Genomic DNA, 57,671 nt, shown 5'->3' on the forward strand with positions numbered 1-57,671 from the left:
GGCGGAAATATGTCAAAGTTGGCTATGGGCTCTTTCCACCAGTCGGCGCCAACCGCAGAGAAAGAGGCGAAGAGCCCACTTTGACCGATGCTGCGACGATCCTGAACGTCGGCTTTCGCAATAAAGAGGAGCTTGGGGCAAAGTGCTGTGTCCAATCCTATGCCGCCTAAATTTCCTTCAAAGCCGTCGCCGACTTTTCAAAGCATTGCCAGTATAAACATTCCCGCGATTGCTAAAGCGACAACGATGTCCGGTGCCTTAAACGCAACGATATGAGTATGGAGCCATTCCCGTTCTTGTTGCTTCTGAAAGCGTGCACAGACGTGCGGATGTTTATCGCACCAGGTTCTATTAGACATCTTGTTCTCCAATTCAGATTGGGAGGGCAGCATTGCCCTCCCTTAAGTGATCCGTTTCGATCAGCTTAGCTTTGAACAAAGCTGAGTAGATCGGGGTTCACCAGATCAGGGTGCGTGGCGAAAAAGCCGTGCGACAGGCCCTCGTAAACCTTCAGAGTTCCATTCGGCAGAAGCTTGACCGCCTTCTCAGCGGAGTTCGCGATTGGCACCACTTGGTCATCGTCGCCATGAAGCACCAATGTCGGTACATTCATCGCTTTCAGGTCCTCGGTCTGGTCTGTTTCGGAGAAAACAGCGATACACTGGTAATGTGCGGATGCGCTGCCCATCATGCCCTGACGCCACCAGTTGTTGATCAGACCTTGGCTGACTTCGGCACCGTCACGGTTGAAGCCATAGAAAGGACCTGACGGAACGTCGAGGAAGAACTGCGCGCGGTTGGCAGCCAGTCCTGCTCGCAACCCGTCAAATACCTCAATCGAAACACCGTCCGGGTTGGCGTCGGTCTGCAGCATCAGGGGTGGGATGGCCCCCAGAAGTGCCGCCTTGGCGACACGGCCCGGCTCCGCTTTGGCCACGTAAGCCGCGACTTCACCGCCGCCTGTCGAGTGGCCAATATGGATAGCGTTTTGCAGATCAAGCGCTGCCGCAAGATCGACAACGTCATTTGAATAGGTCGCCATATCATGGCCAAGGTCCGTCTGATCAGACCTTCCGTGCCCACGCCGGTCGTGTGCGATCACGCGGTAACCGTTGGCAAGGAAGAACAACATCTGGTTGTCCCAGTCATCGCCGCTCAGCGGCCAGCCGTGGTGGAAGACGATGGGCTGCGCATCACGTGGCCCCCAGTCTTTGTAGAAAATCTTGGTACCGTCGCGTGTTTCTATAGTGGACATGATTATGTCTCCTTCTTGCTGAGTAAGAGTTTGAGCCGCAAGCGCGGCAGGCATTGCGGCGAGCAACGCGGTGGCTGCACCCGCCTGCAAAACGGCGCGTCTGGTGAGTTCGTTTTGGGTCATGGTCATTGGCTCCTCGTTGCTTGTTCGATGACGCCAATGTTGCAATTTGGAGGGTTATCTACGATTGTCACAAATGACAAAAACAGGTTCAAAAGTGACAGGCATGAAAAGAGACTGGATTTGCGAGATTGGCCTGTTGATTTACCCCGACTGCCAATTGTCCGCGATTTACGGCCTGACCGATCTGTTCCGGATTGCGGGCGAATGGGCAGATAGCGACAATCCGCGACAGGTTCGGGTCACGCATTGGCGCGCCGAGGACGACGGAGAGCCCATGTGCGACTGGGATACTCATCCGAGCCGGGCACATCACTTGGATTATGTGATCGCGCCGCCCAGCATTGTCATGCCGGATAAAATGCGGCCCATGCCACAAGAGGCTGAGTGGCTTCGCTCACAACACAAAGAGGGCAGTCGCGTTTGCTCGATCTGTGCTGGAGCCTTCGTTCTGGCCGAAAGCGGGTTGCTGAAAGGAAGACGTGTGACAACGCATTGGGCTTTCGCTAAACACCTTGCAGAAAGCTACCAGGAAATTGAGGTCGCCGACCGGAATTTGGTGCTGGACGACGGTGATGTCATATCAGCCGGCGGTATCCTTGCCTGGACCGATCTTGGCTTGACCCTTGTCGAACGCCTCTTTGGACGGAGCACGATGCTCTCAACGGCACGGTTTCTTGTCATTCAGCCGCCGCGGGCCACACAGCTTCCCTTCACTGAGTTTATCCCGGATTTTGACCATGGAGACGAGGCGATCTTGCGGGTCCAACACCATATCCACGCTGAACTAACTGCATCCCTAAACCTCGACGATCTCTCCGATCTTGCACACCTAGGAAAACGTACCTTCATGCGCCGTTTTGCCAAAGCGACGTCGCTCAACCCCACAGAGTACATCCAACAGGCTCGTGTTGCCAAAGCCCGAGGTATTCTGGAACTGACGACCCGTCCCTTGGATCAGGTAGCGTGGGAGGTAGGGTACAAGGACCCTTCTGCCTTCAGCAAGATTTTCCAGCGTATCTCTGGAATTTCCGCCTCAGAGTATCGGCACCAATTTGGTGTCTAGACAACGTTGCTGTAGACGTCAGCAAGCACAACTGAAGCAGTCTTTGGCGCAAGTGCAGCGAATTGGCGCTTCGTCCGCGGAGCCGTCGTTAGAGCGAGTTGCGACGAACAACCGTTCTGCGGGACAAAACAGCCGTTCGCGACATACGATGCAGCGGTTAAGGCGGATGCGAAGTTTGCAGAAGCTCGCCGCCGTTCACTCCTCCGTCTCCAATCACTTCAACCAGGGACGATCTCTTCCCAGTCGAGACACTTTCAAGTTGACACGCAATGCCGCTCTCGCCGATTGGCGTGATCTTGGTGCGGCATAGAGGGCAGCTACACTGGCTTGACTGAGGCTGGTTCGAACCGGCCGCACAGTATCCATCAATATTCTTATTGATCCTTGTCAAGATTTGAGCGGGCAAGAAGTGGTACACTCAATGGTAACTCAGGGGGGATTCATGGAAGAGTTAATTGAAATCGGTAGGTCCTTCGTTCAGGCGATGCGTGAGCGCCGGGGCCTTGGAAGTGTTGATGAAATGTATGCCGAAAACGCGCAGTCGATAGAAGCCGTTGTGCCTCCGGTTCGACAATTCCGCGTTTCAAAGGGTCGCGAAGCCATTAAGGGAAAAAGAGAGGATTGGTTGGCATCGCATGAAATCCAAGAACTAGAAGTGGATGGTCCCTACGTCCACCCACCCAACCGCTTTGGAGTCCGCTTCAGAGCCGAAGTCATTCAGAAGGCCACGGGTGAGCGTATGACCCTGCGCGAGATCGCAGTGTATTCGGTGGCAGAAGGCAAGATTGTGCTGGAAGAGTTCTTCATGCTGCCGAAATAAGAAGAGCGACCAACAACATCGGCCTTTTTGTTGGCTTAATCAGTGCGCACGGCTTTCGGGCAAAGTTAAATTCCGGACGGAGGTCGGGAATGCAACACAGAACAGTGGCATATTATGTTGGAGTTGATGCTGACAACGCGTCGATTTTGGAATGCGCTGAAACTGCCCGTATCCAGAACGACCACTTGAATTGCGTAGTGACCGGGTCATTACCAAACCTGCCTTACCTGAAGTATGGATCAAACAGGTTCGTTGAGGCGGGTCTTCCCTCAAACTGGTTGGACGTTCTTCACGCAAAAAATGCCGCCTTGATGTCTCGCGCCACTGAAGTTGAAGCGCTTCTGGTTGGGCAAGGCGTATCGGCAAATGTAACTGGCTTCATGGGGCTTGGAGCAGAGTTACAACAGCTTGTAGCAGAACAAGCCAAATGCTCTGATATCGCTTTTCTAGACGCTGGATTGCGAAGAGATCCCGATTTATTTCACAAGATCGCGTGCGGAGTATTGTTTCATTCGCCGGTGGCACTAATGGTCAATGGAGACCCGTTTGCCCAACGCGAGCGCGTTTTTTTGGCATGGAATGACAGCTTGCCTGCGTCCAGGGCGACGCATTTAGCTTTGCCCATTCTTCTGGCGGCCAAAGAAGTTGTGATTGGGTGTTTTGATTTGCCGTCGCCTGAGGACTTAGAAAGTAGCGTGCCCGGAACGGACCTAGCTGAATGGCTCGGCCATCACGGTTGCAACGTGACCGTGTCGCAGTTTCAGTGCGGGGGGAATTCAATTGCAGACTGCATTCAAGAACGAGCAAGCGAAGCGGGGGCCGATCTCATTGTTATGGGCGCTTATGGGCATTCCCAATTGCGAGAGTCAGTTTTTGGGGGCACGACGCAAGCAATGTTGGAACAGACAAGTCTACCAGTGCTTTTCGGACACTGATGAATTGAGCCGGCGACTGTGGCTTTCTGAGAGCCATAGCTACTAAAATTCATCGGTAGATACTTAAGAAACTTTTTTTAAGATTTTGCTTGAGGTTGAAGCGTGTTTGCCCGACCGTTTTCGCCAAGGAACTCTATCACAATTGACGTTAGTTCATCCCAGTCAGTAAACTCCCTTGCCCCTTCTCGTGGATCGATTTTTCGACCGAGCAAGACGACGTGCTTAAGGATCTCCCTCTCAAAATACCCGTAGTTTTCGGGCCTCACCGCGCCTGCGATCAAAGCCGTCGTATTTGGTTTTAAACCTGTTCGCAGAAGCATTTCGTCAAGATAGTCACGGGCTTCTTCTCGACCTGACGCAAAAGCAGCTTTTAAACCGACGGAAAGCACGAGAGACTTTCGCTTCATTAAGGCATCTCTATTTGAAGCGATAAATGCCTCGAATGAATTGGGGTGCCTACGCTCGTGGACAGGGGCTAGGAGAATAACCTTGACCACATCGTCAAGCGAAACGTGGCTGGGTATTTCATCGGTATTGATCAGCTTTGCGTCGAAACCGGCATTCTTCGCGACATCGCTGATAAAGCGCGCAATCTTTGCTGTCTGGCCTTCGACCGTAGCGAAGGCGATAAGTACAGTCATTCCGATCCTCCCAAAAGTCGGTCTGAATAGATTGCTTATTATGAATAAGTGACGTGCGTTGCCCTTGATCTCCATCAAAGGCGTTTCTTGGGACCACATCGAGATCGTTGTTGTGCGCTTTGGCTGTTTACGCAGGGCATGTTTTAAGGAAGTTCGCGACGACATCCATCTCCAAGAAAACCTGCCCTTTCGGCCGGAAGCTTTGAAGCTAGCCAATCCCTTGTGGTCTAGCTTGCTACCTTAAGCAAAAGGCCAAGACAGCGACGAAGATTATAAAACTGATGAACCACACTGCGAGTTTCACTTGTTGGCGCGCGGGCAGGTTTCTGAGCGGTCTAATCATAGTCAAACCTTTCAGACAAAATCCGGTGTGACGCGGTGCCCCGCTCAATTAGATGATCTTCGACGGTGTCCATCATGGCAGGGGGGCCGCAAAGAACAAAAAGCCAGCTTTCAAACTGTTCAGAAGACAAATTGCGGTCCAAGAGGGGACCGTCGATCAAGCCTGTCTCTCCGGACCAATCCTTTGGCGGTTCGGATAGAACAAAAACTGTGTCTTCTTTGGACAACTCCTGGCGATAAACAATCTGCTCCTCCACCCGGTTGCCATAGATAAGCTTGAGATCTTGCTGTGTTCTACTCAGTCGAACTTGACGCATAATGCTCAACATGGGCGCGATCCCGACACCACCTGCGATCAGAACAATGCCTGTCTCAGGGCGATGTCTAATAGATAGATTCCCGTGCGGGGCATCCAAGTATACCCGAGTTTGCGGAGCGATCTGTCCGAGGCTACATGTGAAATCCCCAAGCTCCTTTATCACGAATGAAACCTCGGGGCCTTCGGCTGGTGCCGAACTAATCGAGAATGGGTTCTCATGCAGAGAAAAGGCACTGTGGCCGACGTTTAGCCAGGCAAACTGCCCTGCTTCGAAGTTTAGCCCGTTGTGACCATGGGGCATGAGGCGCAACTCCCATTGCTTCGGTGATAGTCGAGACACAGATGAGACGCGCCACGGCCTTTTCCTCTGACGTAAAGGGCGAACGAGATAGACATACAGCAAAGTTCCAACCGCAATACTGGTCAAGGCAAGCCAGAGATACATCAACAGCGGATGCCCACCGTAGCGCCCAGCATAGACCGTGTGATGTAACAGCAGGCATGCAATCACCAAGGCTCCCAGCCCGTGTAAGAGGCGCCATGTTTCGTATTTGTAATCAAGGGATTTGTGGGCAATTGCCGAGGCGACCAGAATGAACAGTAAAAAATATGCGCCGATACCCGATACCAGCGTAGAAAAGTCGGTCGAAATCGTAAGTTGGCTTGTTACATCCCACGGGCGGCGTCCGCCAGAGGGCGTGCCCTGATACAGCAGAGGGTGTATCAGCGCAAACCCGAGTGCTGCACGCGCCATCAACTGATGCACGCGCATGGTTACATCCATACCCAGTCCGGAAGAGATGAACCTGAACCGCCCAGACAGCAGGAACTCGACTAAGATTATTGAAAAAGCAAGCATCCCAAGCCCGGACGCGAGCTCTTGATGAAATGATCGTGGGGGCCATCCCAAAGACCAAGAAAAACCCAAGGGAGCCAAGATCAGCAAAACGTAAATCAGCGCCAGATAAGGCCATTTCATACAGTTTTGCTCCACTGTGCTAAAGCTGGGCAGCTCGGGCTCATTCAAAATAAACGCTAAGCTGACCTCGGATTCCGATCAAGACTACTGAGATTGGAGTTAGCTCTGGAGCGACGAGGCAAGTTTAGTGGGCGACGTTTCCCGTTTCAGTTCGTTCAGCCGCTGCGTTCGGTCTGGCTGATGCTGAGGTTGCATGCTTGCGCAAGATCAAGGTCCTTGACCGCTTTTCCTGTCATAATGTTGCGTGCGCGAAATCCGACCAAAGGAGGAGGCTCAAAATGTTGGAAGACAAAAAGTCACCGCAACTTTTCACTGGAATGCACCCGCTCTCCGATAACTTTCGGCGTGAAATGGAAACCTTGATGTCGCGTTTTTTGGGGGGAGGATCACCCTTCCTGCCGATGGAAACGGCTGCGCAACGCACGGGTTTTCCGTCTCTTGATATGACGGGTGCGATTTCACCGGCAATCGATGTCCAAGAAACGGATTCTGCGATTGTCCTGACGGCTGAATTGCCGGGGCTCGAAGAGGATGATGTGGAAATTGAAATCAAGGACCGCAGGCTAATCTTGAGCGGTCAGAAGAAGATTGCGCATGATGAAACGGGCGATTTGCGTGTCAGCGAAAGAAGCTATGGCAGCTTTTCCAGAGCCATGTCGCTGCCAGACACGGTGGAAATCGACAAGATTTCAGCTGAATTCGACAAAGGCGTTCTGCATATCGAAATGCCGAAGACTGAGCCTCAGGATCCAAGCCGTAAGATCAAGGTATCTTCGAAATAGACGGTCTGGTGGCTCGATACCGTGCAAAAAAATGCCAAGGCAGAAGGTCGATCATGGATCGGCCTTCTTAGAGTTGTGGCCTGATAAGTGTCTTTGGTTGAGTCCTGGCAGACATCGCAAGTATCTGTACAAACGTGTTTTTTGCACATTCGTACCAGGCCATGGGTTTGGCGTTGAAGCGTGGTAGAATGCCCTCACGCGTTTGGGTAGGGGGCCACAATGCGAAAACCAGAAGAGAGTGGCATGACACCCTCAGGACATGCTGGTGAAGGTGAGGTGCGGGCCTTTCTGGAGAGCCTGACCGGACCATCGCGCGGCCAGGTGAACTGGCTGGTCGATAAAGCCCTAACTGTTTCAGTTGACGAGTGCAGGGTGTTAAGCCTTCGACCTAAAGACAACCTGCCTCCGCATGATAACGATATTGCCACACTGCAGTGGGCTAACGACCGCTACACGATAACCGCGTCAGCAGGGCGCAATGTATGGGTGAATGGACAAAAAGCCTCATCGGCGCTTCTTAGACATGGCGACATGATCGAGTTCGGTGAAAAGGGGCCTATGTCTCGATACAGATTGTGCGTTCACTCATTTCCCGCGCACCATACAGTCGAGGATATCCTCAGTGATGCATTTGCTTACACCCGAACGAGCCGTCGACCTTTCGCTAAAAAGATGTCTAGTGCCCTGCGCGACAGCGGGCGGCGGCTTGCCTCTCAAACCACGATATTTTTCAGGATCACAGTTCTTGCGACGCTTCTTTTGATCACGGGGTTTGGGTACCTGCTGTATCAAAACGACCGGCGTTTGGCGGCTATTATCGAGCAGGAGTCCCGCAAGATCGAAGCGGTCGCGGTTATGCTCGCCCAGACGCGAGAAGACGCACTTACGCCTGATGACCTGGCTTCGTTGCGCGACGCTTTTGAGAACCAGGTCTTATCGACCGAGGAGCGTCTTGGGACCTTGGAGCAGCGGGCGGGAGCACCCACTCGCGTGATCGCTGCGTCAATTCGATCCGTCGCTTTCCTCCAGGGGGCTTATGGGCTGCGCCACGTGGAAAGCGGGAAGATTTTGCGGCACGTGATGGGACCGAACGGAGAAAACCTGAAAACTCCGTTTGGCCAGCCTTGGATCGAACCGGACGGGACCGGCGAACCCGCAGAATTTCAGTTCACTGGGACCGGGTTTTTGATTGCTGGGGCACCGTTGATGGCCACCAATCGCCATGTCGCTTTGCCTTGGACTTCCGGGAACCGAGAACAAGCGCTGATAGACGCGGGTCTTGAGCCAGAGATGTTGAGGCTGCTGGCCTATTTGCCTGATCAAACGGAACCAATAGAGGCCCGTTTGGTGCGGTTTAGTGAAGCGGCAGACTTGGCGATTTTGGAAGTTGAGCCAAGCCGCGTTCAGGACCTTGGAATTCCATTGGGGGATGCCACGTCGCGCGTAGGTGAAGAGCTGTATCTGTTGGGATATCCAACGGGTTTGAAAGCTTTGATCGCGCAGGCTGGTCCGGGCTTTTTAGAGGAACTGGAAGCAGAAGGAACGTTGAACTTTTGGTCGATCGCGTCCCGGCTTTCTGCACAAGGTAAGATACACCCGTTGGCAAGTAGAGGGATAGTTGCACGGACAAGCGGGAACGCCTTCGTCTATGACGCCGAGACCACGACCGGTGGGAGCGGGGGGCCAGCATTGAATCGGCGGGGTGAGGTCGTTGCAATCAATGCTGCGATCTTGCCCGAGTTTGGTGGCTCAAACATCGGCGTCCCGGTCTCACATCTCAGAGCTCTGCTGGGAGAGGTTGAAAGCCAGTGATCATTCGCTCGTTCGGAAGCGCGAGTTTTGAACGAAAAACACTGTGATCAGTGGAACGAGCACCGAGATCACGGCCACGGAGATCAGCAAGTATCCAAGTTGACTGTAGTCCGCGGTTGACGTGACCTCACCGGTTTCCGGGTTTGTGACAGCGCGCGTGACGACGTATGTCTGGTTGAGGTATTTGGTGCTTAGGCTGCTGGCTGACAGAGCCATGTTTGTGAACGATGCCATCACCGCAAAGAAAGTCGCTTTCAACTGAACAGGGGCATTGCGTGCAATCCAAGCCAACATAGGGACCATGGCGATCTGTCCAAGCGGCGACTCAACGGCTGTGTCAAGAATGGCTATGAATCTTGCGTCGACAACTCCGCCGGTACGCGCCGCCGTCCATTCGTGCACGCCGTAGTAGAGGGCAAGGTTGGGTAGGGCGAGAATGCCCGCCGCAATCGTCAGCAACACCACCACATGCGCAATGGAGCGGTTGGCCATAAATGGTCGAAGGACGATTAACCCGAGCAGGGCCAACATCGAAGTCAACAAAGCCAGAATTGCCAGGAATTGCTCATCGAATCCCAGTTCATCGATTTCAAACCATGTCAGGCCTAGTCCCGGTAGAGGAACGGCACGAAATACAAAAATGATTGTCGCTGTCCCGATCAAGGCTTTGGCTTGGGCTGGTTCCAACTCCTTCAGCAGACGCGACATGAGGTAAAGGATCACCGTCAGGGAAACCGCAAAAACGGTCTCTTGCGCGAATTCGAAATCTGCGGTACCCAGCACGATGCTGAGCACAACGAATGCAAGGCCGCCGAGCAATATGGACCATTTGACTTCGGTGGCTTCATCCGGCGTATGTGGCGGGTGGCCGCGCCTAATAAGCTGACGCTGGATAAAGCTGTGAAGAACGACTCCACTAACGGACAACACCGGGATGGTCAGAGCTATCAGATATACTTGGCCATAAAGCGCAAGGCGTTCGGATTCTTGCAGTTCTTCGGTTCCAGAGAAAACCCAGATGTTTACAGCCGCAACCGCCGCAACCCCGGAAATGATCGAAACTCTGCCCAAGGTCTGCATCGTTGTGTGCTGTGCACGAGTTTCTTCCGGCGAAAATGGTGCGCCGTTCTGGTCAACCTTTGACACCGCCTCAACCGTCATGGCGTCGGCAACAACGTCCTGAATTGCATAGCCCGAAGGCGCCAAGAGCAAGGCAACAACATACCAGTCTTCCAGCGGCATGAAACTGGACATCTGCGCAGGTGCGGTCACGAGCCCGTACATGGTGAGCAAAGACAACGTGATCAAGGACGCGCCGAACAAGATCAGCAGGGACTTCCAGCGCCAAAACAGGTCCACGACATGACCAAGCGGCATTTTTAGTATCCATGGGATACCAGCCCAAAATGCTAGCCCTGCAACGAAAGAGGCGGATAAATCGAGGTAGTCTTTCAGGAAAAAAGCACCAACGACCGAGGTCAGGCCGGACACGCCGGCCGCAAAATAGACCATCAATGGCGGCAGATAGGACCATTGCAGCTGCTGAACCAGATCCACAAACGTTCTATGCCACCAGGCCGAAAGTTTTGATCCTATGGAAGTTTGGTCAGTCGTCATATGCCGTGGCAGCTAGTTGAGGCCTTTGGGTCGTTGTATCAGTTAGAGAAATCCAGATCCGAAAAGCAATGCACTGGTGATCACCCCAAGGATCGGTATCACAAGAGGAACGCGGAAGTGCTTTGCGGACTCCTCCGGCTTCATCTTCAGCAGGATCAGCGAAATGTTGACAAGCACAAAGACGCCCAAAACGATCTGGGATGTGCGCTCTGCCAGAGTACCAATCGGTATAGTTTGAGTAAGCAGTACGATGATCGCCACGACCAGCAAAGTAGCAACTACTGGTGTCTGCGTTGTTTTAGGGACTATCGCCAGAACCTTCGGCAAATGGTCACGGTCAGCCAGTCCGTAGATCACCCGCGAGGCCATAATCATCTGGATCAGTACTCCATTGACTGTCGCCACAATCGCGACCGCGGAAAAGCCCTGTTTAATCACCTCAGGGGCGTTTGAAAAGACAAGTGCGAGGGGGGCTGCAGATGTCGACAGAACATCGATCGGAACAACAAGTAGAACCGTCATTGACGTTCCCAGATATAACACGGTCGCCAGAACGAGCGTTAGTAAAATTGCTTTTGGGATGGTGCGGACGGGGTCTTTGACCTCTTCTGCGACATTGGCCATGTCCTCGAAGCCAACAAACGCAAAGAAGGCGAGGAGTGATGCCGCGAAAATGCCTCTCCATGCGTCGAGTTCAAGCGGGGGAAGCATCGAACTGATTTCGTATCCCTGCGGATCCTGAATCGACATACCCCAGCCAATCACAAAGAGAAGGCCTGCGATCTCGATGATCGTAATGACAGCCGCAAAAAAGACTGACTCAGTGATCCCCCAGAGCGCGATTAGACCCATGATCAAAACGACGCTGATGGTCAAAAAAGGGATGGCAAAACCGGTTAAAGCGTGCAGGTATGACGCTGCGCCAATTGCAACTGCAGAGGCAGAGATAATCCCTGAAGCTGCGACCGCGAGGCCGACGAAAACCGCCATCCAGTTTTTCTGGAATCCTGCCTCAACATAGGCTGCTTCACCTGCGCTGACGGGAAATCGTGTTGCGAGTTCTGCATACGAAAGCGCGGTGAGTGATACGGCAAGTGCGGCCACAACGAACGAAAACGCCGCAAAGGGTCCGGCAATGTCTGCTGTTGCACCGACTAAAACGTAAATGCCCGCTCCGACCGTTACCCCAAGGCCATAAAGCGTGAGCAACGGGGTAGTAAGGGCCCGTCTGAGTTTCTGTTCGTTTGAATCAACTGAGTTCATAAGTGATTTCCGCCAACTGCCCATTCCGAACGTCGTCAGTGGCGTCCGTCTCTTTTTGTCTCGATTGGCGCAGCGGATTGATCCTATGGTCAAAGCCGCACCGAATGCTTTGTGTCTCAACGTCTGGGCACATTAGGCGCCAATCAACTAAATGGGGGCTCGCCATCACTCCTGCCGAGCCCCCGTGGGTGGAACTTCCACTCCTTCAAAATTCCGTTCACCTTCGTGTTTACTTGGGGACAGGACGGTGAACGTAGAATATGTTGAAACATTCGAATTTCACTATGTAATTCATGTTGGTGCTTTGATCTATGTCAATCAACTCGCGGCGTCGGGTCTGCGAGGCTGAACGCAACCCAACTGTCGTTTGTCGTCGGACTTAAAGGCAAAGCAAACATGTTCGACGGTTTCAGATTTAGGGTGGAAAGCAATTAGTGACGCTTTGGAACCTGTTACCAGTCTTGGGCTCGGATGGATGCGCTCAGATGGTTGCATCGCGTGCCTTATCACCTCTGGCGAATTCTCAGGCATATGAAAATATTGGAAGGAGCACCGTCTGCGCGCAAGGGTGGTGAGGTCAACGATGAGGTGGCGTAGTTGTAGGCCGGCCGGAATAAATTAGGCGCGTAAACCAACGCTATTCGACTGAAACGCCAATCCTCGTACAGGAGCGTCCAAAATGAGCGAGGTCAAAGTGCTTTCTTAAGGATGCCTTATAATAAGATTTTCTTCCGGGGCAGCAAATTGGAGGAGCATATGCAGATTTTTCGCGGGATTTTACTGGCACTATTGGTCACGGGACCCGCTCTGGCACAGGACGTCAGCGTCGATGAGGGAAGTGATTTGTATCGGACGTATTGTTGGCAGTGTCACGGTTTCGAAGCGACCGGAGACGGACCAATGGCGGAAATGCTTGCTATTCGAACACCGGACCTTACCAAATTGGCGGGCGAAAACGACGGTGTGTTTCCGATAGTTCGCATAGCTGAACAGATTGATGGTCGTTCACAATTGCTCGCCCATGGGGGCGAAATGCCAATCTTTGGCGCGGTGTTTGAGACAGACCAACAAATCGCGGTGGCTCTGCCTAATGGGCAACCTATGATGGTAGGCCTGCCGTTGGCGAATTTGCTCGCCTTTCTTGAATCGATCCAGTCTGAATAGTCACTGACCAATCTGCTAGTCCGTGTCAGCCGTGCGTCTGATTGACATGAGAGTGAGTGGCGGCCCCAACACCTCGAAGACCACAGTGCTGGCTAGAGTAAAGGCCATGATCGACGCGGCCCAATGCGGAAATTGTTCTCCAGCTACAAGGGCCATTCCTACTGCGACACCGGCCTGTGGTAACAAAGCGGGACCGTACCAGCGGGTCTGACGGCGAGGCAGGCCGCCAAGTCTCGCTCCGCTATAACCCCCGACGAGGCGGGCGACGGCGCGCAAGAATAGGAAAAGAGCGCCAGCCCAGCCCATCAAACCGAAGGCTTCAATTTCCAACGTGGCGCCAGCCAACAGGAAGAACAGGATCATGAATGGCCACTGAATGTGCTCGATCTCATGAAAAGCACGGTCGTGATGGCGGGCAAGATTCCCGATAACTGCGCCCGCAACCATGCCTGCTACCAAGAAGGAAACCTCCAGCCAAAGCGCGAGGCCCGCGGTAAGAAAGACTATGCCCACTGCTTCTGCCTGCATTGGCTCCCCCGGTTTCAAGCGGCCGGTCAGGTAAGCGGATGGCACGCCTAGTGCGCAACCCAGCAAAATAGCCCCTCCGAAATCCCACATCGCTGTGGTCGTGACGGTGGCCCAACCATCCGAATGACCGGCCAGAACCAAGGCGATGCTGAAAACGATCAGACCCCAAGCGTCATCAATTGCGACGACGCCCTTTAATGTCTCGGTGAAGCTGTTGGACACCCCAGATTGCTTGATCACGTCCATCATGGCGGCCGGAGCCGTAGCCGTAGCAATTGCCGCCAGCACCATTGCCAACCCGAAGGGTACGCCGATTGCGGTCAATCCAGCAGACACGATAACAAGGGTTGCAACCACGATTGAAATCGAAATCGTCAGAATGGCTCTGCCATGCCGAACCAGGTTCTCGCGGGTTAAAGAACCTCCAAGAAGAAACGCGACCATCGTTAAAGCCACCATGGAAATCTCGTCGAACCACATTGCAACGTCGAGTGGGATCAAACCCATTCCGGCGTTCCCGGCGATCAGACCGAGGAAAAGCAAGGTTGTAACACGAGGAAGATGCGTGACCCGGCCAAGTTGGTCGGCCGCCAATCCAGCAAGGAAGAGGATACCAAGGGTAATCAGAAAGCCGGCAATGTGCATAGAAAACCAAGCGTTAAGTTCTTGTCTAGACTACTCTAACTCCAACACTGCCCTCTAGGAACCGATGTCGGAGAGAATGCGAGTGTCCCGTTGCGGCCTATGCCGAGGGTAATAAAAATAAGGGATTTTGATCTGTGTTAAGGCGAAAGCGCGCCGCAGGTGGCACAATAGCCTATTCAGGGAATGAGGAGGAATTTTCGATGCCGACAAAGAAATCTAACACAAATAGCCCGACCTCACTTTTGGATGTTTTCAAGCAAATGCAGCCGCCCATGTCTGGCAATCCGGCCTTCGGTGCCCAGATCGAACAGTTTTGGGACGCACAAGAAAAATTGCTCGAAGAAACAGAGGCCTTTGCACAGCATTGGTTCGAACGGCGTCATGAGGCGGTCCGGACGGCTCTAAAAGCTGCACGCAATGTGTCTTCCGCGAACCCGTCCGATCCATCGAAAGCCCTTCAGAGCATGGCGGAATGGCAGCGCCATTCGGCTGAGCGGTTGGTTGCTGACGCGCAGGAATGGTTCGAAACCGTGTCCAGTTGTGCATCTTACGTCGCCGAAACCGAAGCTGAAGCTGTCGAGAAAACAGTTGGTGATGTTGCAGCCGCTACAAAGAACGCGGGGAAGTCTTCAAAGTCTGAGCCTGTGTAGGATTCCTGCTGCCGAAAAACCAAACTGAAATCGTCGAGGCAGTAGATAGGAGGTCAAATGTACAAGAATATCCTGATCCCGGTTGCTCTGGACCAAGAACACGACACACAAGCGTCGTTTGAGGCCGCGCGCCAATTGGCTGATACGGACGCTGTTTTCACCGTTGTACACGTCCAAGAACCCATTCCGGCATATGTAGGGTCTCAGATTCCAAGTGAAGTGCTTGCACATACGCAGCATGAGATATTGGAAAACCTGCATCAGACTGCCTCTCAAATTCCAGGCGCGAAGGTACAGCTCATCTCCGGGCATGCGGGTAGGGCTATTGTCGACTTCGCAAATCAGATCGATGTTGATTGCATCGTCTTGGCTTCGCACAAACCTGGATTCGAGGACATATTCCTAGGTTCCACTGCGAACAGAGTCGTGCATCATGCCAAGTGTTCGATTCACGTAATACGGTGATCCAAAGCTAGCGATGCGAGAATTCTATGGGGTCTTGTCAGAAGAACTTGGGTAGAGCGCTGCAGGGCGGTTGCGTAGCTTTTGCCCATGACCAATCCTGCCGAAAAAGTGCCCGATCTGACAACAACAGATTTTTACAGCCTAGTGAAATCGGACGTACAAAGCTGTCCGACCTCGATCACCTTGGCGTCCAATCCTAACTCCCTGATCAAAAACCCTTTGTCGCCCCACTTCCGGATGTAGCGCAGGTAGTCGTTGCCTTCTGCGTCCATAAACAGACAACGGAGGTCACTGTATTCGCCCCAAACACCTGCGATGGCGATCAACGGGACGTCTTTTGGCAAGCAGCGCACTTTCTCGAAGTCGCGATAGTCGATCCCGAAGTCGAGTGCTTGGCGAAAACTCATGGTGAAGCGATCATGTGAAAACAACATTGCTTTCCCTTCAAATTACAATTGGAAGCCGTAGTCACGGTCTTGCTCAAGGCGTTGCTCGTTCAGTTCTCGTTCAGCTGATTTTCGGCGGCTCTCGCTAGTCTCAAACTGGTCTGCAAGTTCTCTTCCAGCGTCGTGTAGCTCTGCTCTTCGGTCAGCAAGCCGGCTAATGTGGTGACTGACACGAGATGCGATTTCATGAGCAGCTCCACGCACTGTCCTAAGCCATTCAGTCTGGTTTCGATCCCGGTCGTCGAGCGTTCTTCCAAGCTGCGCAATTCCTTGGCTGAGGTCTCGCAAGCCGTCACCAACCGCTCGACGCACGCGAGCAAATCTCGCTCCAAAGCTGTCAGGGGTTGATTCATCTAGTTCGGCTCCACTCTGATGCAGGAAACCAATCGGCTCGCCACCGAACAGGTGCGCATGCTTGATGTCTCTGACGGCAGGATCAAATAAGTCGCTTGCTCGTGCAGCACCGTCTGAATGCCCAAGCTCTCTAATTGCGCCGTTGTCGCCATCGTCGAAAGTTTCCAGCTCCACAGAAAGGTCAGCCCTAGCGTCACTGAGATCAGCACTAGACAGGCTGTTGCGGTCGCCCAGGGTGAAATCCATAATATTCGTTTGATCGTGTCGATGTGACTCTGCCAGGCCGTCCCGCTCCAATCCAGAAACATGCGGGTATCGGTTTCGATTGTATTCCGCGCGTGTGTCACACATTCCAGAATATCGTTCCTGAAGTTCTGCAGTTGAGACTCCATCAAGACGGCGTGTTCTTTGCGGATCTCGTCCAGATCCGCGTTCAATTTCTCGCTCAGCCGCGTCGGCTTGCCATTCGTCACGGAATATTTCTCCTTTCAATCGCCAGCGTTCGCCGGTCTCTGGGTCTTTGGCGGTGATGTAATTCTTGCTGGCGCGGGGGATGTCATAACCAACATCCGTCAAGGTATCGATCATGCTGGCGCGGTCGGTGATGGCACCGATGCTGATCTGGTCGAGGATCCAGCGGTGCAGATCTTCGCGGCCTTGCGCGCGTGTCGGGGTCTCCAGGGCCGCCTGCACTTCTTGCGCCCGCTCTAGCTCCATCGGATCGGCCCAGCCGTGCGTCTTGTTCATCAGGTCACGCAGGCTGTCGTAGGCTGTCTGATAACCTGGAGGCGCGATGTTGAGGCTCTTGCCTGTGGTCAGCTCCAATCGTGGCGTGCAGAAATGCAATTCAATGCGATCTTCGTGGCTGTGGCGGACCCAGAGCATGTCGTATTGCTCGCCATCCAGCCCGGCAAAGGCCAGCTGCTCGAAGGCATCCATGACCTCGGCCTGCTGTTCCTCGCCGGGCGCGTCACCGGCGGCAAAGCTGATCACGCCCGCCCGGTAGGTCCATTGGTGGCGACTGGCGTCGATCAACGCCTCGGTGCGGCTTGGATCGCCGCGCAGCACTGCCGCTGGGTTCAAGGCGAAGATTAATAGCATTGAGCAGTTGGATTGTGACAGGTCACCGTTGTTTTTGGCCACGATCCGGTTTTCAGACAAGGATAGCGGGGAGGCATTACCCAGTTTGGTGTCGAGACTGAAGGAGAGGGCAAGGGCAGTTGGCGCTGTACGATCATTGGAGGCTTGCCTCTTTGCGTCCCGTTATTTTGAAGAACATGAGGCCTTGTATCAACGCTGTCTTGCGGTCGAAGAGGTTCGTTGTTTCGACGTTGAGGAGCCAGGCTTCCCGAGGCTCGCGCGCACAAAGCTTCCCAACCAAATCACAAAGGTCGTTTATGATCTGGATGTTGATTCAATAGAAACCGCCGGTTTGTCTTTGGACAAAATGATGGCTCAACTAGGCGCAATCGATCAATGAACTTAAGCGAGTTTCACGAGGACTTTCGAAAGCATGTTCTCAGTGTTGTTGAGGAGCGGGCTAAAAATCCTGACATAGAATACCCGTCGGAAGAGTTGGTTTTTGCTGAGTTAGTAATGGATGACATTGCTGAGGCAGGTATTAGCGAAATCCCGGAGCTCTGTCACTGGACAGGCACAGTCGGAAACTCAAAGCTTCGGATTTCGGGGTATAGCGTGTCCGACGATCAGTCGAGGATTGATCTTTTTGTTACTCACTATTTCGGTTCAAGCTCATTGGAGAAACTTGCGGATAGCGAAGTCAAAAACACGGCCAAACAAGCGGTCAATTTTGCAGTTCAAAGTGCACGCGGGAAGTTGCTGCCTCGTCTTGATCCAGTAAGTGAGATTATCCCTTTGGTTGAGTTGTTGCAAAACCATTGGGTGGAACTGGATCAACTAAGAATTTTTGTAATCACAGACGCACAAACAAAGTCTAAGCGCCTAAAGCCGCAAGAGGTAGACGGACGGTTAGTCCAGGTTGAGGCCATGGATATAGAACGTATCTTTCGGCACACCTCCGGAAAACCCAGGGATGAAATCGTTATCAGCTTCGAGCAAACTTTGGGCAAACCTCTTCCATGTGTTCACGTTCCGGATCCTGAATTGGACTACGAGTATGCATTAGCCGCGATTCCCGGTGAGATTGTGAGAAGCCTTTACGAAAGATACAACACAATGCTCCTTGAAGCTAACGTGCGTTCTTTCCTTGGGACCAGAGGAAAAGTGAATAAGGGCATAGCCGAAACGCTGGCAAAAGAGCCTGGGCATTTTATGGCATTCAATAACGGTCTCGTCGTCGTATGTGATGAAGCGCTCCTTACAAAAAGAGAAGACGGCACAACTGGAATTTCATTGATCCGCGGGCTTCAGATCGTCAACGGAGGCCAAACCACTTCATCAATTTATTTTGCAAAACGGGACAATCGGGAAATTGATGTTTCGCGTGTAATGGTTCCGGCAAAGATCATTATTCTAAAAGGAGAGAACGAACAGGGACGAGAACATCTGATCTCCAATATCTCCAAGTTTGCCAATAGTCAGAATTCTGTAAAAACGTCGGATCTTTCCGCCAACCGCCCATTTCATATACAGCTCGAAAAACTTTCGAATGACACATGGTGTCCGGATGGGATGGGGCGGTGGTTTTATGAGCGCGCCGCGGGTTCATATCAGGTGCTGATGCTGCGCGAAGGGCGGACCCCAGCGCAACGGCGTAAAGTTACCGCCATGATACCAACACGCAGAAAACTAACAAAAAACGATGTGGCAAAGTATCATGAGAGCTGGCGTGGTCTGCCTGCCCAAGTAGCATTAGGTGGAGAAAAGAACTTTGCCGCTTTTATGGCAGCTCTTGATGAGAACCCCACTATCGTACCGGAACCTCTTGATGCAACTTGGTACAAAGGATTGATAGCCAAGGTTATTCTGTTCAAGGCAATTGAGAGCTTGATAAAGAAGAAGGAGGCGAAAGCGATATTTCGGCAAGGCTATGTTAATATAGCAAGTTACACAGTTGCCTTGATCGCTGAACAACTTGGCGAACTTATCGACCTCGACCAGGTTTGGCATCGCCAGGGGATCTCTCGCGAACTGGAGGCGATGCTTTGGAATTGCTCAGTAAGCGTTAACGAAGCCTTCAATGAGATTGGTGCAGGTCGTCAGTTTTCGGAAGTGGCAAAAAGGGCTGAGACTTGGGCTCGAGTTAGGCAAGTTGAGATTGAGGTTCCGCCTGGCAGAATTCCAGAGATAAAGAGCTTAGACAAGTCTTAATAGATGTTTCTGAAGACTGTTAGTGCCGCTCTCTTTTTGCTCAACCTTGCAGCTTTTGGGTATCCCCGGTCGGAAGCAGCGCAAGACAACGGTGAAGTACGACAAGCGCCGATACAAACGCCGCAACCGGATCGAGATCATGTTTGGCAGGCTCAAGGATTGGCGCCGTGTGGCAACCCGTTACGACAGGTTCCCGAAGGTCTTCCTCTCAGCAATCGCCCTCGCAGCTCTCGTCATCTATTGGCTATGAGTCCTTACCCTAGAAGTCAGTTTCTAAATGGTTGCGCAGAACCGATTGGTCTTACAACAACTGAAAATCCTTCGAATTCCTTGAGGTCGCTAAAGCGCTTAACGAGTGATGGACGTAACTCAAGCACTATCCTGTCACCGAATTCGCATCGCTCCCGAAACACCGTGCCATCGTATGGGCCTAGCTTAAGGCTTTTCCAAAGCCGCAATCTAACAGATGCCTTCGCGATAGGTGGTGTTGCATCCGGGCAGGCCACGATTACACTCCATGCCCCGATACCAGAGTTACATCGAAGGCCTCCAAAATGGGCCTGATAGGCAGGATAATCGCAGACCTGTCTCTTGTACCCGCAACGACCAAGCCGACAGCTCGGCGTTCCGCTCCAGCAACCTCATTTGTTATGACAAGTGCACCCGAGTCCCCCGGAGCAGCAAAAGGTTCTCCAGACGATGAAACCCTCCAAAGGTTGTCTACAAAAACAGAAGCTTCAAACTTTTTAGGCACACCAAGCTCCGGATAGCACGTGAACTTGAAGTCTATCGCGATTGGCTTTGTAAATTCTGACTCCACCGTTCCTACGGTATAGCCAGTACTACGACCTACCTTGGAAACCTCCAGCACGCCTTCATCAGCCTCCGCGTTGAGGTCATGTATCTCCGTTGGTGTATCGAAGTGCCCTGATTGAGAAGACGATACTGCCGATTCTTTGACAGCCTGAAAAAGAGCAGCATCTATGTTTGGGCGTAACCCGATGGTAGCGGGATCTCCTGGAACCAGCGGCAATGCGCGCGAAAAATGGCCAATTACACGCGGGTCAGGCCACCCTTGGACCACATCTTGGATACCCGGAGATATAATCGGCATCCCCGCTCGGAGATAACCGCATGCAGCGACGACGTGGCCACAACTTAGGCCGAACAGCGTTCCTTCAGCATTTCGTACCAGCGCGCCCAAAGTACCCGCAGCCCGGTCGTTTCCGACGCTGATTGAAGTACCACAAGTTATCCGATTACCTTTCAGGACTGGCTCTTCAGGAAGCTCTCCAAGTGGAACGGAACCTGGGCCTTGCGGCCCGATGTCGAGCGCGCGGAAAATGATTGGTAGTTCGGGGTCGATTGTTTCAATCAACTTCTTATGGTCTGTCTGAGCGTATGCTCGAGCTGTATAAATCACCACCGCGTCACGTCGGCGGTCTCCCTCAACAGCAACCACAGCACGTTTAGCCAAACGGTCCTCCGAATTTGAGGCAAACATACGTGCACCTTGGAGAGCCTCATCTTCTATTTCACCTTCGTCGACCAACGAAACACGATTGTCAATCAGACCGCGCTCGGCCAGTGCGCGCCTGACAGCCTCGACTTTGTCCTTTAGAGATGCCACCATCACATGCTACTCCGGTTTAGTTTTTCCGTACGAGCAATGTTGTCTCACCCATAGTGTCATCGGGAAGCGTGACTCGCAAATCGTAAATCCCTGGGTCAAGAGGCGCAGCCAAATGGTAGATTGTATCTTCGTCCCCAAGATTCATTGCGATTTCTCTTTTTTCTTCGTTTCCCGCTCCTTCGCGGGGTGAAATATGCATCCGCGCAGTAATGGCTCTATCAAGTGGCTTGCCAACTGAAACTAAAACTTCGACTTCTACTCCTTCTCCGTTCGGTACAACGCCCATAACCGGAACCGACACCTGTAATGACTGCGCATCTTGCTCCGTAGCACCATCGTCAGCCGAGTAGATCACGGTTTCTCCACTTGCCCCCAGAAGTGATCGGAGCGTACGCCGTAGTTTTCGGTTGTCGACTATTGCCGCATGTTCTGCAGGCAATATCATGGTTGGGATAACGCTGCCTGCCGCGCTTGAAAGTGGTACGGTTTCATCCCCGCTATTGCGATCGGTGACCATGCGCATTTTACCATCAACTGCAAGCCGCGTAACGGTCTTGTAACTGACCCCGGCAAACTGGAATGCTGACACATCGTTAGGCCAAGGCAGATCAAGTATCTTGTGCAGCTTAAGAACGCTAGCTAAAGAGTCCGGTAGAAACCCTGCCTCAACACCGAACTCACCAAATAGATCCAGAGTGGACACTCGTGTTCCCTGGATCGTCCAGACCGATGGCGAGTTAGGTGGTGGCATTAGTTGATAAGCTGATCGAAGTGTCTGCTTTCCTCTAAGCTCGATGAAGGCGCGACTAGGGATTCCAGCGACGCTGTCCAACCCCATCAATCGCGCAACCGCCAACGGAGCTCCTTTGAACGGAGCGGCCATAGTTATTGACTGAATTACACACGAGCGAAATGGCCGGGAACTGTAGGTCGGGTCCTGAATGAGAACGCGGGCTACCAGCCCCCCCATGGAGTGCGAAACGAAATGAATTATTTTGGCACCCTCTTCAACTAGTTTATCCAACTTATCCGCGAGTGCTGGTGCAATTGCATCAACTATGTCCAAGCGCCAGTCGTATGCTAGTACCTCAAGACGCTTGTATTGCCCTTTCCGAGAAAAACCTGCGCCTTCAATTTCCTCCAAGACACCACGGTAGATCTGCTTTAGGCATACCTGTTCGACTGCGTTCGGTGCAAAAAGTGGCGTCTCGTCTAGAAGCGCTTTCAACTTGTGCGCGGCCAATTCTCCAATTGCTTCACCCACAGTAGGCGGCCACACTTTAGTATTATCCGCAGTCCTCAATTCTGAACCAAGTATTCCAGGTAGAAATGCTACTATTTCCATGTTCAATTCTCCAAATAACTAGCTTTGTAGCTGCCAATGCGGCAATAAATTCAAATAGCGCTTCCAAATGTTCTGACGGAAAGTACGTGGTTCGCAACTTTAGCGATGGAAAAAATAGAAAAATCAAAATTTATCTAATTCGCCACTATTGCCATTGCCAAAGAGGAAGTACGTGTGACCAAATCATTTCTCCGGATCAAAGTGTAAAGGCACAATTACATGCCTTACAAAGAAATCTAATCCGCTGCTTTTGCATACATGGCGAGACTTGAACCAGAGTTCGTCGCCACAGCGGTCTTCCAAAACGGAAGCTAAGTTTTCCTCCGCCAGTTTGTCCCTCCATGTCTCCAAAATGCCTTTAGCATCCGGACAGCGACAATAGATGATTATCTCGCCGCTGTTCCCGCCCGACGTGGCTGTTCCATACCTCGTTGTTAACTGTAAGAAACCATCCCGCAACCATCCATAGCGGTTTTTGTAGATTTTGGCCTCACCTATCCATTGAAACATGCCTGGTCCAACTACAACGATATCGCAATGCCCGCCGATCTGCGTATCATGTGACGCCGGAATACGAAAAAGATACAACTGTTCTACAATTTGTACGGTGAGTTCATCCTCGGATTGGTGCTTGTTGTGATGGCGGTTTCGAACCAATGACTGATAACAATAGTCTAATACTCCTTCCAATGCTTCTAATCGGGCGTGGTGAGACTTTGCAGCATGAAAACCGAATGCGTGACCATCTGCCAAACTATTGGCAAAATCGTTGAGGTCCTTTAGTTCGCGGAGTTCGTTCCCCTTTTTATAATCCTTCTCAGTGAACGGCATTGGACCATCCATCAGCATTCGCTAATTGCGCATAAAAAACCGGATAGATACACCTATCAGCGTCATCTATAGCCTCTCCAGTTTCTGGGTGATTGAACGTATTTTGTCTCAATGCGGTATCGAAATCTTCATTCGATAGGAGAAAGCTACTTCCTGTTGAATCCACAAAAATCGCCTCGAGCGAGAAAAGCTCGATTGGACAAGACGTCAGATAAAGTGCTGCCTTTGCAATGTTGCCAGCTGAATACTGGGGGCCAACTAACTCTTGTAGATCCAACAACATGAAGCGCTTCCTACCGTCGTCAGGTAGTGCCGCGGTTTGCCTGAGCAAAGCTTCAGCGGTTGCCCTGACGTCGTCGTCAAGGATGGCTAGATAATAATGAACCCTCGCATCGAAATCGCTATCCGCAGCTGGCATTCGACCAGTCGGTTTTTTTTCAATCTGTGCTGCAGCTGCCTCTGCAACTCGGTCAAAGTCATCTAGTATTTTGGCTACGACCCCCGCCCCGACGGTTCGACCTCCCTCCCGGATTGCGAAGCGTAGACCGTGTTCCATTGCGACAGGAGCGATCAGCTCGACGGTGAAGCCGACATGGTCGCCGGGCATAACCATCTCGGTGCCAGCTGCCAGCGTCACGGTGCCGGTTACGTCAGTGGTCCGGAAGTAGAACTGAGGACGGTAGTTCGCGAAGAACGGGGTGTGACGACCGCCTTCTTCCTTGGTCAGGATGTAGGCTTCGGCTTCGAACTTGGTGTGCGGTGTAACCGAACCCGGCTTACACAGAACCTGGCCACGCTCAACGCTGTCGCGGCCTATACCTCGTAGCAAAACGCCGATGTTGTCGCCCGCTTCACCGCGGTCCACCAGCTTGCGGAACATTTCAACGCCGGTGCATGTGGTTTTCTGAGTGTCACGGATGCCGACGATTTCAATCTCGTCGCCAACATTGATCACGCCACGCTCAACACGGCCGGTCACAACAGTACCACGGCCCGAGATCGAGAACACGTCTTCGATCGGCATCAGGAACGGCTGGTCAACAGCACGCTCAGGGGTGTCGATATACTCATCAACAGCCGCCATCAGTTCCTTGATCTTCTCTTCGCCGATTTCCGGGTTGTTGCCTTCCATCGCGGCCAGAGCCGAACCTGCGATGATCGGAATATCGTCGCCGGGGTATTCGTAGCTGGACAGCAGTTCGCGAACTTCCATCTCAACCAATTCCAGCAGCTCTTCGTCGTCAACCTGGTCAACTTTGTTCAGGAACACGACCATCTTCGGGATGCCAACCTGGCGGCCCAGCAGGATGTGCTCGCGGGTCTGCGGCATCGGGCCGTCAGCGGCGTTCACAACCAGGATCGCGCCGTCCATCTGAGCGGCACCGGTGATCATGTTCTTGACGTAGTCGGCGTGGCCGGGGCAGTCAACGTGCGCGTAGTGGCGGTTCTCGGTCTCGTATTCCACGTGGGCGGTCGAGATGGTGATGCCGCGCGCTTTCTCTTCCGGCGCACCGTCAATTTGGTCATACGCTTTGAAGTCACCAAAATACTTGGTGATCGCTGCGGTCAGCGTCGTCTTGCCGTGGTCAACGTGGCCAATCGTGCCGATGTTGACGTGCGGTTTTGTACGCTCAAACTTTTCCTTTGCCATTGCTTTTTTCTACAATCAAATTTTTCTGAGCAAACTACTCTAATACCAACATAGAAACGACTTCGTTTCAGCTTGTAAAGATTCAAGTGCTCCAACATAGGAAGCTACACGCGGGGTTGAATACTTTTGCCATAAACCAATCCTGGCCCAGAAAACCGTGGTGGATCGGAGTTCCAACTGCGCCTACGGGTAAGGCAGTGTTGCTATTTGACCGGACCCAGAATCCGCACAACCCGGTCAAGATCATTGTCGACTTGATCGTGACCGGGTCAGTGAGCCCCATTGCGATCGGCTACGTGGTCGGGGACCGCCTGTCGGCAAGGATTGGGCTCAATGCTGCAACGGGAATGTCGATTGCATTGAGATGCGTAGTAATCATGCCAACGCAAGCACAGTTCATGGGTTTATCGGGGAGTACCGATCGTTCTTGCCGGGCGCGTTTTTCGGTGCCTTGCCAGATGTGAGCGTTCAACCTACGATGTTCACATTTTAGTGCAGAAAGTATTGATTTATGGCGACAAATACAAAAATACCGCGGCTAATACTGAGCAACAAATTCCGTTACTATCAAAAAAACGCAATCAAACTCGTACGAAAATACAGACTTAGACACTTGACCAACGAAACTTCCGGTTGTGCCTTAGTCTGTCATCCTACTGGAACCGGCAAAACCGCAGTTATTGCTGGAGTTGCGCAAGCAAGTCCGGAAATCGGTACCGTCCTAGTTTTGTGCACACGGCAAGCAATAAGAGACCAACTTGCAAGAGAGCTTTCGGGCAATCTTTATCTCAAAGCAGATAAGTTCAATGCTAAACCTACTAACTTGCCCAAAAAGCCGGTTCTAGCAGTGAATTCTGCATATGGGCTACAAAGGACTTGCTCAGACCTACAAGCATCTACGTTGGGGAGCTTGAGTGTCCAAATCGCGAATCAAGTGCGTAAAAACGTACCGGCCAATTCCGCAAAGACGCCACTTGGCTTGGGAAAAGATGAGCCTGTTGTCCTGATCATGACTGTGCAGCTATTGGCAAGCCTAAAGAGAACCAATTCCAATGTGTACAACCGCCTTACCCGGCTCGTCGACACAGTTGTCTTTGATGAAGGACACTATGAGCCGGCAAAAACGTGGAGCAAGGCCATTAGGGAACTTCAAAAACCTTGCGTTTTGATGTCAGCAACTCCTTATCGAAATGACTTAAAACCGTTCGAAATTGAAAAGGAAAATGTCCATATTCTAAAATACGTCAAAGCTGCCAAAGACGGGTTTGTGCGCAGCGTGGTGCCTGTTCTCCGGCCTCGCATCCAAGGTCACAAAGAGTTTTGCAACGACATTCTCAAATTTGGGTACAGCGAATTCGGCCCTGATCAGAACAACTGGCCACGGATCATTATTCACTGCGACACAGCCGCCAAGATCGTTGCTTTAACGAGAACATTTCTAGAAGCAGGTATCAGTGCTATAGGAATTCACGACACATTCAAACCAGACAATACAGAACCATGGCGCCTCCGTTCAGTCCCGAATCCAGAGAAAACTGACGCGCAGGTTTGGATCCACCAATACAAGCTAATGGAGGGAATTGATGATCATCGATTTCGCCTTTTGGCGTTCTTTGATCCAATGTCAAACGTACGTTCTCTTGTGCAACAAGTCGGAAGGATTATCCGAACAGGGCCGGGTTCTTCAAACGAAAATGCAATAATCCTCGATCACTTTGGTGGTCGAATAATCAAAGATTGGAACCTATTTCGCGACTACGATGCGTCACTTTCCGTTGACATGCTCGTCTTGAGCGTAACGAAGTTCTATTTGGCCCTTATGCGCAATAATCACCCCGATGTTGATTATATTGCCAACCGTTTTAGGAGGAAATTTGACCTGAACAATGTTGAGGCCCCACTAGATGAGTTTCTGTTTGACCGACGGGCGACAATAAGAAAACCTGTTAACACTTTCAGTATCGCCCCGTACGTTTCCAAATGTATAGAAGACTTGGAAGCGCGAGATTTTGAAATCGTTAAAGTTTTTGAAGCGCCCTCAGTCGCAATAGTCGTTTATGCCTATGCTAGTTCACCAGAATTTTTGAACAACTCGTACTTTGCAGAAATTCGGCACGGCGCGCGAGCAGTTGTCTTTCTTCCGGAAAACAAGCTCGTAGCATTCTCAGATACAAACTCCACAGCTTTATCAACAAATGAGAGCGATCTATTTGAGAGCCTTGATCGATCTCAACTTCAGCGCTTGATATCACCCGGGGCGATGGGGCGCCTTAGCTCGATATCTTCCCAGAACACCAGCCTCGGAAATCGCGTCGTTCGCAGACGTTCATATTCTGCTCCAAGCATCCAAGAAATACCCGTCGGCTTAGATGAGCACGGCCACGTGGTATCATCTGTTTCGGGCTTTAACGGCGATCGGCAACGATTTCGCGACGATCCAGGGTTCGTCCATGATGAGAGCGATTTTGACACTTTTAGTAACTTCGACCCTTTTGAGGTCGGAAGAGACCCAGAACTGATCCGCCGCTATGTCGGTCTTTCAACGGGTCGAATATCCGAATCTGGCGAGAAACTGCGACCTGCCGCGATGGTGTCTTGGATCAAATCGCTTGCACAGCAATTCGACGACGGATCGTACGCTGAGACAGTTTACGGTCGCTTTGCAGAGGAAGTTGTTGATGCGATACACTTGGGTGCTGCAAAGAACATCCTTGTAGATTTGTTTGACGCGATGGACCTCTATCGTCGCCGCGAAGACGATGAGTATATTTTTTCTGATGATCTGTGCGTCGACACCCGCGAAAAACAGAAATTGTCTTCCGGCGACTGGGTCAGCTACTGCGAAATTAGATTCAACGGAGTTACTTTTACTATCAAGATTTCATTCAGCGTATCCAGCCAACGTTACCGAATTGATTCCGCGGCTCTGGACGAAGCTTACTACGCACCCGACGCGCTAAAAGATGTTCCCATCTGCCGATTCTTGAATGATCGCCAAGCCTTCAACATCATTCCGGAACATGAAGGGTCCATCTACGTGCATGGGCGATTTTTTCGTCCTAGCCTGAATTTTGGGGATGGGTTTCAAACCGAAGGCTTTCAAGTGGGTCAGTGTCTCTATCCAAGTAAAAAGCTCAAAGGAGTTGCATCCGAAAAGGGTCGTTTTGTCGTACGCTCAGATGGTACTCGTGCGAAAAAAGACGGGGTTCAGTTCGACCCTTCTTGTTTGTTTCGGATGATCGATGATTGGAAGGGAGGCTTCGACACCGAAACTCTAGATTTGGTTGAAGACTGGGTCAAAACGTACAATTCGCAGGCTCTTTCATTCGAACCAACTATGGTAATTTGTGACGATATGAACGCAGAGTCTGGCGACTTCATTATAGTTGACGAAAAACGATGGCGAGTCGCTTATGTGCATGCAAAAGCCTCGACAAAGTACGCGCCTCGTTCCGCGTCAGCAATTCAAGAAGTTTGCGCACAAGCCCAAAAAAACCTGTGGCCATTTGCAATGTTCTCGCTACTTGATCCACCGAACCTTCAAAGGTGGCGAGAAAAAACGCATCAGTTTAAGGGCTCCGGGAATGTTTCGCTGCAAATGAAAGACAGGATCAGGAAACCCATGGGTATTGATGGAGACGAAGCGTGGTCCCGACTGCGTAAGCTGTTGCTTCACCCGCAAACCGATCGCGAAGTCTGGCTTGTATTGGGCAACATGATGTCGGCCGCTGAATTGGAGCAAGGATTGAAGAAAAGCCCGCCGACGCCGGAATGCGTTCAAACGCAGCACCTGCTCGACACAACAATAGGTGCTGCCGGGCAACTTAACGCAAAGCTACGAGTCTTTTGCGCACCGTGACGCCAAGAACAAGTTGCAACTTCGCTGCAATAGACGTGCTGGATGACTGCTCACAGATTGCACTCTGTGTTTTATCAGACTGCAACACCGATTATTTTTTTACCCACACAGCGACATTTGGAAAATCGCTTATCACCTCCAGCAATGTCGATCCCTGGCCTATCGAACTGGTGCTACAGACAGTGTTCTGCGTCTGCTCCACTCATGCCTCAAGTGTCCGGGCGGCTGCGGAGAAGCTTTCAGTCTTTCTCTCAAAACCAACCAGCGACCTCGATGGCATTTCACGGAAGATCTTTGGCTGAGACCTACTGTACATCCGTCGGTCCAAAAAAGACCGATTGCGGATGCCACTTTTGGATCAAGAAGGGACCAATCACTTGGTGTCGGGGTGGACGACCATCCACGCGTTCAAAGGCAGACAGATGAAATCAAAATGGTCGGTGCAAGCCAATGGTTTGCTTCGGAGTAGGTTAAATGAATGCCGATGCAACGCAGCGAATGTCGGCTTGCCGCCCACTCCGCGGATATCTGGGTTTTCAGGGTGTCTGTATGCGCGCCCGCAGCGAAGAGCAGCAAAGTCCGCAAAGCAGTTGCTCCACGAGCTAAAAGTGTATGGCAGCTTTGATCTCCAACCTGAGATTGGGTCAGCGGGTCAGAGTCGGCTGAAGCACAAACGGGTGCACCATACAATTAGACGCGTTTTCGAATGTGGTTTTAGCTTACTGGACGACGTTGAGCGGTTGGACTAGCTTGCATTGTATTGGGCAAAAATGGATGCACAGGGACGACTGGTGCGATTCCAGAACACGGAATCACACAAATAAATCAACTACTTGAAATGAAATGAGAATCCCACTGGGGGTAATTTTGGGGGTAATTAATAAACTTGGATACAATTTCATTGTTTAATTTTAGATGCTTACCATTTTTCTCCGATTCCGCCCCCGGCACCACTTAACAATCTGATATGTATGTGCTTTCTGCTCATGACTGATCCTCGTTTCGGTCAGGTTTGACGCTTTTCTGCGAAGGTTTGACACTTTCGGCCCGCCTTCGGTTCTCTTCTTCCAATGTCGCCATGGTCTCGCGGTTCTTGTCGGTAAGGTTCGCCGACCGCGAATAGTGCCGCGCCATGGACGGTGTTTTCTGTCCCAACAGGTCCGCGATGCGGCGTTCGTCTAGGCCGGCCTCGCGTAATGTCGTGGCAACCGTGTGCCGCAAGCCCTTGAGGGTCAGGCCTTTTTCGATAAGGCCTTCATTCTCAAGGGCGGTCTTGAAGCGGTGCCAGACGGTCGAAAAGGCGTGCTTCATAACAATTCCGAGACGGTTGATTGCTTTCGTCGCAGTTGGTGCTTTCTCGTGCCAGATTTTGGACAGGACGTTCTTCACGTCTTGTTGGTCGATCTCCTCAACGGGCGTTTTCCCTAGCTTAGGCAGAATGTGCAGTCTGAGTGGTGAGAACCACCGTCCGGCTTCACCGTCGCCTTTGAGTTCCGCCTTTTTCGCTTCAAATGCTGCGAGCGCAATTGTCTCCAAAGAATGATCCGCTTTTGAAGCCATGCGCTTCTCGCGTTCACGCTCTTTGATGGGGTCTTTGCCGCTGTTTCTAACGGAGCGCCAGCGCTGGGCAGCTTCTCTTGCCTGTTTTAGACTTACATCTTGCAGTGAGCCGAGGCCCATTTCTTTCCTGCGTTGATAAATTGAATAGCGGTACACCCACTGTGCACCACCGTCTTCGCGTTGGATAAAATACAGGCCGCCACCATCACAGTGCTTGCCGGGCGGCAGCCCTTTAAGTTGGGCTGCTGTCAGGCGATTTATCGCTCCCATCAATCCACCATTCTATCCACCATATCACTTGACATAGCATGGCACACGGTGGGCAAAGGTGACACCATGCCGGCAGTATTTTTTCGTTAACTTTCTGTTTCTTAGGTGTGCACGATAATTCATGGGTATCTGGTTAAAGGCCGCCCCCGGGCACCATTTTCGAGTGACGTAAGGTGTGCCGACCATGGCTTGAATCTTATTGTTCGGCTATGAAGGACAGCCCAGACACAAGCTGTTTCAGACCCAGCGTGGCACCTGCAAAGATTGCGGCAAAGGTCACTGGTGCGCTGTATGCCAATAGCGAGAAGGCCGATATGCCTTGTCCGACACTGCATCCGACTGCAATGATCGCGCCGGGGCCCATAATCGCTGCACCCAGAATTTGTCGCTTTAACTCACGCGGGTCCTCGCATGCCTCCCAGCGGAAATGACCTTTAGACCAGGACCCCAGAAACGCGCCGATCAGAACGCCGGAAACTGATCCGACGGCAAAGGACAACGTGTTCCCGGACGCGGTCATGAGGTAGAGTATTGTATCACCCAATGGTGCGGCGAAGGTGTGGGTTTGGGCTCTCTCAGCATCGAATCCGTATGTCGCGACCCAGTTTGTCCCAAGCCATCCAGAGACAATCGCCAACCCGACCGCGGCGCCCCAAAACACTTGCATAGAGGTTCGACGGAAGCGATCATTTGCCAGTGCAAACACGATCAGGATGGTGCCAACAACCGATCCGAAGACCCACGCGGGAATCGAAGTTAGTCGTTCTGCCAGATAGCTGAGGCTTTGGGGCGCGCTGAGATTCATCTCCACCGGAAAAACCCAAACCCGCAGATAGGCCAGGGGGCCTGACATTGCGATATAGGCTGAAAGGCCCATGATCAGAACGATGACGAATGATCGAAGATCGCCGCCTCCAAGCCGCGCCAATGCGCCATAACCGCAATTCCCGCTGATGGCCATTCCATAGCCGAACATCAGGCCGCCCACGATTGAACCGATCGGGTTCCATGTCTGTGCAAGGTATCGTGTCTCAACAGGATCAAGCCACTGAAGCCCTATGGCCACGTGGCTGCCTAGGATCGCAACACCGATGGCGATGGCCCACATGCGCATCCGTCGGTCATCATCTGCATACAGATAGTCTTCGATCGCACCCAATGTGCAAAACCGACCGATACGCGCAGCAAGGCCCAAGACGACGCCGCCAATCAAACCGATCAGGGCAACGGTATTTGCGTCTCCTATTGTTTCGAGCATGGCCAGTCTCCTCCCAAAGCTGGCGGTGTCTTTGAATGGCCTCTACTTCTCCCTACAGAATAGATCGTAGACGACTTCCAGGATTTGCGTCGATCGATCATCAGCCAGGCTGTAGTAGATCGTTTTGCCTTCGCGTCGCGTTTTGACCAGACCTTCGAACCGCAAGCGCGATAGTTGCTGTGACACCGCCGCTTGCCGGGCCGAAAGCATCTCTTCCATCTGCGTCACGGATTTCTCGCCCGAGGACAGGTAGCACAAGATCATCAGACGTCCTTCGTGGCTGATCGCCTTTAGGAAGTTTGATGCCGTCTGCGCATTCTCCATCATTCTGTCCAGATCGTCTGCGCACATGTCCTTTGTGAACACTGGCAGTTTCGAAGGTTTGTCCAACAAGGTCGCCTCGCTTTCTCGGCTTCACGCATTCAAAACAGTTTATGTGATTTGTCTTATTTTAGCCAGACGTCTCAATAACTACCCCGGCGTCACGTAGCAATACGCCCAGGAACCCCCAGAAAAAGTCTTCGCCCGGGTAGCCTTCAATCCGGCCCACCTCCTGACCGCTGTCCAGTAGAACAAAAGTCGGCGTGTAGTAGAGAGGTTTTTCCAAAGTGACATCGTCCGGGGTCGCTTGGTGAATATCAAGCCGTTGCAGCGGTGCTGCTTTTCCTTCGGGTGTCTTGGGATAGATATCAGAGATTTCATCATCCCAGCGGGCACACCACATGCACCCATCTTCTTCGGCCATCAAAAGCGTCATCTCGGCCTGCGAACACACAGGAAAAACAAGCAAAGTCATTGCTAAAGGCAGCAGAAACAGGGTGCGCATCTCAAGCTCCGATTGACCGCGACGATATATCTTTACTATTTTGAATGTGTGAATGATAGCCTGACAGGACTGTTTTGAGCATGTTCGACATCACATTTGCAGGAGCTGTGGTCGCCGGTCTGTTGTCCTTTCTTTCCCCGTGCATTCTGCCAATTGTCCCGTTTTACCTCAGTTATCTGGCGGGGGTCGGGATGGAGCGGATCTCGGCAGGCGCTGAGATTCCCGTCAATACACGTCGCCGGGCGACGCTTTCGGCAGTCGCATTCGCGGCAGGCATCATCACGATCTTCATGGCGCTTGGCGCTACCGCGTCGATTTTCGGACAACTGGTTCGAGAGTATTTTGATATCCTGCGCTGGATTGCTGCGGCAATCATCATCGCGATGGGCCTGCATTTTCTGGGGCTCGTGCGCATCGGGTTTCTCTATCGCCAATATCGAGCGGATGTTGGCGAAACCTCGAATGTCGGCTTGATCGGGGCCTATGTGCTTGGCCTGGCCTTCGCGTTTGGCTGGACGCCCTGTGTGGGGCCCGTGCTTGCCGCGATCCTGTTCACTGCTGCAGGAACCGAGACTGCGTGGCGGGGCGCGCTGTTGTTGTTCGCCTATGGGGTGGGAATGACAGCCCCGTTTGTTCTGGCGGCCTTTCTGGTGCGCCCTTTCATGCAATGGATGGCACGGTTCAGGAAACACCTGCCTTTGGTCGAAAAGGCGATGGGTTGTCTGCTGATCCTGTTCGGCGTGCTGATCGCCACCAACTCCATCAATCACATCGCGCAATGGATGCTGGACCACATGCCGTGGCTTGCAACCATCGGCTAATAGCGGAGGATGATATGAAACGAGCCTTTTCAATTCTGGTCGTACTTTTAGTGGGTGCGTCGGTTTCTGCCGCTGAACTGGGGGATGATGGACTGCACAAAACGCCGTGGATGCGTGACACGTTCAAGGACCTCCGAGAAGATCTTGAAGAGGCTGCGGGCGAAGGTAAGCGATTGGTTTTGTTCATAGAACAGCAAGGCTGTATCTATTGCAAGAAGATGCACGAAGAGGTGTTTCCACAGCCCGACCTGGCGGCGTATATCGAAGAAAACTTCTTTGTCGTACAGATGGATTTGCATGGAAGCACCACGGCAACCGACTTTGACGGGCAAGAAGATGAGCAAAGGGCACTGATGCGCAAATGGGGGATTCTATTCACCCCAACGCTTGTGTTCCTACCGGAAGAGGTGCCCGAAGACGCCACAGCCGTTCAGGCTGCGGTTGCTGTAATGCCGGGGGCGTTCTCAAAATCAACAACCTTGGATCTTTTCACCTGGGTTGATGAGAAACGCTACGACCTTGAGAATGGTGAAGATTTTCAACGGTATCATGCACGCCGCATTCAGGAGCGTAACAATGTTTCGCAGGATTAAGCATTGCGGTTACAAATAAAAAAATTCAATAAGATGAATTTAATGTTGCGAAGAGCAATGCCCGTCGACTACGGTACACAAAAGCTTTGGATCGCAAAGCGCCATGGGCGCGGTAGCAAACGGGAGGGATCATGAGGCTGAGACTTTTAACATTGGTCTGCACGGTGTCGGGTGTTGCCGCATTTGCAGCGGATACAGGCCCGAAAGACGTAACCTATGATGACTATGGCGCGGTCGAGGTCTCTCTGACCGGGGTCGCGGGCGATGTCTCAAACGGCGCGCTCATCGTTGGGGACAAGTCAAAAGGCAACTGCGTGGCCTGTCACGCTGTCACGGCTTTGGCGGACATACCATTTCATGGCGAAGTTGGGCCAATGCTGGATGGGGCGGGTGACCGCTGGTCCGAGGCCGAGCTTCGCGGCTTGGTCGCTAACGCAAAGATGACGTTCGATGGTACGGTCATGCCCGCATTCTACAAGGATGACGGCTATATCCGTCCGGGTAATGCCTATACAGGCAAAGCGCCTACGGCACCTTTGACGTCGATCCTGACAGCACAGGAAATCGAAGATGTGGTCGCGTTTCTGGCGACCCTGAAAGAACAATGATCGCGCTTTCCGGCGTGACTTTGCGAGGATTCAAAGGAGATTGAAAATGGAACTCTCTCGCCGCGAGACTCTGGCCCTTGGCCTGGGCGCCGCGTTCCTGACAATGATGCCGCTTCGGGCAAATGCGGCCGCTGAAGATGCGATTGCTGCGTTCACGGGTGGCGCGGATGTGGTCGAAGGCGGTGTCACTTTGACGGCGCCGGAAATCGCCGAAAACGGGAACACCGTACCAATCGAAGTCAGTGCGCCAGGCGCTGCGTCTATCCTGATCGTGGCTGCAGGCAACCCCGAGCCGGGCGTTGCAACCTTCAACTTTGGCCCGCTGGCGGCGGAACAAGCCGCATCAACCCGTATCCGTTTGGCCGGTACGCAGGATGTCATCGCTGTGGCCAAAATGGCTGATGGCAGCTTTGCCAAGGCATCCGCGACCGTAAAAGTGACAATCGGTGGCTGCGGCGGCTGATTGCCACGCGCGCCTCGAAGAACAGGAGATTAATCCATGGCATCCGGTGTAAAACCCCGCGTCAAGGTTCCAAAGACAGCCGCGGCTGGTGAGACCATCACGATCAAAACCCTGATCAGCCACAAGATGGAAAGCGGCCAGCGCAAGGACAAAGAAGGCAACGTCATCCCGCGTTCGATCATCAACCGTTTTACCTGTGAATTTAACGGAGAAATGGTTGTTGATGTGACCATGGAGCCGGCGATTTCGACCAACCCGTACTTCCAGTTCGAAGCGACTGTGCCGGAGGCCGGTGAGTTTGTCTTCACCTGGTACGATGACGACGGCTCAGTCTACGATGAGAAGAAAACGATCGAGATCGCCTGACGGCTCGACGACTAAGGCAGATCAGCGCGGGTCCGAGGAATTGGCGCTGATCCACCAAGGGAGGAACGCAATGAATACCAAGGTACTTACGGCGATCGCGGCAATTCTGGTTTTCCCGGCTGCAGTGATGGCTGGACCGGACGAAGACAAGCTTGTGATCAATGATGAGCTGGACATGACCTCGGTCACAGAAGCCCCGGCGCATCTCGAAAACTTCGACACGATCTATTCGGGTTGGCATTTCCGCACGGATGAAACCCAAGCGCTTCAAATTGATGACTTCGACAATCCTGCAATGATCTTCGTCGATCAGGCCGCTGATCTCTTCGAGACGGTTGATGGTGCCGTAGGTGAGAGCTGTGCCTCATGCCACGATGGGGTCGAAAGCTTCGAAGGGCTTCAGGCATCAATGCCGAAAGTGGATGCCGAAACTGGCAAGCTGGTCGTCATGGAAGATCTGATCAACAAGTGCCGTACAGACCGCATGGAAGCTGATGCCTGGAAATGGTCCGGGGGAGATATGCAGGGCATGGTCGCTTTGATCGGTCTGCAATCCCGCGGGATGCCAATGAATGTCGCGATTGATGGCGATGCCGCCCCGTTTTGGGAGCAGGGCAAAGAGATGTATTATACCCGCTATGGTCAGTTGGAGCTGAGCTGTGCCAATTGTCATGAAGACAACTGGGGCAACATGATTCGTGCCGACCACCTGAGCCAGGGTATGATCAACGGGTTCCCGACATACCGTCTGAAACAGGCCAAGCTGATCTCGCGTCACAATCGTTTCCGCGGCTGTATTCGCGATACGCGGGCGGAAACCTTTGCCGAAGGGTCGGACGAGTTCCGCGCCTTGGAGCTGTATGTAGCATCCCGAGGCAATGGGCTTTCAGTCGAAACCCCGGCTGTACGTCAGTAACAACGGGCCCGCGCTAGCAATGCTTTGCGCGGGTTTTTAGCAAAAATAACATTCACATATTTATATGTGAAATAGGAAAGCTGATTGATGATTTCGCGACGTGACTTCTTGCAGGTTTCAATGGCGGCCTCGGCGCTCTATGGGGCGTCCGGGTTTGGCAATTGGGCGAAACTTGCCGCACAGCAAAGCCTGACACAGGATCAACTGCTGGAGTTTGAGACCTTCGGCAATATCAGCCTGATCCATGTCACTGACATTCACGCGCAACTCAAGCCGATCTACTTTCGTGAGCCAGAGATAAACCTTGGTATTGGCGATGCGCGAGGGCAAATGCCGCATGTTACCGGTGCCGCGTTCCGCAAGGCCTATGGGATCGAAGATGGAAGCCCGTCAGCCTATGCGCTGACCTACAATGATTTCGCTGCGCTGGCCAAGACCTACGGTCGGGTCGGTGGATTGGATCGGGTTTCAACTGTCATCAACGCGATCCGTGCAGACCGTCCCGATGCGCTGCTGTTGGACGGTGGCGACACCTGGCACGGGTCTTACACCTGCTATCAGACGGCCGGTCAGGACATGGTCAATGTCATGAACGCGCTGAAACCCGATGCAATGACCTTCCATTGGGAGTTCACGTTGGGCAGCGACAGGGTCAACGAAATCGTTGAAAGTTTGCCCTTTGCCGCCTTGGGGCAGAACATCTTTGATGCCGAGTGGGATGAGCCTGCAGAATTGTTCCAGCCCTACAAGTTCTTTGATCGGGGCGGTGCAAAGGTCGCCGTGATCGGGCAAGCGTTCCCTTACATGCCAATTGCGAACCCAGGCTGGATGTTCCCAGAATACTCATTCGGTATCCGGGATGAAAACATGCAGGCCATGGTCGATGAGGTTCGCGATGCCGGTGCCGATGTCGTTGTTGTCCTCAGCCATAACGGCTTTGACGTGGACAAGAAGATGGCAGGCCGCGTGCGAGGGATCGACGTGATCCTCAGTGGCCACACCCATGATGCGCTGCCGGAACCTGTTCTGGTCGATAAAACGCATATCATCGCGTCTGGCTCGAACGGTAAATTCGTCAGCCGCGTGGATCTCGACGTAAGGGACGGGCAGATGATGGGGCTTAAGCACAAGCTGATCCCGATCTTCTCTGACGTTATCGCGCCCGATCCTGCGATCACTGCGCTGATAAATGATCAGCGCGCGCCTTATGAGGCTGCTCTGAGTGAGGTGATCGGCAAAACGGACTCGCTGCTCTACCGCCGCGGTAACTTTAACGGCACCTGGGATGACCTGATCTGTGATGCCCTGATCAATGAGCGTGAGGCAGACATTGCGATGTCGCCTGGCGTCCGTTGGGGACCCTCAATCCTGCCGGGACAGGAAATCACACGTGAAGACATCTGGAACGTCACATCGATGTCGTATCCCAATGCCTATCGCACAGAAATGACAGGTGAATTCATCCATGTGATCCTTGAGGATGTTGGTGACAACCTGTTTAACCCCGACCCTTACTACCAGCAAGGCGGCGATATGGTCCGCGTCGGTGGTCTGGGCTACCGCATTGATGTGACTAAACCACAAGGGCAGCGGATCAGCGAAATGACCCTGCTCAAGACAGGTGAAGCGATTAATCCATCGAAAACCTATGTCGTAGCGGGTTGGGCCAGTGTCAACGAAGGCACCGAAGGTCCGCCGATCTGGGATGTCGTCGAAAACCACATTCGCAACCTTGGCATTGTCACGGTGCAAGAGAACACCAGCGTCGATGTTGTCGGCGCTTAAGAAACCAATGGAGACCTAAGAGATATGGATGACGCGTTCAAACCGTCCCGCCGGGCCTTCCTGAAAGGCAGTGCTGCGGTTGCGGCTGGGTCAGTTGCGGGTGCGGCAGCGGCAGACACGCCCGACCCACTGATAACAGAGCTTCAGGATTGGGCGTCTTACACAGGCGCCGGTGTCGATGAGTCACCTTATGGCATGCCGATCAGCTTCGAATCCCATGTCGTTCGGCGCAATGTGGAATGGCTGACCGCCTCTCCGATTTCGTCGATCAACTTCACGCCGATCCATGCGCTTGACGGCACGATCACGCCGCAGGGCTGCGCTTTTGAGCGTCACCATTCAGGAGCGATTGAACTGCGCAAAGAGGACTATCGCCTGATGATCAACGGGCTGGTCGATCGTCCGCTTGTCTTCACGTATGACGACATCGAACGTTTCCCGCGCGAAAACCATGTGTATTTCTGCGAATGCGCGGCGAACACTGGTATGGAGTGGGCGGGTGCGCAACTCAACGGCGTTCAATTTACCCACGGCATGATTCACAACATGGAATACACCGGTGTTCCGTTGCGTACGCTACTGCAGGAAGCAGGCGCCGATATCTCACCAGACAAATGGGTCTATGTTGAAGGCGCAGACGCGTCATCCAATGGCCGCTCCATCCCGATGGAAAAAGCACTGGATGACGTGCTGGTAGCTTTCAAGGCAAATGGTGAAGCGCTGCGCATGGAGCATGGATATCCCGTGCGACTGGTTGTTCCTGGCTGGGAAGGCAACATGTGGGTCAAATGGCTGCGCCGCATTGAGGTTGTCGATATGGCGGTCGAAAGCCGCGAAGAAACATCAAAATACACCGACGTCTACGAAGATGGCACAGCCCAGAAATGGACGTGGGTGATGGATGCAAAATCCGTCATCACCTCACCCAGCCCGCAAATGCCGATCAAACACGGACCGGGACCCTTGGTCATTTCCGGGCTTGCATGGTCCGGTCACGGACAAATTACGCGGGTCGATGTGTCCAAGGACGGTGGCATTACTTGGGAGACGGCGCGTCTTGGCAAGCAGGGGGACAGCAAGGCTTTGACGCGGTTCTATCTCGACACCAACTGGGATGGGGCACCGATGCTGTTGCAGGCCCGGGCGATGGACGAAACCGGTTATGTCCAACCAACCAAAGACCAACTGCGTGAGAAGCGCGGTGAAAACTCGGTCTACCACAACAACTGTATCCAGACTTGGTACGTGAGCGCAGAAGGGATCGCCGAGAATGTCGAAGTCTCTTAGTCATGTTTTTCTGCCCGTATTCGGCGGCACGGCGTTGGTGCTTGCGGCGGCAGTGGCTATAGCGAACCGGAACTACGGCCAATCGCAGATAGAAACCTTGGAAACCCGGATAAGTCAGGTTGAGGCGCACGCAGCCACTGCCCAGGAAAGCGCGCAAGCAGAGGCCAGCCGGGCAGCCGAACTGGCGGCCAAGGTCGAAGAAATCCAGACCGCAGCGGCCGAGCGGGCCGCAAACGAGATGAACCTGACCGCGCCTGCGCCCAGCAGCGAGGGCACATACGGGCTTGGGCGCCCCGCGCTTGAGCAAGAGATCGCGGCCTGGGACGTCGATGTCTTGCCCGACGGGCGTGGCTTGCCGGTTGGATCAGGCGATGTCTGGACCGGAGAAGAAGTGTTTGTCGATCGCTGTGCGTCCTGTCACGGAGAGTTTGCCGAAGGCGCTGACAATTGGCCTGTTCTGGCCGGTGGCTTCGATACGCTCGCTGACGAAGATCCAGTGAAAACTGTTGGCTCTTATTGGCCGCATTTGTCAACTGCTTGGGACTATATTTCCCGCTCTATGCCCTTTGGTGAAGCAGGTACGCTGACCGCGGATGAGACCTATGCGATCGTCGCCTACATCCTTTATTCTAACGATCTGGTGGATGACGACTTCGAGCTCAACCACGAAAACTTCGCCGATTTTGAGATGTACAACATCAACGGCTTTGTCGTCGATGTACGTCCTGAAACTGAGTACGCCGAGTGGCGGCAAGAGCCATGCATGGAGAATTGCAAGTCAGAAGCCGCCGTCACTATGCGCTCTGTCTTTTTGGTGGAGACACCACCCGAAGGTGGTTCAAACTCGGTCATGAACGACGCCAGCGCGGACGAATTGCCAACGTTTACGGCAGAAGGTCCTTCGTTCATTCCGACTGCAGCGCCAAAGCCTGAGGACGAAGCTGCTGCAACGCCAACCATTCAGGAACCCAGCGATACGGACGGAACCACAGAAGTGTTTGCCGCTGGCGAGAAAGTCTTCAAGAAATGCAAAGCCTGTCATCAGGTCGGTGAAAGTGCAAAAAACAGCACAGGACCCGTATTGAACGGGATCATCGGTGCCAATGCAGCCTCAGTCGAAGGGTTCAAATACTCCAAGGCCATGAACGCTGCTGCTGAGAAGGGGCTTGTCTGGACTGACCAGGAAATGGCGGCCTTTCTGAAGAAACCCAAAGAGTACATGAAAGGCACGCGGATGTCTTTTGCGGGGCTCAAGAAATCTGACGATATCGAAGCTGTGATCGTCTATCTCAAGTCGTTCGGAAACTGATCATGCGCTGGTTGGACATACTGACCTGCGCGGCGGTCGCTATAGCGACCACCTCGTCGGTCAGCGCAACTGAAGACCTGGGCGACGCCGAAGCCGGGAAAGTGGTGTTTGCCAAATGCAAAGGATGTCATCAGGTCGGTGAGGGTGCCAAAAACAAGATCGGCCCGCATCTGAATGGCGTTTTTGGACGCAAAGCGGCAGGCCTTGACGGGTTCAATTACTCCAAGAGCCTTGAGCGTGCGGGAAATTCGGGCCTGGAGTGGCACGCTGATACTCTATCGGCCTATATTGAAAATCCACGTGCATTTGCATCTGGAACACGGATGAGTTTTCGGGGCCTGAAAGACCCCGAGGACCGCGCCAACATCATCGCCTTTTTGCGCGGATTCTCTGATAATCCGCAGGACATCCCCGAAGCGGATCCAACGGCCAGGGGCACGGATCATTCTGTTGATCCGGCGATACTGGCTATTCAGGGCGACCCGGAATATGGCGCCTATCTCAGCAGCGAATGTACAACCTGCCATCAGATCAAAGGGGGCGACGCGGGCATTCCGTCAATCGTCTACTGGCCAGACGAAGATTTCGTGGTCGCGATGCATGCGTACAAGGACAAACAGCGCCCTCATCCGGTCATGCAAATGATTGCCGGACGGCTGAGTAATGACGAGATCGCGGCATTGGCGGCCTATTTCAATAATCCAGAATAACAGTGCGATATGGGAGGTAACGCAATGACATACAACAGACGAACATTCTTGGGGGCCGCAGGTGTTATGGCAGCTGGGCTATCGGCGCCGATGGTGCTGGCGCAAGGCAAGCCCCGTGTCGTTGTTGTTGGTGGTGGTGCGGGTGGCGCAACCGCTGCGCGCTACATCGCCAAAGACAGCAAAGGTGAGATTGATGTAACTCTGATCGAGCCATCGCGGACCTACTATACCTGCTTTTTCTCAAATCTCTATCTGGCTGGGTTTCAAGAGCTTTCGGATATCGCACACAGTTATGGTGCTCTAGCGGTGAACTACGGGATCAACGTGGTCCATGATTGGGCCGTTGGTGTTGATCGTGATGCCAAGACGGTGTCCTTGGCTGGGGGCGGGTCCGTTCCCTACGACAAGCTGATCCTGAGCCCGGGTATCGACTTTGTCGATGGTGCGGTCGAAGGCTGGGATGTTTCAGCGCAGAATAAGATGCCGCACGCCTACAAGGCCGGATCGCAGACCGAGCTTTTGAAAGCACAGGTTATGGCAATGCCTGAGGGCGGTACGTTTGCAATGGTTGCGCCGCCAAACCCATACCGGTGCCCACCCGGACCTTATGAGCGTATTTCCATGGTGGCCCATGTTCTGAAAGAGAATAATCCAACGGCAAAAATCATCATCGCCGACCCCAAGCCGAAATTCTCGAAAATGGCATTGTTCCAAGAAGGTTGGGCAAACCATTACGAAGGCATGGTCGACTGGATCGGCGAAGACTTTGGCGGCGGCAATGTATCCGTGAACCCGGACGCAATGACCGTGACCATCGACGGTGAAGAAACCAAGGTCGATGTCTGCAACGTCATCCCGGCGATGAAGGCCGGGCGTATTGCAGAGATGGCCGGTGTTACCGATGGCAACTGGGCGCCGGTGAATGCGGCCGACATGTCCTCGAAGGCCGATCCGGATATCTATGTTCTCGGCGATGCGAGCCAGCAAGGTGACATGCCGAAATCCGGTTTCTCGGCCAACAGTCAGGCGAAGGTCTGTGCGAATGCCGTGCGCGGTGCATTGACCGGGTCCAAAGTGTTCCCGGCCAAGTTCTCGAACACATGCTGGTCGCTGATCGACACCAATGATGGTGTGAAAGTTGGCGCGACCTATGAGGCGACGCCTGAAAAGATTGCCAAGGTGGACGGCTTTATCAGCCAAACCGGCGAAGATGCCGATCTGAGGAAAGCAACCTACGAGGAATCGCTGGGTTGGTATGCGGGTATCACCTCGGACATGTTCAGCTAAGGGCTTCGGGGGCTTTGATCCGTGTCAAAGCCCCCGAAAGACAATCTGAGAAAATGCGGTTCAGGAGGAGCATAAAGATCATGAAACACGTTGTTGCTGTAGCCGTATTTTCCACCGTTCTCACAGGTCAGGCTCTGGCCCAAGAGGTCATCACCTCCCCTTTTGACGGCAGTTTTGACGATGCCACATTCGCCGTTGAATCGGCGATAGTCGGGCAAGGGCTGGTCATCGACTATGTAAGCCATGTCGGCGAGATGCTGAACCGGACAGGTGCGGATGTTGGCAGCGACAAACAGATTTTTGCGGCCGCTGATATCTTCATTTTCTGCTCAGCAAAACTCTCGCGTGAGATGATGGAGGCCGACCCGATGAACATCGGCTTTTGTCCGTATGGGATTTTTGTGGCCGAAGACGACAATGGCGTGATGGTGGGGTACCGAAGCTATCCCGATGGACCAATGCAAAAGGTCCAGACCCTGTTGTCTGAGATTGTGGAAGAGGCTGTTGGGAACTGAAATGAACTATCAACAGTATTTTCGTGATCAACTGGACCAACTGCAAGAAGACGGAAACTACCGGATTTTTGCAGACCTCGAACGGCAATGCGGCGCGTTTCCAATGGCGCGCAGGCCAATGGCCGCCAGATGACGACTTGACCGAAGACAAAGACGAACACGCAACGGTGTGAGAGTTTCCGCGCATGGAGAAGCTCATTGATCTGCTGGGTGACCAAGGTGCCTTGGCCTGCGCCGGAGTGCTTGTTGGCATCCTGTTTGGCGCGACGGCCCAGACCTCTCACTTTTGCTTGCGTGCGTCGACCGTCGAAGTCGCCCAAGGTGAGTTTGGCCCGCGCCTGGCGGTTTGGCTGATCGCTTTCACCACAGCGCTGACCCTGGTACAGGCGCTCGTCTTGTTTGAGTGGTTGGATCTGTCTGAGACACGTGCCATCGCATCGACCGGTAGCCTGAGTGGCGCAATCATCGGTGGTGCGATGTTTGGCGCAGGTATGATTCTGGCGCGCGGATGTGCATCGCGCTTGTTGGTCTTGGCGTCTTGCGGAAATCTGCGTGCATTGGTGACCGGTCTGGTCCTGACATTGGTGGCCCAGACTGCGTATACGGGTGTTCTTAGCCCCACCCGCGAAGCGCTGTCTGGCCTCTGGATGATTTCAGGTGGCCCATCGCGCGATCTGTCAGAAATACTTGGGTTTTCGCCCGCAACTAACACCGCGATTGCGGCATTGGGTTTGGTCCTTGCAACAGCGTTCGCAATCCATCGGTTGGTCGAGCCCGCACGGATTCTATCAGCTGCGGGTGTGGCGGCGGCGGTCGCGCTCGGCTGGCTGATGACCTTCACAATTGCTCAGACCTCTTTCGAGGTCGTGCCCGTGTCTTCGATCACCTTTACCGGCCCTGCGACGGATACGTTGATGGCCTTGGTCACCCAGCGAAACGTTGCCTTGTCTTTCGGTATCGGTCTGGTTCCGGGTGTGGCAATCGGAGCTGCGGCCTCGGCCGTGTATGCCGGAGAATGGAAAATCGAACGGTTCGGCAACGACACCCCGATGGAACGCTACCTGGTTGGCGCTGCCCTAATGGGCTTTGGTGCCATGCTGGCAGGCGGTTGCGCCGTGGGCGCAGGGTTGTCCGGAGGGTCCGCCCTGTCCCTGACCGCTTGGCTTGCGGTGTTCTTTATGTGGGTCGGAGCGATTGCTACACATCGCGTCGCAACGCGACTGCCCGCGCTGCAGCGATCCTGAGCTATTCGAACTCCATTTGTTCAAAAACGCGCCCGGCATTTTTGGTCGCCAGTTCTTCGAATGTGTCCAGATGGGCATAAGGGGATTGATCGACATAGTAGGCTTCGGCCAGATCGCCACCCGCATCCATATGCTCCTGCACTTTGCCACGCAGGTAAATTAAATAGTCACGCGTATAACGGCGCACCTGATCCATGTTTGTCGGATGGCCGTGTCCGGGTATGACATACGTGGCGCCCAAAGGCTCGAACGCGTTGTCCCAGGTTTCAAGCCAATCTGCTGTATAGGTCTCCTGAAAGATCGGCAGCATACGTTCGTGAAATGCCATATCCCCCGCGATGACAAGGCTTTGATTTGGCAACCAGATCGAGATATCGCCGGGGCTATGGGCAGGTCCGAGGTATTTGGCTTCAATCCGGAAATCGCCCATCTCAACCACGTAGTCATCATCGAATGTCTCGGTCGGACCGGCCAAAAAGGTTCCTTCTGACTTGTCGCGATTGTATCGCTGCATACCCTCCAGAATCTGGGGGCCATATTCCTCGAATTCCGCGGCTGCATCCGAATGTGCCACGATTGGAATGCCAAGTTCCGACCAGTAGGCGTTGCCGAGCATCGCGTGCCCCTGACCATTCTCGTTGAAGACAAGCTTGACCGGTTGATCCGTGATCGCCTGAATTTCCTTGTGCAGGGCTTGCGCCAGCACATAGGCCGCTCCGCCGTTTACAACAACCACGCCTTCACCGGTGACGATAAAGCTGAGGTTGTTGTTGTGACCTGCGTTTTCGTAGGTGGGTGGCGCGGTTGCGCCAATGGCAGAATAGACACCGGGGATGTATTCGACCGGCTTGGAGTAGAGTGCGCTTTGCGGATACTGATCGGCTATATCCTCGCTAGCCCAAGCGGGTGTGGCCAAGGCCAAGGCAATCACGAGTGACCGCATCATGACGGCTCTCCTATGAATCGATATGCCGAGCCGGTCTTTTCGACCCGGCCAATCCCACCATCGGGCAGATGGAAACCAATGACTTTCATCTGTTCTTCGGCAATCTGATCCAGCAGCAGGCTGCGTGTGGCTGCCGCAGTCTGAGGGTCCTGATCCGTGCCGCTGTGCCAGTCCGGGCGTTCGAAGGCCACATGCGGATTCCCGAGCGCGTCGCCCACAACCATTACCGAGTCCGCGCCGTGTCGAATTTCAAACGCCATATGTCCGGGCGTGTGCCCAAAACTTGCGCGCGCGGCAATCCTGGGCAGGATTTCTTGCCCGTCCTCAAAGAACGTGACCTGGTCTTCGATTGCTTCCATGCGCCGCTTTGCGCCGACTGCAAACGCGGCGCGATCTTCGCCAATCGTTTCAACCGTTGCCGGGTTCCACCAATAGTCCCATTCTGTACGGCCAAAGTGGTGCGTGGCGTTTGTGAAAAGCAGGTCGTCAAAATCGTCCAGAACGCCCCAGATGTGATCGGGATGCGCATGGGTGAAGACCACATCGGTAACGTCCTCGGGCGAGAGGTCCATGGCAGAAAGAGCATCCAGCAGCTTGCCCGATGTGGGCATGAAGTCTGGGCCTGCCCCGACATCGAAGAGTACCGTGTTTGTGCCATCTCGGTAGAGCGACACGTTACACTCTGGCTCGTATCTTGTCGCATCTATTTGATTGCGCTCTAGCAACTGCTCCAACTCATCCTGGGGCATTGACCCGAAGGCCATTTCTGGCGGTATGGACAGATGCCCATCCGATAGTGTTGTGAGGCTACCCGAGGAACCGATCTGTACCTCTGCCAGTACACCCCTGGATTGAGCGCCGAGTGCCGCGAAGCAGGCAGCATTGTGCAAAAAAGTGCGTCGGGAGAGTCGGGCTATGGTCATATACAATCAATAAGATGAATATCTTAATTTGTAAATGTTGAAAGAGGGCAGCCCGAGAGTCTGGACCTAGCGTGCATGCCATTGGCAAACTGTATTTTTTGTATCGAAGGTTTCTGACAAGGTCGTCTTTTTGTTCACCGATGTCGGAAGCAGATAGTTGCTAGGGGTTGCTTCACAAATATCATGCAAGAGACGGCGCAGTTCCGTGTGCGCGGCAAAAGGCGGCTCCAACGCCTGTTATGACCAAAGGTATATGGACGTGGCACATCTACTCGACCCGTTTCAACTAAAGCACCTGACATTGCGCAATCGGATTGTAAGCACATCCCATGCGCCGAATTTCGTAGAAGATGGTCACCCAAAAGATCGCTACAGGTTGTATCACGAGGAAAAGGCAAAGGGCGGTGTGGCCCTGACAATGGTTGGTGGGTCGACCAATATCGCCCCGGACAGCCCATCCGTGTTCGGCCAGCTTTATGCCGGGGACGACAGCATTATCCCGTGGTTCCAAAAGCTTACGGACGGCGTTCATGCGTATGAGGCTGCCATCATGTGCCAGATCACCCATATGGGGCGCCGCACCGCTTGGGATGATGGGCATTGGTTGCCGGTTCTGGCGCCATCTGCTGTCCGCGAACGCGCGCATCGCGCGTTCCCCAAGATAATGGAGCAAGAGGATATCGACCGTGTGATCGGCGATTTCGCTGCGGCGGCGTGGCGGTGTCGGCAGGGCGGGTTTGATGGGATTGAGCTGCTTTCTCATTCGCACCTGTTGGGGCAATTTCTGTCCCCTTTGACCAACCAGCGCGACGACGATTATGGCGGGGCGTTAGAGAACCGAATGCGCCTAACGCTTGAGGTGCTTGATGCGGTGCGATCCGAAGTTGGGCCCGCCTTCATCCTGTCGATGCGTATCACTGGCGATGAACTGACCGATGTTGGCCTGAGCGCCGAAGACTGCGTGGCCGCAGCCCGGATGCTGGAGCAGTCCGGACATGTCGACCTGCTCAACATTCTGGCAGGGGCGCCCTATGACGATTTGGGCCTGGCTGAATGGGTGCGTCCCATGGGCCTGCCCGCCGCTCCGCACATCACGGTGGCCAGCCGTATCCGTGATGCAGTTGGTCTGCCGATCCTGCATGCTGGAGGGATCGCGGACATTGCCACCGCGCGGCATGCGCTATCGGGCGGGCATGTTGATCTTGTGGGGATGACCCGCGCGCAGATGGCCGATCCTTATCTGGTCGAAAAACTCACCAACGGTGACGAAGAACGCATCCGCCCTTGTGTGGGCTTGGGGTATTGCGTCGACAGGGTCAACCAAGGCAAGCCCGCCGTCTGTGGGCACAACGCTGCCACAGGCCGCGAGCAGATATTGCCCCATGTCATCACCCCGGGTGATGCCCGTAAGAACGTGGTTGTCGTTGGGGGCGGTCCCGGCGGGATGGAGGCCGCACGCGTCTGTGCCTTGCGTGGGCACAACGTTGTTCTGTTCGAGGCCTCGGATCGTCTGGGCGGACAGCTGGTTTTGGCGGCCAAAGGAAAGACACGCCGACAGGTTTGGGGCGTTGCGGATTGGCTGATCTCAGAAGTGACGCGGCTTGGGGTTGATATTCGGCTGAACGCCTATGCCGAAGCCGATGGCGTTCTGTCTGAGGCCCCTGACTTTGTCATCATCGCAACAGGTGGCTGGCCCGCACCGTTGCCCGTAACCGGCGGTGATCTGGCCGTGCCCAGCTGGGATGTCTTGTCGGGTGCGGCGCGTGTTGCGGGCGATGTGTTGTTGTTCGACGAAGTCGGCGATCATCCCGCGGCTGTTACCGCAGACATGCTGGCATGCACGGGGTGTCGCATCACCTTTGTCACCCCTGATCGGGCGCTTTTGCACGACCTTGGCCCAACGACCTCTGCCGTTGCACTGCGTGATCTAGCCGCCAACGGCGTCTCGTTCACTTGCTTGCACGAGCTTGTGGAATTGGAGCGTGACGGTGGTCGTATTCGTGCGCAACTGCGTCACGTGTTGACAGGGCATGTCGCGGAATATCTTGTTGATCACGTTGTTGTCGAACATGGTTTGTCGCCAATGGCCGATCTGTATCATGACCTCAAACCAAGCGCGCGCAACCGTGGCCAGATTGACCACAAGGCGCTCATCAATGGGACGGCTCCCTTCGTCGATATCAATCCAGAGGGTCAATTCCATTTGGCCCGGATTGGGGACGCATCCGCAGGCCGCAATATACATGCGGCAATTCTTGATGCCTTAAGGGTGTGCGCGACAGTATAAAATCCCGCTGTTTTCTGCCGATGAAGCAGCCAATCGCGGTATTGTACCGATTGGTCGGGTTCAGTCTGAAAGCACAGAACCTTGTATATGCACTATCCCATCGCTATGTGTTGAAGGCAGATATCAGGAGCAGACGAACATGGATCACGCACCCGCAAACTGACACCCCTTCGGTCTTTTTCTGCGAGCGTAAATCATGTCTTCCGTATCAATTGCCGGTCTGGCCTGGCACACCCCCTGTAACGATCCTGTATTCACTGATCTGACATTGAAATTCGGCCCCGAACGAACGGGCCTTGTTGGTCGGAACGGAACCGGAAAGACAACCCTGTTGCGTCTCATCGCGGGGGAGTTGCTTCCGATGGGTGGCACGATCACATCTCCGGCCTCCATTGGTATTCTTCGGCAAACCCCTGAGTTCGAGCAAGGCGCCACATTGGCTGATCTGTTTGGAGTGGCAGATCAGCTTGCCATACTCACGCGCGCCGAGTGTGGTGACGCAACGCTGGATGATCTTGCCGAAGCCGATTGGACATTGGAGACAAGGTTGGAAACCGCGCTTGGCGGTCTTGGGCTGGATCAGTCGCCAAAGACACCGCTTAGTGCATTGTCTGGCGGTCAAAGAACGCGCGCAAGCCTTGCGTCGCTGATGTTTGCTGAGCCCGAGGTGCTTTTGCTGGATGAGCCGACAAACCATCTGGATCACGATGGCCGCCGATATGTCATCGATGCGCTGCGGGCATGGCGCGGCTGCATCGTGGTTGCAAGCCACGATCGCACCTTGCTGGACGAAATGGACACCATCGTCGAACTGACGACCATTGGAGCCAGATCATATCGGGGAAACTACTCTGCCTATCGTCTGGTGAAGAATGCGGAGCTGGCCGCCGCCGAACAAGATCTGGCACGGGCAGAGCGCCAACTGACCGAAACCCAGATACGTGCGCAACGCGCGTCAGAACGTAAGACGCGCACCGACCGGCAAGGCGAACGGCTGCGCGCTTCTGGCAGCCAGTCAAAGCTTTTGTTGAATGCCATGAAAGAACGCAGCGAAGGCTCAACAGGGCCGGCCGCACGGTTGCGCGACCGACAAAGCAAAGAGGCAGAAGCTGCATTGAACAAGGCGCGTGAAGCCGTTGAAATTCTGGACCCTCTGAGCATGGATATTCCGTCATCGGGCCTAGCACATGGGCGTGACGTGGTGACTGTGAATGAGCTTGGTTTCGGTTATAGCGATAGCCCACGTCTGCTTGATGGTGTGTCTTTTTCGATCCGGGGCCCTGAACGGGTGGCGATTGAGGGGTCGAACGGCGCCGGAAAATCCACGCTTCTGGCCTGCATATTGGGGCAGTTTCAACCGCAAACGGGCTGCGCCTCGATTCACGTACCCACCGTTTTGATCGATCAGGATCTAAGCCTGCTGCATGCTGATGAAACCGTACGGGACGCTCTTGCGCGGATTGACCCGCACGCAAGCGAAAATGCGCGTCGCGCCGTGCTTGCCCGATTTCTGTTTCGAGGAGACGACGCAAATCGGACGATCGGCACGCTTAGCGGTGGGCAGCGCATGCGGGCGGCCTTGGCCTGCACGCTTGGGCACAGCCAGCCAAAGCAGTTATTGCTGCTGGACGAACCCAGCAATCATTTGGACATCGAAGCCCTTGAGACCCTTGAAAGCGCCCTGAATGCGTATGACGGGGCCATCGTGGTTGTCAGCCATGATCAGGAATTCCTGAATCAAATTGGGGTGGAGCGACGTATCATTCTTTGATGTGCGTGCCAGGTCGCTAAGGACTGCGCCAACACCAAGGCGGGGATACTGAAACGGTGTTTATCCTTCGCCAACGGACTGGAACGCCCCGCGCATCTCAACGCTATGGATCAGCACGGGAATGTTCTGAGTTTCGGTTAACACGGGGTAAACTCTTGTTTCATCTCCGTTCTTCAAATTCTGTGCTGTTGAGCGATTGACATGCCGACGCGGTTGGTATGCTATCCTCAGTTTTAGCGTTAACAGAAATTTGCGACACAGCATCGCGGATTCAGTGCAGTCAACGGGCTGCAAAAAAAGGGAGAAAATAATGAAGAAACCAATGTTCGCGCTGGCGATGTTGATGGCCTCAACAACGCTGGCTCAGGCTGAGACTTTGCGCTGGGCGCGCTCCGGGGATGCGCTGACGCTTGATCCTCATTCGCAAAATGAAGGGCCCACGCATACCGTGCGCCATCAGATGTACGAGCCGCTGATCATTCGTGACACCACGGGCGCGTTCGAAGCTGCGTTGGCCACGGACTGGGCACCCAGCGCTGATGACCCGAATGTCTGGGTATTCAATCTGCGTCAGGGCGTGAAATTCCACGATGGGGCCGATTTTACTGCCGAGGATGTGGTGTTCAGCATCAACCGGGCGAAGCAGCCGAACTCGGACATGAAAGAGTTGATCAACTCGATCGTCGAAGTGCGTGCCGTGGACGATCACACGGTTGAGATCGTGACCGATGGCCCGAACCCGATCCTGCCCGCAAACCTCACTGACCTGTTCATCATGGACAAAGGTTGGACCGAGGCAAACAATGCGGTTGCGGTTCAGGATTTCGAAGGGGGTGAGATCACCTTTGCCACCACCAATGTGAATGGCACAGGGCCTTATAAGCTGGTCAGCCGTGAACCAGACGTGAAAACTGTGATGGAGCGCAACGAAGACTATTGGGGCCGCGATCAGTTCCCGATGGCGATCAGCGAAATCATCTATACGCCTATCCAGAACGACGCCACCCGCGTTGCCGCGATGCTGTCGGGTGAGGTGAACTTCCTTCAGGATATGCCAGTGCAGGACCTTGAACGGGTGAACTCCGCGGACGGTCTGGTTGTGAAACAGGCACCGCAGAACCGGGTCATTTTCTTCGGGTTGAACCAAGGCGCGGACGATATCGAAGCCGATAATGTAGACGGCAAGAACCCCTTGGCCGATGTGCGTGTGCGTCAGGCGATGTCAAAGGCGATCAACCGGGATGCCATCAAGCAGGTGGTCATGCGCGGCCAGTCTCAGCCTGCGGGCATGATTGCGCCGCCCTTCGTGAATGGCTGGACGGCTGAAATGGATGCCGAAAGCAGCACGGATGTTGAAGGCGCGAAGGCTCTGCTGGCCGAAGCGGGGTATCCCGACGGCTTCTCGATCCGCCTCGATTGCCCCAACGACCGCTACATCAACGACGAAGGCATTTGTCAGGCTGCTGTCGGTATGCTGGGTCAGATCGGCATCACGGTGAACCTGGACGCCAAACCCAAGGCACAGCATTTCCCGCTGATCACCGACGGCAAGACCGATTTCTACATGCTGGGCTGGGGTGTGCCGACCTACGATTCGGAGTATATCTTCAATTTCCTTGTCCATGGTCGTGAAAGCGATATCGGCACTTGGAATGGCACTGGCTTTGACAGTGACGACCTGGACACCAAGATCAAGTCGCTGGCCTCGAACACTGACCTCGAAGCACGGAATCAGGACATTGCTGCGATTTGGCGTGTGGTACAGGATGAACAGCTTTATATCCCGATCCACCACCAGGTGCTGAACTGGGGTATGGCAGAAAATCTGGGCATCGAAGTTGATCCGGAAGATCAGCCCATGGTCAAGCATTTTGGCCTGAACTAAACTTTTGTTGCCGGGTTCTTTTCCGTGGGACCCGGCAATTTTTGAAGTGGGAGCTATCATGAAACGTCTGACCGCTGCCGCGCTACTGAGCGCGCTTTCCATGCCTGTGGTGGCTGAAGAATTCACCTTTGCCGTCACCACCGATCCGCAAACACTGGACCCGCATGCAGTTAACTCTGCTCCGGTGCTGGGTTTCCTGAACAATGTCTACGAAGGGCTGGTGCGGCGCGGCAAGGATATGACCATCGAACCAGCCTTAGCGACCAGTTGGGAGCCGATCGACGGTGGCGCTGGTTGGCGGTTCAAGCTACGTGAAGGTGTGACGTTTCATGATGGATCCGAATTCAACGCCGATGACGTGATCTTTTCCTATCAACGCGCGTCTGATGAAAGCTCGGATACACGCAGCTGGTTCGCCCCGGTCAGCGAAGTCGTGAAGGTCGATGACTACACAATCGATGTGATGACCGCCGCGCCCAATCCGATCTTCCCAGATAGCATCGCGAACTGGATGATTATGGATAGCGGCTGGGCCGAAGCGAATGACACAGTTCTTCCCGACAAAGAGGCCGGGAATTACGCAACCCTGAACGCAAACGGGACGGGTGCGTTTCAAGTGACTGCGCGCGAGCCCGGCCTGCGCACTGTGCTGGAGCCCTTTGGCGGCTGGTGGGGAGATGTTGAACACAACCTGACCCGCGCAGAATTGGTGCCGATCCAAAACCCTGCGACTGCTCTGGCGGCATTGCTGTCGGGTGATGTTGATTTCATCAACCCTGTTCCGATTCAGGACGTTGCACGCCTGCAGGGCAACCCGGATGTGAAGGTTATCCAAGGCATTGAGGCGCGCGTCATCATGCTGGGTTTTGACCAGAAAGAAGGCGCAAGCGCAGACGGGCAGGGCGGCACTGATCTATTCCTCGATCCGCGTGCCCGCGAGGCGGTTGCAAAGGCGGTCAATGTCCCGGCCATCTTGCAGACAATCATGCGGGGCAATGCGGAAGTCGCAAGCCAGCTTGTCAGCCCTGCGATGCGTGGGTACTCAGCTGTGAATGCGGACCCGTATGGCTATGATCTGGAAGGCGCAAAGGCACTGTTGGTCGAAGCCGGGGCTGAGGGAGCAGAAGTCAGCTTCAAATGCTCCAACAACCGTTATCTGAATGACGAATCTGTTTGTCAGGCGATCACGGCCATGCTGACACAGGCAGGTCTGAATGTGACACTGGATGCAATGCCGGTTCAGAACTACTGGCCGGAATTGCGGGCCGATAATTTCGACATGTATCTTCTGGGCTGGTCGCCGGGTACATTTGACGCCGAACATCCCGTGCGCTTTCTGGCCTCAACCCCGAATGAGGAAAAGAAGCTGGGGTCCTGGAACTTCGGTGGATACTCCAACGCGCGCGTCGATGAGCTGCTGCCGCTGATCCAGTCCGAGATCGACGAGCCAAAGCGCCAGGCCATGTTGGATGAGGTTACTGCCATCCTTCAGGACGAGGTCGCCTATGTCCCCCTCTACGTCCAGCCTCTGGTTTGGGGTGCGCGCAGCAATATCGAGCTAACGCAACGGCCCGACAATTTCTTCCTTCTGCGTTGGGTCACGGTCAACTAAATGCTGTCATATATTATCAGGCGCGTGGCCCAGTCGGCGCTGGTTCTTTTCGTCGTGGGCCTCGTCGCCTTTTCCATGTTCCGTTTTGTCGGCGACCCGATCGACAACATGCTGGGTCAGGAACGGACCATGGAGGATGTGGAACGGCTGCGCAGCCAGCTGGGCCTGGATCAACCCTTCCCGGTCCAATACGTGAAATTCCTGCAAGAGGCGGTCCAGGGCAATTTTGGTGTTAGCTTCCGTCAGGGCCGCCCGGTTGCCGAGATTCTGGCCGAACGCGCCCCGGCGACACTGGAACTGGCGTTGGTCTCGGCGATTCTGGCGATTGTTCTTGGCATCGCGCTGGGCGTGTTCACCGCGATCCGACGAGATGGGTTCGCGGCGAATTTCATCATGTCGGCCTCGCTGATCGGGGTTTCGCTGCCCACCTTCCTGATTGGCATTCTGCTGATCTACGTCTTCTCGGTCGAACTGGGTTGGCTGCCCAGCTTTGGGCGCGGTGAAGTCGTAGATTTGGGGTGGTGGAACACCGGCTTGTTGACCAGCAGCGGATTAAAGGCCCTGATCCTGCCCGCGATCACGCTTGGGCTGTATCAGATGACCTTGATCATGCGGTTGGTGCGATCTGAGATGCTGGAGGTGCTGCGGCAAGATTATATTCGCTTTGCCCGTGCACGCGGCCTAAGTGATCGGGTCATCAACTTTCGCCACGCCCTAAAGAACACAATGGTGCCCGTAATAACCATCATCGGCCTGCAATTGGGGGCAATTATCGCCTTTGCCATCATCACCGAGACGGTGTTTCAGTGGCCGGGTCTTGGCCTGCTGTTCATCAACGCAGTCCAGTTCGTGGATATTCCCGTTATGGCAGCCTACCTGATGATGATCTCGGTCATCTTTGTCACGATTAACCTTGCTGTCGACATTCTTTACGCCTTCATCGACCCGCGTCTGAGGGTCAGCGCATGAGCCGCCTGCAACGTATTCTGGACAGCGATCAATTCTACGCCTTTCGCCGATCTCCGGTGGCTATGGTCTCGGCAGCAGTTGCTTCGCTGCTGGTTCTTGTCACGATCTTTGCGCCGCTTATTGCACCGACGAACCCGTTCGACCCCTCCAGTCTGAACCTGATGAATGGCTTCACCCCGCCGATGGAGCCGAATGCCTTCACAGGTGAAAGCTTTGTGATGGGCACCGACGATCAGGGGCGGGATGTGTTTTCGACCATCCTCTACGGGATGCGGATCTCGCTGTTTGTCGGGGTCGCCGCTGTTTTGTTTGCGATGGTTCTGGGAATCATCCTGGGTTTGCTATCAGGGTATTTCGGCGGTTGGACCGAAACCATCATCATGCGTACGGCGGACGTGCAACTGACCTTCCCTTCGATCCTGCTGGCCATGCTGATCTTTGGTATCGCCAAGGGCATCACGCCCATCGAGTACCGCGATCAGATGGCGATCTGGGTGCTGATCCTGGCGATTGGGCTGTCCGACTGGGTGCAATTTGCCCGGGTCGTTCGCGGCGCCACGCTGGTTGAAAAGAACAAGGACTACGTAGCCGCTGCGCGGATCATTGGGCAAAATCCGTTGACGATCATGCTGCGCCATATCCTGCCGAATGTGCTGTCACCCGTGCTGGTGATTGCAACGATTTCACTTGCACTGGCGATCATCGCCGAAGCGACTCTTAGCTTTCTGGGCGTCGGAGCTCCGCCCACACAGCCGTCACTGGGCACGCTGATCCGCATCGGGCAGGGGTTCCTGTTCTCGGGTGAGTGGTGGATACTGTTCTTCCCCGCCTGCACCCTTCTGGCGCTGGCCCTGAGTGTAAATCTGCTGGGCGACTGGCTGCGCGATGCATTGAACCCGAGGCTGAAATGACCGATCCCGTTCTCTCGATCCGCAACCTAACGGTAGAAATCCCCACCCGCCATGGTGTTTTCAAGCCGGTGGAACACGTGACCTACGACCTGCATCCCGGTGAAATCCGGGGGGTTGTCGGCGAAAGTGGCGCGGGCAAATCGATGACCGGCAATGCCGTGATCGGTCTGATGGACCCTCCGGCCCATGTGTCCGAGGGCGAGGTCTGGCTGAACGGTCGGCGTATCGACGAACTGGACGCCGAGGACAAACGCAGGATCCGAGGCAAAGAGATCGGGATGATCTTTCAGGACCCGCTGACCTCGTTGAATCCGCTGTTCACTGTTGGTGAGCAATTGGTCGAAACGATTCAGCTACACCTTGGCCTGTCTGCATCTGAGGCCAAGACGCGTGCGATTGCCCTGCTGGATCGCGTGTCCATCCCGGACCCGGCGGACCGGTTCAACCAGTATCCGCATCAGTTTTCCGGCGGGATGCGTCAGCGTGTGGTGATCGCTTTGGCGCTGTGCACGGAACCCAGCGTCCTGATTGCCGATGAGCCCACGACCGCATTGGATGTGTCTGTGCAAGCGCAAGTGCTGGACCTGATCAAGGAACTGGCCAAGGAGCGCCAGGTCGGTGTTATCCTTGTGACCCACGACATGGGCGTTATCGCCGATACCACCGATACGGTGACGGTGATGTATTCCGGCCATGTGGTCGAAAGCGGCACCACCGATCAGATCCTTGGCGCACCAACACATGAGTATACCAAATCTCTGATCGCCGCTGTGCCACGGCCGCACACCAAGGTCGAACGGTTCCCGGTGGTCAGCTACGGCGAACGGGAAAGCACCTTCAAGATCGACGATCTGGCAGCCCATTGGGACAAAACCGGCCTGTCCAAATCCGGTAAGCTGCTAGAGGTAGAGAACATCACCAAGACGTTCCTGCAGAAGGGCGCCATTTTACCGTCGCAGCGGCAGTATTTCACCGCTGTTGATCAGGTGAGTTTCGATATCCGGGATGGCGAAGTCTTTGGCCTTGTGGGCGAAAGCGGATCAGGCAAATCCACCGTCGCGCGGATGATCGGCACGCTCTATCCCGTGGATGGAGGCCGCGTTGTCTTTGACGGGCAGGAGGTGACGGCCATGGGATCAGAGGCGCTCCAAGCCTATCGCCGCCAGATCCAGATGATCTTTCAGGATCCGTTCTCAAGCCTGAACCCGAGGATGAAGGTTGGTGATCTCGTTGCCGAACCAATTCTGCACCATCGCATCCTTCCCAAAGCGCAGGTTGAACCGCGTGTTAAGGAACTCCTGGACTGGGTCGGGTTGGCGAAAGACGCATGGCGCAAATACCCGCACGAATTCTCAGGCGGGCAGCGTCAGCGCATCTGTATTGCTCGCGCACTAGCCACGCAGCCCCGGTTCCTGATTTGCGATGAGCCGACCAGCGCGTTGGATGTCTCGATCCAGGCGCAAATCCTGAACATCCTGAAAGATCTGCAGGATCATCTGGGACTGACCATGCTGTTCATCAGTCACGACCTACCAGTTGTACGTCAGATGTGTGATCGGGTGGGCGTGATGCGACAGGGAAAACTGGTCGAAGTTCAGAACACAGATGCCCTGTTTTCAACGCCCGAGCATCCCTACACCAGAGAGCTGTTGAATTTGATGCCGCGATTGAAGCAACTGGAATCCGCGAGTTAGAAGTTCAGCATCGCGGTTTCTGTTTAGCTACCAGCAGGAATT

The 57,671-nt window shown here is 53.9% G+C and carries 50 protein-coding genes and 3 pseudogenes; 35 read left to right on the forward strand and 18 right to left on the reverse strand.

Translation table 11 applies throughout. From position 1 onward, the window contains the following. Nucleotides 1-424: 424 nt before the first annotated feature. Nucleotides 425-1,255: an alpha/beta fold hydrolase gene (locus AC2FGE_RS17995; protein WP_496820652.1), complete on the reverse strand. Its 831-nt coding sequence runs from the start codon at nt 1,253-1,255 to the stop codon at nt 425-427. A gap of 226 nt (nt 1,256-1,481) precedes the next feature. Between AC2FGE_RS17995 and AC2FGE_RS18000 the strand changes: the two genes are divergently transcribed. From AC2FGE_RS18000 to AC2FGE_RS18015, 4 genes and pseudogenes are all read left to right on the forward strand, one after another. Next, a complete protein-coding gene (locus tag AC2FGE_RS18000; protein ID WP_496820653.1) occupies nt 1,482-2,441 on the forward strand; it encodes a GlxA family transcriptional regulator in 960 nt (319 codons plus the stop codon). A 142-nt stretch (nt 2,442-2,583) separates the two neighbouring features. After that, nucleotides 2,584-2,751, forward strand: a pseudogene (locus AC2FGE_RS18005) (IS6 family transposase); the annotation flags it as partial. A gap of 132 nt (nt 2,752-2,883) precedes the next feature. Then, on the forward strand, nt 2,884-3,261 hold the full coding sequence (locus AC2FGE_RS18010) for a SnoaL-like domain-containing protein (RefSeq protein ID WP_496681225.1): 378 nt from the start codon (nt 2,884-2,886) through the stop codon (nt 3,259-3,261). A gap of 89 nt (nt 3,262-3,350) precedes the next feature. Next, nucleotides 3,351-4,196, forward strand: coding sequence for a universal stress protein (locus AC2FGE_RS18015; RefSeq protein WP_496820654.1), 846 nt, complete (start codon nt 3,351-3,353; stop codon nt 4,194-4,196). Between the two features lie 77 nt (nt 4,197-4,273). Here AC2FGE_RS18015 and AC2FGE_RS18020 read toward each other — a convergent pair whose 3' ends face one another. Then, the gene (locus tag AC2FGE_RS18020) at nt 4,274-4,837 is read right to left on the reverse strand and encodes a flavodoxin domain-containing protein (protein WP_496820655.1); all 564 of its coding nucleotides are present in this window, start codon (nt 4,835-4,837) and stop codon (nt 4,274-4,276) included. A 335-nt stretch (nt 4,838-5,172) separates the two neighbouring features. Beyond that, nucleotides 5,173-6,477 carry a ferredoxin reductase family protein gene (locus tag AC2FGE_RS18025; protein ID WP_496820657.1) on the reverse strand — a complete coding sequence of 435 codons (1,305 nt, stop codon included), beginning with the start codon at nt 6,475-6,477 and terminating at the stop codon, nt 5,173-5,175. A 278-nt stretch (nt 6,478-6,755) separates the two neighbouring features. Between AC2FGE_RS18025 and AC2FGE_RS18030 the strand changes: the two genes are divergently transcribed. Both AC2FGE_RS18030 and AC2FGE_RS18035 read left to right on the forward strand, forming a co-directional pair. Beyond that, on the forward strand, nt 6,756-7,259 hold the full coding sequence (locus AC2FGE_RS18030) for an Hsp20/alpha crystallin family protein (RefSeq protein WP_496820658.1): 504 nt from the start codon (nt 6,756-6,758) through the stop codon (nt 7,257-7,259). 219 nt (nt 7,260-7,478) lie between these two features. Further along, complete coding sequence (locus AC2FGE_RS18035) at nt 7,479-9,071, forward strand: trypsin-like peptidase domain-containing protein (protein ID WP_496820659.1); 1,593 nt, start codon at nt 7,479-7,481, stop codon at nt 9,069-9,071. On the opposite strand, the gene AC2FGE_RS18040 is transcribed toward AC2FGE_RS18035, so the two are convergent. After that, a complete protein-coding gene (locus AC2FGE_RS18040) occupies nt 9,072-10,583 on the reverse strand; it encodes an MFS transporter (RefSeq protein ID WP_496820660.1) in 1,512 nt (503 codons plus the stop codon). A 147-nt stretch (nt 10,584-10,730) separates the two neighbouring features. Beyond that, nucleotides 10,731-11,951, reverse strand: a complete 1,221-nt coding sequence (locus AC2FGE_RS18045; protein WP_496820661.1) for an APC family permease — start codon at nt 11,949-11,951, stop codon at nt 10,731-10,733. A 756-nt stretch (nt 11,952-12,707) separates the two neighbouring features. Here AC2FGE_RS18045 and AC2FGE_RS18050 point away from each other — a divergent pair. Continuing rightward, nucleotides 12,708-13,115, forward strand: coding sequence for a c-type cytochrome (locus AC2FGE_RS18050; protein WP_496820662.1), 408 nt, complete (start codon nt 12,708-12,710; stop codon nt 13,113-13,115). A 15-nt stretch (nt 13,116-13,130) separates the two neighbouring features. Here the strand turns inward: AC2FGE_RS18050 and AC2FGE_RS18055 are convergent, their stop codons facing one another. Next, a complete protein-coding gene (locus AC2FGE_RS18055; protein WP_496820663.1) occupies nt 13,131-14,288 on the reverse strand; it encodes a cation:proton antiporter in 1,158 nt (385 codons plus the stop codon). 200 nt (nt 14,289-14,488) lie between these two features. Between AC2FGE_RS18055 and AC2FGE_RS18060 the strand changes: the two genes are divergently transcribed. Then, complete coding sequence (locus AC2FGE_RS18060; protein ID WP_496820664.1) at nt 14,489-14,938, forward strand: phasin family protein; 450 nt, start codon at nt 14,489-14,491, stop codon at nt 14,936-14,938. Between the two features lie 57 nt (nt 14,939-14,995). Then, nucleotides 14,996-15,403, forward strand: a complete 408-nt coding sequence (locus AC2FGE_RS18065) for a universal stress protein (protein ID WP_496820665.1) — start codon at nt 14,996-14,998, stop codon at nt 15,401-15,403. 134 nt (nt 15,404-15,537) lie between these two features. Here AC2FGE_RS18065 and AC2FGE_RS18070 read toward each other — a convergent pair whose 3' ends face one another. Together AC2FGE_RS18070 and AC2FGE_RS18075 are read right to left on the reverse strand one after the other, a co-directional pair. Further along, a complete protein-coding gene (locus AC2FGE_RS18070; protein ID WP_496820666.1) occupies nt 15,538-15,837 on the reverse strand; it encodes a hypothetical protein in 300 nt (99 codons plus the stop codon). Between the two features lie 15 nt (nt 15,838-15,852). Further along, nucleotides 15,853-17,364, reverse strand: coding sequence for a relaxase family protein (locus tag AC2FGE_RS18075; protein WP_496820667.1), 1,512 nt, complete (start codon nt 17,362-17,364; stop codon nt 15,853-15,855). On the opposite strand from AC2FGE_RS18075, the gene AC2FGE_RS18080 reads away from it, so the two are divergent. The 3 genes and pseudogenes from AC2FGE_RS18080 to AC2FGE_RS18090 form a co-directional block, all read left to right on the forward strand. After that, a complete protein-coding gene (locus AC2FGE_RS18080) occupies nt 17,246-17,683 on the forward strand; it encodes a PD-(D/E)XK motif protein (protein WP_496820668.1) in 438 nt (145 codons plus the stop codon). The two genes, AC2FGE_RS18075 and AC2FGE_RS18080, sit on opposite strands and share 119 nt — an antisense overlap. Next, a complete protein-coding gene (locus AC2FGE_RS18085; protein WP_496820670.1) occupies nt 17,680-19,494 on the forward strand; it encodes an AIPR family protein in 1,815 nt (604 codons plus the stop codon). Before AC2FGE_RS18080 ends, AC2FGE_RS18085 begins: the two co-directional genes overlap by 4 nt. 61 nt (nt 19,495-19,555) lie before the next feature. After that, nucleotides 19,556-19,744: pseudogene (locus tag AC2FGE_RS18090) on the forward strand (transposase); the annotation flags it as partial. A 258-nt stretch (nt 19,745-20,002) separates the two neighbouring features. On the opposite strand, the gene AC2FGE_RS18095 reads toward AC2FGE_RS18090, so the two are convergent. The 4 genes and pseudogenes from AC2FGE_RS18095 to tuf form a co-directional block, all read right to left on the reverse strand. Further along, nucleotides 20,003-21,130 carry a hypothetical protein gene (locus tag AC2FGE_RS18095; RefSeq protein WP_496820671.1) on the reverse strand — a complete coding sequence of 376 codons (1,128 nt, stop codon included), beginning with the start codon at nt 21,128-21,130 and terminating at the stop codon, nt 20,003-20,005. Nucleotides 21,131-21,143: 13 nt separating this feature from the next. Beyond that, the gene (locus tag AC2FGE_RS18100; protein WP_496820672.1) at nt 21,144-22,472 is read right to left on the reverse strand and encodes a lipase family alpha/beta hydrolase; all 1,329 of its coding nucleotides are present in this window, start codon (nt 22,470-22,472) and stop codon (nt 21,144-21,146) included. Between the two features lie 183 nt (nt 22,473-22,655). After that, complete coding sequence (locus AC2FGE_RS18105) at nt 22,656-23,303, reverse strand: hypothetical protein (RefSeq protein ID WP_496820673.1); 648 nt, start codon at nt 23,301-23,303, stop codon at nt 22,656-22,658. 478 nt (nt 23,304-23,781) lie between these two features. Further along, nucleotides 23,782-24,954, reverse strand: a pseudogene (gene tuf, locus AC2FGE_RS18110) (elongation factor Tu); the annotation flags it as partial. A 511-nt stretch (nt 24,955-25,465) separates the two neighbouring features. Here tuf and AC2FGE_RS18115 point away from each other — a divergent pair. Together AC2FGE_RS18115 and AC2FGE_RS18120 are read left to right on the forward strand one after the other, a co-directional pair. After that, the gene (locus AC2FGE_RS18115) at nt 25,466-28,813 is read left to right on the forward strand and encodes a DEAD/DEAH box helicase (protein ID WP_496820674.1); all 3,348 of its coding nucleotides are present in this window, start codon (nt 25,466-25,468) and stop codon (nt 28,811-28,813) included. Between the two features lie 193 nt (nt 28,814-29,006). Next, entirely contained in the window at nt 29,007-29,282 is a 276-nt protein-coding gene (locus AC2FGE_RS18120) for a ubiquitination-like system serine protease family protein (RefSeq protein ID WP_496820722.1), read from the forward strand. 515 nt (nt 29,283-29,797) lie between these two features. Here AC2FGE_RS18120 and AC2FGE_RS18125 read toward each other — a convergent pair. The 4 genes from AC2FGE_RS18125 to AC2FGE_RS18140 all read right to left on the reverse strand — a co-directional run bounded on the left by AC2FGE_RS18125 (nt 29,798) and on the right by AC2FGE_RS18140 (nt 32,697). Continuing rightward, complete coding sequence (locus AC2FGE_RS18125; RefSeq protein WP_496820675.1) at nt 29,798-30,643, reverse strand: integrase arm-type DNA-binding domain-containing protein; 846 nt, start codon at nt 30,641-30,643, stop codon at nt 29,798-29,800. A gap of 196 nt (nt 30,644-30,839) precedes the next feature. Beyond that, nucleotides 30,840-31,901, reverse strand: a complete 1,062-nt coding sequence (locus tag AC2FGE_RS18130; protein ID WP_496820676.1) for a YeeE/YedE family protein — start codon at nt 31,899-31,901, stop codon at nt 30,840-30,842. Between the two features lie 42 nt (nt 31,902-31,943). Further along, on the reverse strand, nt 31,944-32,252 hold the full coding sequence (locus tag AC2FGE_RS18135; protein ID WP_170536475.1) for an ArsR/SmtB family transcription factor: 309 nt from the start codon (nt 32,250-32,252) through the stop codon (nt 31,944-31,946). A 100-nt stretch (nt 32,253-32,352) separates the two neighbouring features. Beyond that, entirely contained in the window at nt 32,353-32,697 is a 345-nt protein-coding gene (locus AC2FGE_RS18140) for a hypothetical protein (protein ID WP_496820677.1), read from the reverse strand. A 110-nt stretch (nt 32,698-32,807) separates the two neighbouring features. On the opposite strand from AC2FGE_RS18140, the gene AC2FGE_RS18145 reads away from it, so the two are divergent. From AC2FGE_RS18145 to AC2FGE_RS18210, 14 genes are all read left to right on the forward strand, one after another. Next, a complete protein-coding gene (locus AC2FGE_RS18145; RefSeq protein ID WP_496820678.1) occupies nt 32,808-33,548 on the forward strand; it encodes a cytochrome c biogenesis CcdA family protein in 741 nt (246 codons plus the stop codon). 14 nt (nt 33,549-33,562) lie between these two features. Further along, entirely contained in the window at nt 33,563-34,141 is a 579-nt protein-coding gene (locus tag AC2FGE_RS18150) for a thioredoxin family protein (protein WP_496820679.1), read from the forward strand. Nucleotides 34,142-34,272: 131 nt separating this feature from the next. Beyond that, a complete protein-coding gene (gene soxX, locus AC2FGE_RS18155; protein ID WP_496820681.1) occupies nt 34,273-34,749 on the forward strand; it encodes a sulfur oxidation c-type cytochrome SoxX in 477 nt (158 codons plus the stop codon). Nucleotides 34,750-34,795: 46 nt separating this feature from the next. Beyond that, nucleotides 34,796-35,212, forward strand: a complete 417-nt coding sequence (gene soxY / locus AC2FGE_RS18160; protein ID WP_496820682.1) for a thiosulfate oxidation carrier protein SoxY — start codon at nt 34,796-34,798, stop codon at nt 35,210-35,212. Nucleotides 35,213-35,248: 36 nt separating this feature from the next. Next, a complete protein-coding gene (gene soxZ, locus AC2FGE_RS18165) occupies nt 35,249-35,578 on the forward strand; it encodes a thiosulfate oxidation carrier complex protein SoxZ (RefSeq protein WP_170394054.1) in 330 nt (109 codons plus the stop codon). 70 nt (nt 35,579-35,648) lie between these two features. Further along, nucleotides 35,649-36,494 carry a sulfur oxidation c-type cytochrome SoxA gene (gene soxA, locus AC2FGE_RS18170; RefSeq protein WP_496820683.1) on the forward strand — a complete coding sequence of 282 codons (846 nt, stop codon included), beginning with the start codon at nt 35,649-35,651 and terminating at the stop codon, nt 36,492-36,494. Between the two features lie 87 nt (nt 36,495-36,581). After that, nucleotides 36,582-38,279, forward strand: a complete 1,698-nt coding sequence (gene soxB, locus AC2FGE_RS18175; protein ID WP_496820684.1) for a thiosulfohydrolase SoxB — start codon at nt 36,582-36,584, stop codon at nt 38,277-38,279. A gap of 24 nt (nt 38,280-38,303) precedes the next feature. Then, on the forward strand, nt 38,304-39,566 hold the full coding sequence (gene soxC, locus AC2FGE_RS18180; RefSeq protein WP_496820685.1) for a sulfite dehydrogenase: 1,263 nt from the start codon (nt 38,304-38,306) through the stop codon (nt 39,564-39,566). After that, entirely contained in the window at nt 39,550-40,875 is a 1,326-nt protein-coding gene (locus AC2FGE_RS18185; protein ID WP_496820686.1) for a c-type cytochrome, read from the forward strand. The genes soxC and AC2FGE_RS18185 overlap by 17 nt, the downstream gene beginning before the upstream one ends. A gap of 2 nt (nt 40,876-40,877) precedes the next feature. Then, the gene (locus AC2FGE_RS18190; RefSeq protein WP_496820687.1) at nt 40,878-41,585 is read left to right on the forward strand and encodes a c-type cytochrome; all 708 of its coding nucleotides are present in this window, start codon (nt 40,878-40,880) and stop codon (nt 41,583-41,585) included. 24 nt (nt 41,586-41,609) lie between these two features. Next, on the forward strand, nt 41,610-42,872 hold the full coding sequence (locus AC2FGE_RS18195) for an FCSD flavin-binding domain-containing protein (RefSeq protein WP_496820688.1): 1,263 nt from the start codon (nt 41,610-41,612) through the stop codon (nt 42,870-42,872). 80 nt (nt 42,873-42,952) lie between these two features. Further along, entirely contained in the window at nt 42,953-43,387 is a 435-nt protein-coding gene (locus AC2FGE_RS18200) for a DUF302 domain-containing protein (RefSeq protein ID WP_496820689.1), read from the forward strand. Between the two features lie 23 nt (nt 43,388-43,410). Beyond that, nucleotides 43,411-43,560 carry a hypothetical protein gene (locus tag AC2FGE_RS18205; RefSeq protein WP_496820723.1) on the forward strand — a complete coding sequence of 50 codons (150 nt, stop codon included), beginning with the start codon at nt 43,411-43,413 and terminating at the stop codon, nt 43,558-43,560. A 12-nt stretch (nt 43,561-43,572) separates the two neighbouring features. Further along, nucleotides 43,573-44,631, forward strand: a complete 1,059-nt coding sequence (locus AC2FGE_RS18210) for a YeeE/YedE family protein (protein ID WP_496820690.1) — start codon at nt 43,573-43,575, stop codon at nt 44,629-44,631. A 1-nt stretch (nt 44,632) separates the two neighbouring features. Here AC2FGE_RS18210 and AC2FGE_RS18215 read toward each other — a convergent pair whose 3' ends face one another. Both AC2FGE_RS18215 and AC2FGE_RS18220 read right to left on the reverse strand, forming a co-directional pair. Further along, the gene (locus AC2FGE_RS18215; RefSeq protein ID WP_496820691.1) at nt 44,633-45,577 is read right to left on the reverse strand and encodes an MBL fold metallo-hydrolase; all 945 of its coding nucleotides are present in this window, start codon (nt 45,575-45,577) and stop codon (nt 44,633-44,635) included. Continuing rightward, on the reverse strand, nt 45,574-46,326 hold the full coding sequence (locus AC2FGE_RS18220; protein ID WP_496820692.1) for an MBL fold metallo-hydrolase: 753 nt from the start codon (nt 46,324-46,326) through the stop codon (nt 45,574-45,576). The genes AC2FGE_RS18215 and AC2FGE_RS18220 overlap by 4 nt, the downstream gene beginning before the upstream one ends. 433 nt (nt 46,327-46,759) lie before the next feature. Here AC2FGE_RS18220 and AC2FGE_RS18225 point away from each other — a divergent pair, with 433 nt between their 5' ends. The 7 genes from AC2FGE_RS18225 (at nt 46,760) to AC2FGE_RS18255 (ending at nt 57,629) form a co-directional block, all read left to right on the forward strand. Continuing rightward, the gene (locus tag AC2FGE_RS18225; protein ID WP_496820693.1) at nt 46,760-48,787 is read left to right on the forward strand and encodes an oxidoreductase; all 2,028 of its coding nucleotides are present in this window, start codon (nt 46,760-46,762) and stop codon (nt 48,785-48,787) included. Nucleotides 48,788-48,983: 196 nt separating this feature from the next. Next, complete coding sequence (locus tag AC2FGE_RS18230; RefSeq protein WP_496820695.1) at nt 48,984-50,558, forward strand: ABC-F family ATP-binding cassette domain-containing protein; 1,575 nt, start codon at nt 48,984-48,986, stop codon at nt 50,556-50,558. 310 nt (nt 50,559-50,868) lie between these two features. Next, nucleotides 50,869-52,443, forward strand: coding sequence for an ABC transporter substrate-binding protein (locus tag AC2FGE_RS18235; protein WP_496820697.1), 1,575 nt, complete (start codon nt 50,869-50,871; stop codon nt 52,441-52,443). Between the two features lie 58 nt (nt 52,444-52,501). Then, nucleotides 52,502-54,055, forward strand: coding sequence for an ABC transporter substrate-binding protein (locus AC2FGE_RS18240; protein WP_496820698.1), 1,554 nt, complete (start codon nt 52,502-52,504; stop codon nt 54,053-54,055). After that, nucleotides 54,056-55,024, forward strand: a complete 969-nt coding sequence (locus tag AC2FGE_RS18245; protein WP_496820699.1) for an ABC transporter permease — start codon at nt 54,056-54,058, stop codon at nt 55,022-55,024. It begins immediately after the preceding gene. Further along, a complete protein-coding gene (locus AC2FGE_RS18250; protein ID WP_496820701.1) occupies nt 55,021-55,935 on the forward strand; it encodes an ABC transporter permease in 915 nt (304 codons plus the stop codon). Before AC2FGE_RS18245 ends, AC2FGE_RS18250 begins: the two co-directional genes overlap by 4 nt. Then, nucleotides 55,932-57,629 (forward strand): ABC transporter ATP-binding protein, encoded by a 1,698-nt coding sequence (locus tag AC2FGE_RS18255; RefSeq protein ID WP_496820702.1) that lies wholly within the window; start codon nt 55,932-55,934, stop codon nt 57,627-57,629. Before AC2FGE_RS18250 ends, AC2FGE_RS18255 begins: the two co-directional genes overlap by 4 nt. Nucleotides 57,630-57,671 lie beyond the last annotated feature (42 nt).

Source organism: Ruegeria sp. YTSA075 (genome assembly GCF_059610245.1).

What these genes read in the sequence shown, in the direction of transcription:
- AC2FGE_RS17995 (WP_496820652.1), bottom strand. Translation starts at nt 1,255, where the DNA reads ATGTCCACTATAGAAACACGCGACGGTACCAAGATTTTCTACAAAGAC.
- AC2FGE_RS18000 (WP_496820653.1), top strand. Translation starts at nt 1,482, where the DNA reads ATGAAAAGAGACTGGATTTGCGAGATTGGCCTGTTGATTTACCCCGAC.
- AC2FGE_RS18010 (WP_496681225.1), top strand. Translation starts at nt 2,884, where the DNA reads ATGGAAGAGTTAATTGAAATCGGTAGGTCCTTCGTTCAGGCGATGCGT.
- AC2FGE_RS18015 (WP_496820654.1), top strand. Translation starts at nt 3,351, where the DNA reads ATGCAACACAGAACAGTGGCATATTATGTTGGAGTTGATGCTGACAAC.
- AC2FGE_RS18020 (WP_496820655.1), bottom strand. Translation starts at nt 4,837, where the DNA reads ATGACTGTACTTATCGCCTTCGCTACGGTCGAAGGCCAGACAGCAAAG.
- AC2FGE_RS18025 (WP_496820657.1), bottom strand. Translation starts at nt 6,477, where the DNA reads ATGAAATGGCCTTATCTGGCGCTGATTTACGTTTTGCTGATCTTGGCT.
- AC2FGE_RS18030 (WP_496820658.1), top strand. Translation starts at nt 6,756, where the DNA reads ATGTTGGAAGACAAAAAGTCACCGCAACTTTTCACTGGAATGCACCCG.
- AC2FGE_RS18035 (WP_496820659.1), top strand. Translation starts at nt 7,479, where the DNA reads ATGCGAAAACCAGAAGAGAGTGGCATGACACCCTCAGGACATGCTGGT.
- AC2FGE_RS18040 (WP_496820660.1), bottom strand. Translation starts at nt 10,583, where the DNA reads ATGGTCTATTTTGCGGCCGGCGTGTCCGGCCTGACCTCGGTCGTTGGT.
- AC2FGE_RS18045 (WP_496820661.1), bottom strand. Translation starts at nt 11,951, where the DNA reads ATGAACTCAGTTGATTCAAACGAACAGAAACTCAGACGGGCCCTTACT.
- AC2FGE_RS18050 (WP_496820662.1), top strand. Translation starts at nt 12,708, where the DNA reads ATGCAGATTTTTCGCGGGATTTTACTGGCACTATTGGTCACGGGACCC.
- AC2FGE_RS18055 (WP_496820663.1), bottom strand. Translation starts at nt 14,288, where the DNA reads ATGCACATTGCCGGCTTTCTGATTACCCTTGGTATCCTCTTCCTTGCT.
- AC2FGE_RS18060 (WP_496820664.1), top strand. Translation starts at nt 14,489, where the DNA reads ATGCCGACAAAGAAATCTAACACAAATAGCCCGACCTCACTTTTGGAT.
- AC2FGE_RS18065 (WP_496820665.1), top strand. Translation starts at nt 14,996, where the DNA reads ATGTACAAGAATATCCTGATCCCGGTTGCTCTGGACCAAGAACACGAC.
- AC2FGE_RS18070 (WP_496820666.1), bottom strand. Translation starts at nt 15,837, where the DNA reads ATGTTGTTTTCACATGATCGCTTCACCATGAGTTTTCGCCAAGCACTC.
- AC2FGE_RS18085 (WP_496820670.1), top strand. Translation starts at nt 17,680, where the DNA reads ATGAACTTAAGCGAGTTTCACGAGGACTTTCGAAAGCATGTTCTCAGT.
- AC2FGE_RS18100 (WP_496820672.1), bottom strand. Translation starts at nt 22,472, where the DNA reads ATGGAAATAGTAGCATTTCTACCTGGAATACTTGGTTCAGAATTGAGG.
- AC2FGE_RS18105 (WP_496820673.1), bottom strand. Translation starts at nt 23,303, where the DNA reads ATGCCGTTCACTGAGAAGGATTATAAAAAGGGGAACGAACTCCGCGAA.
- AC2FGE_RS18115 (WP_496820674.1), top strand. Translation starts at nt 25,466, where the DNA reads ATGGCGACAAATACAAAAATACCGCGGCTAATACTGAGCAACAAATTC.
- AC2FGE_RS18125 (WP_496820675.1), bottom strand. Translation starts at nt 30,643, where the DNA reads ATGGGAGCGATAAATCGCCTGACAGCAGCCCAACTTAAAGGGCTGCCG.
- AC2FGE_RS18130 (WP_496820676.1), bottom strand. Translation starts at nt 31,901, where the DNA reads ATGCTCGAAACAATAGGAGACGCAAATACCGTTGCCCTGATCGGTTTG.
- AC2FGE_RS18135 (WP_170536475.1), bottom strand. Translation starts at nt 32,252, where the DNA reads ATGTGCGCAGACGATCTGGACAGAATGATGGAGAATGCGCAGACGGCA.
- AC2FGE_RS18140 (WP_496820677.1), bottom strand. Translation starts at nt 32,697, where the DNA reads ATGACTTTGCTTGTTTTTCCTGTGTGTTCGCAGGCCGAGATGACGCTT.
- AC2FGE_RS18145 (WP_496820678.1), top strand. Translation starts at nt 32,808, where the DNA reads ATGTTCGACATCACATTTGCAGGAGCTGTGGTCGCCGGTCTGTTGTCC.
- AC2FGE_RS18150 (WP_496820679.1), top strand. Translation starts at nt 33,563, where the DNA reads ATGAAACGAGCCTTTTCAATTCTGGTCGTACTTTTAGTGGGTGCGTCG.
- soxX (WP_496820681.1), top strand. Translation starts at nt 34,273, where the DNA reads ATGAGGCTGAGACTTTTAACATTGGTCTGCACGGTGTCGGGTGTTGCC.
- soxY (WP_496820682.1), top strand. Translation starts at nt 34,796, where the DNA reads ATGGAACTCTCTCGCCGCGAGACTCTGGCCCTTGGCCTGGGCGCCGCG.
- soxZ (WP_170394054.1), top strand. Translation starts at nt 35,249, where the DNA reads ATGGCATCCGGTGTAAAACCCCGCGTCAAGGTTCCAAAGACAGCCGCG.
- soxA (WP_496820683.1), top strand. Translation starts at nt 35,649, where the DNA reads ATGAATACCAAGGTACTTACGGCGATCGCGGCAATTCTGGTTTTCCCG.
- soxB (WP_496820684.1), top strand. Translation starts at nt 36,582, where the DNA reads ATGATTTCGCGACGTGACTTCTTGCAGGTTTCAATGGCGGCCTCGGCG.
- soxC (WP_496820685.1), top strand. Translation starts at nt 38,304, where the DNA reads ATGGATGACGCGTTCAAACCGTCCCGCCGGGCCTTCCTGAAAGGCAGT.
- AC2FGE_RS18185 (WP_496820686.1), top strand. Translation starts at nt 39,550, where the DNA reads ATGTCGAAGTCTCTTAGTCATGTTTTTCTGCCCGTATTCGGCGGCACG.
- AC2FGE_RS18190 (WP_496820687.1), top strand. Translation starts at nt 40,878, where the DNA reads ATGCGCTGGTTGGACATACTGACCTGCGCGGCGGTCGCTATAGCGACC.
- AC2FGE_RS18195 (WP_496820688.1), top strand. Translation starts at nt 41,610, where the DNA reads ATGACATACAACAGACGAACATTCTTGGGGGCCGCAGGTGTTATGGCA.
- AC2FGE_RS18200 (WP_496820689.1), top strand. Translation starts at nt 42,953, where the DNA reads ATGAAACACGTTGTTGCTGTAGCCGTATTTTCCACCGTTCTCACAGGT.
- AC2FGE_RS18210 (WP_496820690.1), top strand. Translation starts at nt 43,573, where the DNA reads ATGGAGAAGCTCATTGATCTGCTGGGTGACCAAGGTGCCTTGGCCTGC.
- AC2FGE_RS18215 (WP_496820691.1), bottom strand. Translation starts at nt 45,577, where the DNA reads ATGATGCGGTCACTCGTGATTGCCTTGGCCTTGGCCACACCCGCTTGG.
- AC2FGE_RS18220 (WP_496820692.1), bottom strand. Translation starts at nt 46,326, where the DNA reads ATGCCCCAGGATGAGTTGGAGCAGTTGCTAGAGCGCAATCAAATAGAT.
- AC2FGE_RS18230 (WP_496820695.1), top strand. Translation starts at nt 48,984, where the DNA reads ATGTCTTCCGTATCAATTGCCGGTCTGGCCTGGCACACCCCCTGTAAC.
- AC2FGE_RS18235 (WP_496820697.1), top strand. Translation starts at nt 50,869, where the DNA reads ATGAAGAAACCAATGTTCGCGCTGGCGATGTTGATGGCCTCAACAACG.
- AC2FGE_RS18240 (WP_496820698.1), top strand. Translation starts at nt 52,502, where the DNA reads ATGAAACGTCTGACCGCTGCCGCGCTACTGAGCGCGCTTTCCATGCCT.
- AC2FGE_RS18245 (WP_496820699.1), top strand. Translation starts at nt 54,056, where the DNA reads ATGCTGTCATATATTATCAGGCGCGTGGCCCAGTCGGCGCTGGTTCTT.
- AC2FGE_RS18250 (WP_496820701.1), top strand. Translation starts at nt 55,021, where the DNA reads ATGAGCCGCCTGCAACGTATTCTGGACAGCGATCAATTCTACGCCTTT.
- AC2FGE_RS18255 (WP_496820702.1), top strand. Translation starts at nt 55,932, where the DNA reads ATGACCGATCCCGTTCTCTCGATCCGCAACCTAACGGTAGAAATCCCC.